The organism is Desulfovirgula thermocuniculi DSM 16036, assembly GCF_000429345.1.
Lineage (GTDB): Bacteria > Bacillota > Desulfotomaculia > Desulfotomaculales > Desulfovirgulaceae > Desulfovirgula > Desulfovirgula thermocuniculi.
Genome location: NZ_AUBR01000023.1, coordinates 1 through 47,553, shown reverse-complemented (window position 1 = coordinate 47,553; position 47,553 = coordinate 1). Strand labels below are relative to the sequence as shown.

At 62.2% G+C, this 47,553-nt stretch carries 51 protein-coding genes; 8 read left to right on the top strand and 43 right to left on the bottom strand.

The genetic code is table 11. From position 1 onward, the window contains the following. Positions 1 to 608, top strand: a 608-nt coding sequence (locus G454_RS0106905; protein WP_027718036.1) for an MBL fold metallo-hydrolase, incomplete at its 5' end; no start/stop codon positions are given. Here the strand turns inward: G454_RS0106905 and holA are convergent. The 25 genes from holA to G454_RS0106780 all read right to left on the bottom strand — a co-directional run bounded on the left by holA (position 605) and on the right by G454_RS0106780 (position 23,010). Continuing rightward, positions 605 to 1,618, bottom strand: a complete 1,014-nt coding sequence (gene holA, locus G454_RS0106900) for a DNA polymerase III subunit delta (RefSeq protein ID WP_027718035.1) — start codon at positions 1,616 to 1,618, stop codon at positions 605 to 607. The genes G454_RS0106905 and holA overlap by 4 nt on opposite strands. A gap of 22 nt (positions 1,619 to 1,640) precedes the next feature. Next, a complete protein-coding gene (locus G454_RS0106895; RefSeq protein ID WP_027718034.1) occupies positions 1,641 to 1,946 on the bottom strand; it encodes an MTH1187 family thiamine-binding protein in 306 nt (101 codons plus the stop codon). Further along, the gene (mobB, locus tag G454_RS18100; protein WP_051276016.1) at positions 1,927 to 2,430 is read right to left on the bottom strand and encodes a molybdopterin-guanine dinucleotide biosynthesis protein B; all 504 of its coding nucleotides are present in this window, start codon (positions 2,428 to 2,430) and stop codon (positions 1,927 to 1,929) included. Before mobB ends, G454_RS0106895 begins: the two co-directional genes overlap by 20 nt. 20 nt (positions 2,431 to 2,450) lie before the next feature. Next, positions 2,451 to 2,888 carry an MOSC domain-containing protein gene (locus G454_RS0106885; RefSeq protein WP_027718033.1) on the bottom strand — a complete coding sequence of 146 codons (438 nt, stop codon included), beginning with the start codon at positions 2,886 to 2,888 and terminating at the stop codon, positions 2,451 to 2,453. Continuing rightward, positions 2,879 to 3,370 carry a cyclic pyranopterin monophosphate synthase MoaC gene (gene moaC, locus G454_RS0106880; protein WP_027718032.1) on the bottom strand — a complete coding sequence of 164 codons (492 nt, stop codon included), beginning with the start codon at positions 3,368 to 3,370 and terminating at the stop codon, positions 2,879 to 2,881. Before moaC ends, G454_RS0106885 begins: the two co-directional genes overlap by 10 nt. A gap of 5 nt (positions 3,371 to 3,375) precedes the next feature. Then, entirely contained in the window at positions 3,376 to 4,386 is a 1,011-nt protein-coding gene (gene moaA, locus G454_RS0106875; protein WP_245574343.1) for a GTP 3',8-cyclase MoaA, read from the bottom strand. Beyond that, positions 4,371 to 6,314: a molybdopterin biosynthesis protein gene (locus tag G454_RS0106870; RefSeq protein ID WP_027718030.1), complete on the bottom strand. Its 1,944-nt coding sequence runs from the start codon at positions 6,312 to 6,314 to the stop codon at positions 4,371 to 4,373. Before G454_RS0106870 ends, moaA begins: the two co-directional genes overlap by 16 nt. After that, positions 6,290 to 7,522: a molybdopterin molybdotransferase MoeA gene (locus G454_RS0106865; RefSeq protein WP_027718029.1), complete on the bottom strand. Its 1,233-nt coding sequence runs from the start codon at positions 7,520 to 7,522 to the stop codon at positions 6,290 to 6,292. Before G454_RS0106865 ends, G454_RS0106870 begins: the two co-directional genes overlap by 25 nt. Before the next feature lie 126 nt (positions 7,523 to 7,648). Then, positions 7,649 to 7,927: a MoaD/ThiS family protein gene (locus G454_RS0106860; protein WP_035107259.1), complete on the bottom strand. Its 279-nt coding sequence runs from the start codon at positions 7,925 to 7,927 to the stop codon at positions 7,649 to 7,651. Between the two features lie 18 nt (positions 7,928 to 7,945). Further along, positions 7,946 to 8,185: a MoaD/ThiS family protein gene (locus G454_RS0106855; RefSeq protein ID WP_027718027.1), complete on the bottom strand. Its 240-nt coding sequence runs from the start codon at positions 8,183 to 8,185 to the stop codon at positions 7,946 to 7,948. 76 nt (positions 8,186 to 8,261) lie between these two features. Beyond that, on the bottom strand, positions 8,262 to 9,995 hold the full coding sequence (locus tag G454_RS0106850) for an aldehyde ferredoxin oxidoreductase family protein (RefSeq protein WP_035107235.1): 1,734 nt from the start codon (positions 9,993 to 9,995) through the stop codon (positions 8,262 to 8,264). Between the two features lie 153 nt (positions 9,996 to 10,148). Next, entirely contained in the window at positions 10,149 to 11,963 is a 1,815-nt protein-coding gene (locus tag G454_RS18095) for an aldehyde ferredoxin oxidoreductase family protein (RefSeq protein WP_035107232.1), read from the bottom strand. Further along, entirely contained in the window at positions 11,944 to 12,357 is a 414-nt protein-coding gene (locus G454_RS18090) for a 4Fe-4S binding protein (protein ID WP_035107256.1), read from the bottom strand. The genes G454_RS18095 and G454_RS18090 overlap by 20 nt, the downstream gene beginning before the upstream one ends. A gap of 28 nt (positions 12,358 to 12,385) precedes the next feature. Then, positions 12,386 to 12,625, bottom strand: coding sequence for a hypothetical protein (locus G454_RS0106835; protein WP_027718025.1), 240 nt, complete (start codon positions 12,623 to 12,625; stop codon positions 12,386 to 12,388). Positions 12,626 to 12,630: 5 nt separating this feature from the next. Then, on the bottom strand, positions 12,631 to 13,788 hold the full coding sequence (locus G454_RS0106830) for an NAD(P)/FAD-dependent oxidoreductase (RefSeq protein ID WP_027718024.1): 1,158 nt from the start codon (positions 13,786 to 13,788) through the stop codon (positions 12,631 to 12,633). A 26-nt stretch (positions 13,789 to 13,814) separates the two neighbouring features. Continuing rightward, positions 13,815 to 14,795, bottom strand: a complete 981-nt coding sequence (locus tag G454_RS0106825) for an ornithine cyclodeaminase family protein (RefSeq protein ID WP_027718023.1) — start codon at positions 14,793 to 14,795, stop codon at positions 13,815 to 13,817. A 13-nt stretch (positions 14,796 to 14,808) separates the two neighbouring features. After that, positions 14,809 to 15,519 carry an ABC transporter ATP-binding protein gene (locus G454_RS0106820; RefSeq protein WP_211230001.1) on the bottom strand — a complete coding sequence of 237 codons (711 nt, stop codon included), beginning with the start codon at positions 15,517 to 15,519 and terminating at the stop codon, positions 14,809 to 14,811. Positions 15,520 to 15,526: 7 nt separating this feature from the next. Next, on the bottom strand, positions 15,527 to 16,297 hold the full coding sequence (locus G454_RS0106815) for an ATP-binding cassette domain-containing protein (protein ID WP_027718021.1): 771 nt from the start codon (positions 16,295 to 16,297) through the stop codon (positions 15,527 to 15,529). 16 nt (positions 16,298 to 16,313) lie between these two features. Next, a complete protein-coding gene (locus G454_RS18085) occupies positions 16,314 to 17,336 on the bottom strand; it encodes a branched-chain amino acid ABC transporter permease (protein WP_211229998.1) in 1,023 nt (340 codons plus the stop codon). A gap of 6 nt (positions 17,337 to 17,342) precedes the next feature. Then, the gene (locus tag G454_RS0106805) at positions 17,343 to 18,251 is read right to left on the bottom strand and encodes a branched-chain amino acid ABC transporter permease (RefSeq protein WP_027718020.1); all 909 of its coding nucleotides are present in this window, start codon (positions 18,249 to 18,251) and stop codon (positions 17,343 to 17,345) included. Positions 18,252 to 18,326: 75 nt separating this feature from the next. After that, complete coding sequence (locus G454_RS0106800) at positions 18,327 to 19,472, bottom strand: branched-chain amino acid ABC transporter substrate-binding protein (protein ID WP_027718019.1); 1,146 nt, start codon at positions 19,470 to 19,472, stop codon at positions 18,327 to 18,329. Between the two features lie 203 nt (positions 19,473 to 19,675). Then, positions 19,676 to 20,203: a 2-oxoacid:acceptor oxidoreductase family protein gene (locus G454_RS0106795; protein WP_027718018.1), complete on the bottom strand. Its 528-nt coding sequence runs from the start codon at positions 20,201 to 20,203 to the stop codon at positions 19,676 to 19,678. After that, positions 20,200 to 21,039, bottom strand: a complete 840-nt coding sequence (locus G454_RS0106790) for a thiamine pyrophosphate-dependent enzyme (protein WP_027718017.1) — start codon at positions 21,037 to 21,039, stop codon at positions 20,200 to 20,202. Before G454_RS0106790 ends, G454_RS0106795 begins: the two co-directional genes overlap by 4 nt. Continuing rightward, positions 21,027 to 22,175: a 2-oxoacid:acceptor oxidoreductase subunit alpha gene (locus tag G454_RS0106785; protein ID WP_027718016.1), complete on the bottom strand. Its 1,149-nt coding sequence runs from the start codon at positions 22,173 to 22,175 to the stop codon at positions 21,027 to 21,029. The genes G454_RS0106790 and G454_RS0106785 overlap by 13 nt, the downstream gene beginning before the upstream one ends. Continuing rightward, positions 22,162 to 23,010: an IclR family transcriptional regulator gene (locus G454_RS0106780; RefSeq protein ID WP_084413325.1), complete on the bottom strand. Its 849-nt coding sequence runs from the start codon at positions 23,008 to 23,010 to the stop codon at positions 22,162 to 22,164. The genes G454_RS0106785 and G454_RS0106780 overlap by 14 nt, the downstream gene beginning before the upstream one ends. A gap of 363 nt (positions 23,011 to 23,373) precedes the next feature. Between G454_RS0106780 and G454_RS0106775 the strand changes: the two genes are divergently transcribed. The 5 genes from G454_RS0106775 to pruA are packed head-to-tail and all read left to right on the top strand — an operon-like array spanning position 23,374 to position 28,257. Continuing rightward, positions 23,374 to 23,691, top strand: a complete 318-nt coding sequence (locus tag G454_RS0106775) for a (2Fe-2S)-binding protein (RefSeq protein ID WP_027718014.1) — start codon at positions 23,374 to 23,376, stop codon at positions 23,689 to 23,691. Beyond that, on the top strand, positions 23,675 to 24,769 hold the full coding sequence (locus G454_RS0106770) for an NAD(P)/FAD-dependent oxidoreductase (protein ID WP_027718013.1): 1,095 nt from the start codon (positions 23,675 to 23,677) through the stop codon (positions 24,767 to 24,769). Before G454_RS0106775 ends, G454_RS0106770 begins: the two co-directional genes overlap by 17 nt. Positions 24,770 to 24,773: 4 nt before the next feature. After that, positions 24,774 to 25,556: a (2Fe-2S)-binding protein gene (locus G454_RS22050; protein ID WP_211229997.1), complete on the top strand. Its 783-nt coding sequence runs from the start codon at positions 24,774 to 24,776 to the stop codon at positions 25,554 to 25,556. Then, positions 25,543 to 26,685 (top strand): NAD(P)/FAD-dependent oxidoreductase, encoded by a 1,143-nt coding sequence (locus G454_RS0106760; protein ID WP_027718011.1) that lies wholly within the window; start codon positions 25,543 to 25,545, stop codon positions 26,683 to 26,685. Before G454_RS22050 ends, G454_RS0106760 begins: the two co-directional genes overlap by 14 nt. Positions 26,686 to 26,703: 18 nt before the next feature. Beyond that, positions 26,704 to 28,257 (top strand): L-glutamate gamma-semialdehyde dehydrogenase, encoded by a 1,554-nt coding sequence (pruA, locus tag G454_RS0106755; protein WP_211229996.1) that lies wholly within the window; start codon positions 26,704 to 26,706, stop codon positions 28,255 to 28,257. Here pruA and G454_RS18075 read toward each other — a convergent pair. The 6 genes from G454_RS18075 to G454_RS0106725 all read right to left on the bottom strand — a co-directional run bounded on the left by G454_RS18075 (position 28,254) and on the right by G454_RS0106725 (position 34,412). Next, positions 28,254 to 29,867: a sigma-54 interaction domain-containing protein gene (locus G454_RS18075; RefSeq protein WP_035107244.1), complete on the bottom strand. Its 1,614-nt coding sequence runs from the start codon at positions 29,865 to 29,867 to the stop codon at positions 28,254 to 28,256. The genes pruA and G454_RS18075 overlap by 4 nt on opposite strands. Positions 29,868 to 29,884: 17 nt before the next feature. Then, entirely contained in the window at positions 29,885 to 30,589 is a 705-nt protein-coding gene (locus G454_RS0106745) for an ABC transporter ATP-binding protein (protein ID WP_027718009.1), read from the bottom strand. Between the two features lie 5 nt (positions 30,590 to 30,594). Then, positions 30,595 to 31,359, bottom strand: coding sequence for an ABC transporter ATP-binding protein (locus G454_RS0106740; protein WP_027718008.1), 765 nt, complete (start codon positions 31,357 to 31,359; stop codon positions 30,595 to 30,597). 19 nt (positions 31,360 to 31,378) lie between these two features. Further along, positions 31,379 to 32,269, bottom strand: coding sequence for a branched-chain amino acid ABC transporter permease (locus tag G454_RS0106735; RefSeq protein WP_027718007.1), 891 nt, complete (start codon positions 32,267 to 32,269; stop codon positions 31,379 to 31,381). Then, positions 32,270 to 33,142 carry a branched-chain amino acid ABC transporter permease gene (locus G454_RS0106730; RefSeq protein WP_027718006.1) on the bottom strand — a complete coding sequence of 291 codons (873 nt, stop codon included), beginning with the start codon at positions 33,140 to 33,142 and terminating at the stop codon, positions 32,270 to 32,272. A gap of 70 nt (positions 33,143 to 33,212) precedes the next feature. Continuing rightward, positions 33,213 to 34,412, bottom strand: coding sequence for an ABC transporter substrate-binding protein (locus G454_RS0106725; protein WP_425387439.1), 1,200 nt, complete (start codon positions 34,410 to 34,412; stop codon positions 33,213 to 33,215). 355 nt (positions 34,413 to 34,767) lie between these two features. On the opposite strand from G454_RS0106725, the gene G454_RS0106720 reads away from it, so the two are divergent. Beyond that, a complete protein-coding gene (locus G454_RS0106720; protein WP_027718004.1) occupies positions 34,768 to 36,039 on the top strand; it encodes a double-cubane-cluster-containing anaerobic reductase in 1,272 nt (423 codons plus the stop codon). Positions 36,040 to 36,056: 17 nt separating this feature from the next. On the opposite strand, the gene G454_RS0106715 is transcribed toward G454_RS0106720, so the two are convergent. The 8 genes from G454_RS0106715 to G454_RS0106680 all read right to left on the bottom strand — a co-directional run bounded on the left by G454_RS0106715 (position 36,057) and on the right by G454_RS0106680 (position 44,426). After that, a complete protein-coding gene (locus G454_RS0106715) occupies positions 36,057 to 37,013 on the bottom strand; it encodes an MBL fold metallo-hydrolase (RefSeq protein ID WP_027718003.1) in 957 nt (318 codons plus the stop codon). Positions 37,014 to 37,019: 6 nt separating this feature from the next. Beyond that, the gene (locus G454_RS0106710; RefSeq protein ID WP_027718002.1) at positions 37,020 to 37,931 is read right to left on the bottom strand and encodes an NAD(P)/FAD-dependent oxidoreductase; all 912 of its coding nucleotides are present in this window, start codon (positions 37,929 to 37,931) and stop codon (positions 37,020 to 37,022) included. 74 nt (positions 37,932 to 38,005) lie between these two features. Beyond that, positions 38,006 to 40,375 carry a DNA internalization-related competence protein ComEC/Rec2 gene (locus G454_RS0106705; RefSeq protein WP_169719321.1) on the bottom strand — a complete coding sequence of 790 codons (2,370 nt, stop codon included), beginning with the start codon at positions 40,373 to 40,375 and terminating at the stop codon, positions 38,006 to 38,008. A 30-nt stretch (positions 40,376 to 40,405) separates the two neighbouring features. Further along, positions 40,406 to 41,386 carry a copper amine oxidase N-terminal domain-containing protein gene (locus tag G454_RS20335; protein WP_051276011.1) on the bottom strand — a complete coding sequence of 327 codons (981 nt, stop codon included), beginning with the start codon at positions 41,384 to 41,386 and terminating at the stop codon, positions 40,406 to 40,408. Between the two features lie 23 nt (positions 41,387 to 41,409). Continuing rightward, positions 41,410 to 41,919: a hypothetical protein gene (locus tag G454_RS0106695; protein ID WP_027718000.1), complete on the bottom strand. Its 510-nt coding sequence runs from the start codon at positions 41,917 to 41,919 to the stop codon at positions 41,410 to 41,412. Positions 41,920 to 41,931: 12 nt separating this feature from the next. Further along, on the bottom strand, positions 41,932 to 42,246 hold the full coding sequence (locus G454_RS0106690) for a hypothetical protein (RefSeq protein ID WP_027717999.1): 315 nt from the start codon (positions 42,244 to 42,246) through the stop codon (positions 41,932 to 41,934). 97 nt (positions 42,247 to 42,343) lie between these two features. Continuing rightward, positions 42,344 to 43,759, bottom strand: coding sequence for a sensor histidine kinase (locus G454_RS0106685; protein WP_027717998.1), 1,416 nt, complete (start codon positions 43,757 to 43,759; stop codon positions 42,344 to 42,346). Beyond that, positions 43,752 to 44,426 carry a response regulator transcription factor gene (locus G454_RS0106680; protein ID WP_027717997.1) on the bottom strand — a complete coding sequence of 225 codons (675 nt, stop codon included), beginning with the start codon at positions 44,424 to 44,426 and terminating at the stop codon, positions 43,752 to 43,754. The genes G454_RS0106685 and G454_RS0106680 overlap by 8 nt, the downstream gene beginning before the upstream one ends. A gap of 66 nt (positions 44,427 to 44,492) precedes the next feature. Here G454_RS0106680 and G454_RS0106675 point away from each other — a divergent pair, with 66 nt between their 5' ends. Then, the gene (locus G454_RS0106675) at positions 44,493 to 44,717 is read left to right on the top strand and encodes a hypothetical protein (RefSeq protein ID WP_027717996.1); all 225 of its coding nucleotides are present in this window, start codon (positions 44,493 to 44,495) and stop codon (positions 44,715 to 44,717) included. On the opposite strand, the gene G454_RS22585 is transcribed toward G454_RS0106675, so the two are convergent. From G454_RS22585 to G454_RS0106655, 4 genes are all read right to left on the bottom strand, one after another. Then, a complete protein-coding gene (locus tag G454_RS22585) occupies positions 44,714 to 45,406 on the bottom strand; it encodes a lytic transglycosylase domain-containing protein (RefSeq protein WP_051276009.1) in 693 nt (230 codons plus the stop codon). The genes G454_RS0106675 and G454_RS22585 overlap by 4 nt on opposite strands. Positions 45,407 to 45,429: 23 nt before the next feature. Beyond that, positions 45,430 to 46,050: a helix-hairpin-helix domain-containing protein gene (locus G454_RS0106665; RefSeq protein WP_027717995.1), complete on the bottom strand. Its 621-nt coding sequence runs from the start codon at positions 46,048 to 46,050 to the stop codon at positions 45,430 to 45,432. 67 nt (positions 46,051 to 46,117) lie between these two features. Continuing rightward, positions 46,118 to 46,786: a DUF421 domain-containing protein gene (locus G454_RS0106660; RefSeq protein WP_027717994.1), complete on the bottom strand. Its 669-nt coding sequence runs from the start codon at positions 46,784 to 46,786 to the stop codon at positions 46,118 to 46,120. Between the two features lie 66 nt (positions 46,787 to 46,852). Beyond that, on the bottom strand, positions 46,853 to 47,338 hold the full coding sequence (locus G454_RS0106655; RefSeq protein WP_027717993.1) for a hypothetical protein: 486 nt from the start codon (positions 47,336 to 47,338) through the stop codon (positions 46,853 to 46,855). Positions 47,339 to 47,553: the final 215 nt, after the last annotated feature.

The following is a 47,553-nucleotide window of genomic DNA, read 5'->3' as shown; positions in this document are numbered from 1 at the left end:
ACAATATCGTCTTCCAGAAGCTGTTCGGCACCGGCCCGGCCCTTGCCCACCCGCTGGCCGTGCCGCGCATCACCGCTCCCTCCACCTGGACTTCCCGCCTGCTCCCCTACCAGCACTTTGCCTGGGGGCTGCCGCCGGCGTCGGAAGCGGTGCCGATTCCCCAAAGCTTCGCCACCCCGCGGTACCGGTTCGTGGTTCTCCATACTCCGGGCCACAGCGACGACCACATTTGCCTCTTGGAACCAAACGAGGGGTGGCTGTTTGGCGGCGACCTCTTCCTCTCCGAGAATGTGCAGGTGCTGCGCCGCGATGAGGACGCCGGCCAGATCCTTGCCTCCCTGCGCCGCCTGCTGGACTACGACATCAAGGTGATCTTCTGCGCCTCCGGGCGCGTGGTGACGGAGGGCAAGAAGGCTCTGGTCGCCAAAATAGCCTACTGGGAGGAACTGGCAAAAGAGGCCTGCCGCCTGAAAAGGGAAGGGCTGCAGCCGGAGGAAATCAGGGACGTATTGCTGGGGGAAGAGGGAGCCATGTATAGCCTCACGGCAGGAGACTTCGGCAAAATTCACCTTATTAACTCGCTGCTGCAAAATTTTTGCCCTGCTTAGCCCAGCGAGAGCCTCAAGACCAGCATTTCCATGGCCGCCAAAAAGTCCATCCTGCCCTTTTTAACGGCCTCATCGGCGCTCAAGAGCATGGAGAGGGCTGCTACGGCCTGCTGGCGGGAAAAGTTTTCCGCCTGGGCCATGAGCTTGCGGGCCACAAAAGGAGGCACGCCCAGCTGTGCGGCCACCCGCGCCGGGGGCTCTTTTTTCCCCTTTAGCTCCCTGGCCAAAAGGATGAGGCGGAACTGCCGGGCCACCATGGCCAGGATGGCCGGGGCCTGGTGCCCCACCTGCAGGAGGTCCCTGATCCCCGCCAGGGCCTCCCGGTAGCGCTTTTCGCCGAGGGCATCTACCACGCGAAAGATGCTTTCCTCCGGCAGGGGCACCGTGAGCGTGGAAACGTGTTCCTCCTTTATTTCCTTTTCTGCCCCCACGTACGAAAGCAGCTTGTGGAACTCCTGGGAAAGCCGCAGCAGGTCCGGCCCGGCGCGCTCCGTAAGCAGCGCAGCCGCCTCCGGGGAGATTACTTTGCCGGCCAGGCGGGCCTGCTTCTGCAGCCAGCGCACCAGGTCCGCCTTGCCCAGGTAGGTAAATTCCACGGCCCGGCCGCGCCTGAGAAGGGACTGACAGAGCTGGCTCTTGAGGTCGACGGGATGGGAGGTGGTAAAGATCAGGCACGTGGTGGGCGAGGGGCGGGAAAAGTAGGCTCCCAGGGGAGAAGACCGGGAAGCCTTGCGCTGGGAACCGCCAAAGAACGGCGCATGGCGCACCACCACCAGCCGGCGGCCGGCCAGAAAAGGTGGTACCTGGGCCCGCCGCACGATCTCCTCTTCCGGCGTCTCTTCTCCGTCGCAGGAGTCATAGTTAAAAGCTTGCGTCTCCGCGGTTAAAAGGCGCTGGCGGAACCTCTCCACGGCCTTTTCCTGCAGGTATACCTCCGGCCCGTAAAAAAGATAAAGCGGGGCAATATTCCCCTGCTCGAGCTCTTTTAAAAGCTCCAGGAAATACTTCATTACCCTCAACCGCCCCTTTTGCCTACCTGCCCAGTTTTTCCTTTACCGCCGCCACCTTGCCCTCCATGGTCAGGGGCCTGTCGCGGCGCTCGTCGATGCGCAGGGTGGTCAGTACCCGGGCGGCTCCTTCCCGGAAGGGCACCTCGTGCATGCGGCGCACCACCGCCAGGATGCGGTCCAGGTCGCCTTCTATGACCGTCCCCATGGGGGTCACCTGGTAGCGCAGCCCTTCCTCCGCCTCCAGCAGCTCCACGCACCTGGCCACATAGCTGCTGATGCTGGCGCTTCCCGTCCCCAGGGGAACCACGCTAACCTCCACCACAGCCACCGCTATCCCTCCCCGTCAAGAATTTTCGCTGGAGAAAATCGGCCACCGCGCTCACCTCTGCCGGGCTGAAGCGCGGCACCGGCAGGCCCTCCGCTTCCCCGCCCACCACGGCCACCAGCCGGTCCTTCCTGCCCACCAGCGGCCCGGCACCGGGCCGGCATACTTCCACCTGCGGCAAATCCGCCTCCTTATAGCCCTCGGCCAGCACGATGTCCACGGGGCCGAGCAGGGAGGCAACCGCCAGGGGGTCCAGGTCCTCCTCCACCTGCCTGATAACGGCCACCTTGCGCGGCGAGGAAATGCACACCGCCCGCGCTCCTGCCTGGGCGTGACGCCAGGTGTCCTTGCCCGGCCTGTCTATCTCAAAATCGCCCCGGTGGTGCTTGATGGTGCCTACCCGGTAGCCGCGCCGGCTAAGCTCGGCAATGAGCCTTTCCAGAAAGGTGGTCTTTCCGGCCCCGGAAGGACCCACAAAGCACACCATGGGCGGCACAGGTGCCTCCTTCAACTTTCCAGCACCTCGATGCGGTCCCCCACCTTCACCGGGCCCCCCACCAGCACGCGGATGAAAATGCCCTCCCGCGGCATGACGCAGTCCCCGGTCAAGCGGCGGATCTCGCAGGGCGCGTGGCAGGCCTTGCCGATCTGGGTCACCTCACCGACGGCCTGCGGGCCAATGGCCAGCTTTGTCCCCACTCTAAGCGAGGCCAGGTCGATCCCTTCGGTGGTGAGGTTTTCGGCAAAGTCGCCCGGCCCGACGTCCAGCCCTCGCGAGCGCGCCCTCTGGATGCTCTCCCAGGCCAAAAGGCTTACCTGCCGGTTCCCGGGGCCGGCGTGGGCGTCCCCTTCCAGCCCGTGGCCGGCCACCAGCAGGCCGGAAACGATATTTTTCTTGCGCGTCCCTTTTTCCTTGCTGATGTTTACGGCCCTGATCACTCCCATTCCTCTTCCCCCTCCCGCCGGAAATAGCCGCTTTGGCCGCCTTTCTTTTCCACCAGGCGGATGTTTTGGATGGTCATGGCCCGGTCTGCGGCCTTGCACATGTCGTAAACGGTCAGGGCGGCCACGGAAACGGCTGTTAAGGCCTCCATTTCTACCCCCGTCCTGCCGGCGGTCTTTACCCTGGCCTGTATTTCCAGCCTGTCGGGCGGGCGGGGCTTAAAGTCCACCCACACGCCCGTTATGGGCAGGGGGTGCGCCAGGGGAATGAGGTCACCCGTCTTTTTGGCGGCCATGATGCCGGCTAAGCGGGCCACTCCCAGCACGTCGCCTTTGGCCGCAGCGCCTTCCGTGATCAGACGCAGGGTTTCCGGCCGCATGACCACTTCCCCGCGGGCCACCGCCTCCCGTAAGGTTACTTCTTTCCCGCTCACGTCCACCATGCGCGCCTTCCCCTGCTCGTCTATGTGGGTGAGCCGGCCCACGTTACCTAACCTCCCAGCTGGGACATGGCTTTTTCCCGCGCGGGCCGGTGGCTGCGGATGTGCCCGGCGGGAGGCTTTTCTTTTATGGCCCGGGCAATGAGGGCGGCCAGCTCTTCGTCGCCCGCACCGCGGCGCAGGAGCGCCTTTAAGTCTATTTCGTGCTCGCCGAAGAGGCAGGGCCGCAAGGAGCCGGAGGCGGTGAGGCGCAGGCGGTTGCAGCGGCGGCAGATGTGGTCGCCCACCGCGGAGATGAACCCGATGGTTCCCGCCGCTCCGGCGGCGCGGTAGTACCGGGCGGGGCCGCTCCCTTTGAGCTTGCGCACTTCCTGCAGGGGGCCGAACTCGCTTTCTATCTGCGCCTTTATGGCGGCGGCGGGCACATAGCCGCCGGCAAAGATGGCCGCGGCGTGCCCGAAGGGCATGAGTTCGATGAAGCGCACGTGCAGGGGCCGCTCCAGGGTGAGGCGGGCCAGGTCCAGGATCTCGTCGTCGTTAAATCCCCGCACGACCACGGCGTTGAGCTTTACCGGGTGCAGGCCCAGTTCCAGGGCCTTCTCCACTCCCTGCCAGGCGGTTTTCAGGTCGCCGCCGCGGGTGATGTAGGCGTAGCGGTCCGGGCGCAGGCTGTCTAAGCTTATGTTTACCCGCCGCAGGCCCGCTTCTTTGAGGGGCGCGGCCATGGAGGGGAGCAGGAGCCCGTTGGTGGTGAGGGCCAGGTCGTCGATTTCCGGTATCCGGGCAATCGCGTACACGAGGCGTTCGATGCCGCGCCGCACCAGGGGCTCTCCCCCCGTGAGGCGCACTTTCCTCACCCCGGCCCTGGTGGAGGCCCTCACTACGCGGGCTATCTCTTCCAGGGTGAGGATCTCTTCCCGGGGAGCCGCCGGTACGCCCTCTGCGGGCATGCAGTAGAGGCAGCGCAGGTTGCAGCGGTCGGTGACCGAGACGCGCAGGTAGTTGATTTCCCTTTGGAAGCGGTCTTCCATGCCGTCCACCACCCCTAGCCCTGCTCCCACATGATTTTGCCGCAGTCCCGCAGGTCGTAGCCCCCCAGGGCCTCGACCTCCCGCCGAAAGCCCGGGTGCTGCATTGCTTCCAGGAGGCGCTGGATGTAGGGGGTGTCCCAGTAGGCCTTGGGGATGCAGAGGTCGTAGCGTTCTTCGGCCAGGGGGATGAAGTCCAGCCCGAGGGCCAGGGCGGCGGCGCGGATGCCCAGGCCGGCGTCCGCCCCGCCGGCTACGGCGGCGGCCACGGCCATGTGGGTGTATTCTTCGCGCTCGTAGCCGTTGATTTGCGCGGGGTCTATCCCCAGCTTTTTCAGGTAGTAGTCCAGCAGCACCCGTGTGCCGGCCCCCCGCTGGCGGTTGACAAAGGTGACGTCGGGACGGGCAAGGTCTGCTATGCCTTTGATGCCTTTGGGGTTGCCTTTGGCCACGATGAGGCCCTGTTCCCGGTAGACGAGGTTGACCAGCACTACGGGTACGCCGGGCAGGAGGCGGCGGATGTAGGTGATGTTGTATTCGCCGGTTTCTTCGTCTAAAAGGTGGGTGCCGGCAAGATGGGCCTCGCCCCGCTTTAAGGCGCCCAGGCCCGCCAGGCTGCCCACGTGGGCGCTGGAGAGGCTGGCCCGGGGGTGCAGCAGGCGCAGGTAGTTGCCCAGCACGTCCAGGGCCAGGTCGTGGCTGCCGATGACGACCGTGGTTTCCCGGATCTCTTCCAGGGGGCGCAGGAGCTCTACCGTTACGGTTTCGCCCGCGCCGTACCCTTCGCTCAGCCGGGGCACGCGCACGATGCCGTCGGCCCTGATGAGGGAGGTGGTGAGGCCGGCGCCGCGGGAGATGGGCGTGGCCATGATCTTTTCGCCCACCTGACCCAGCTTGACGCGCACGAATTCTTCGATGCCCAGGGTGGAAACCAGCTTGCGCGAAAGCACGGCCTGCGCTTTGGGCCGCTCCGGGGGCAGCAGGCCTACCTTGCGGTAGAGCAGCGGCTTGATAAACAGCTCGGCGCACAGGTAGGCCGATACCGGGTAGCCGGGCACGCCGATGACGGGCTTGGCGTTGATTTCGCCCAGGATGACCGGCTTCCCCGGCTTGGTGGCCACGCCGTGCACCAAGACCCGCCCCAGGTGAGCAATGACTTTGGCGGTAAAGTCTTCGCTGCCGGCCGATGAGCCGGCAATGACCAGTACCAGGTCCGCTTCCTCTAAGGCGCCCCGCACGGCGCGGCTTAAAGCGGTAAAGTCATCGGGGGTGATCTCCTTGCGTAAGGGGATGCCGCCCCACTCCGCCACCAGGCCGGCCAGGACGCGGCTGTTGGTTTCTATGACGCTGCCGGGCTTTAGCTCCCCGCCCGGTTCTACCACTTCGGAGCCGGTGGGCAGGATGGCCACCCGCGGGCGGGGGTAAACGGCCACTTCGCTTACCCCTCCCGCCAGAAGCCCGCCCAGGTCCACGGGGCGGATGCGGTGGTGGGCCGGCAGGATCATTTCCGTGGCCACGATGTCTTCGCCCATGGGCCGCACGTGCTGCCAGGGGTATACGGGGTGGGTGATCTCGATTACCCCCGGGGAGGGGAAGTGCGCGTCTTCAATCATGATCACGGCGTCACAGCCCGCGGGAAGGGGGTCGCCCGTGTCGACGGCCACGGCTTCGCCGCCCACCGCCAGCCTTACGGGGCTGGTCTCGGAGGCGCCAAAGGTCAGGGAGGCCTTTACGGCAAAGCCGTCCATGGCCGCCGCGTGGTAGTGGGGGGAGGAAAGGCGGGCGTATACCGGGGCGGCGGTTACCCGCCCCAGGGACTCCTCTACGGCCACCACTTCCGCCGGCCCGGGCTTTGTTGCCCCCACCCCTTCCAGGTGCGCAAGATATTTCTCCAGGGCCTCTTCCCAGGGCAGGTCTTCCAGGTAGATTTCCCGCTTTAAAACATCTTTACTTCCACCCATTCTCCCGCCTCTACTCCTTCCTTTGTGGCCGGTATCCTGGCCAGGCCGTCCGCCTTTACCATGGTGGAAATTAAGCCGGATTTGCCCAAAACGGGCTCGGCCCAGAGCGTGCCGCCCTCCAGCTTCAGCTTTACCCGCACGAAGTCTTCCCGCCCGGGGGCAGAGCGTAAGTTACGCGTTAAGCGCGCCCGCAGGGGAAATTCCCAGAAGCTGTCCCCAGGGTAGCCCGCACACCGGATTAAAGGGGCCACCAGCAGCTCAAAGACGACCAGGGCCGAGGCCGGGTGGCCGGGTAATCCAAAGACGGGCTTGCCGTTTACCACCGCCCCAATGGTGGGTTTGCCCGGCTTTAGCGAGAGGCCGTGAAAGAGCACCCCCGGCTCGCCCAGCCCGGCTATGGCCTGCGCGGCCACGTCGCGGGTGCCCACGGAACTCCCCCCGGACAACAAAACCATGTCCGCTTCACGAAGGGCCCCGGCCAGGCAGGCCCGCATTTCCTCCAGGTCGTCCCGCACAATGCCGTAAAGGTGCGGCTCGCCGCCGCAGGCCTTCACCGCCCCGTACAGGGAGTAGGAGTTGATGTCCCTCACCTGGCCGGGTGCGGGCACCTCCCCCGGCAGGACCAGCTCGTCCCCGGTGGAGACGATGCCCACCCGCCAGGGCAAGCGCACTTCCACGGCCGTAACCCCCACCGCCGCCAGGATGCCCAGGTCCTGGGGGCGTAAGATATGACCCGCCGGCAGGACCACGCTCCCCGCGGCAATGTCCTCGCCGCGCCTGATGACGTTCTCCCCCGGCGCCACCGGCCTGGTCACCCCTATGGTCCCCGCGCCCAGCTCTTCGGTGTGCTCCACCATGACCACGGCATCGGCACCGGGAGGCAGCATGCCCCCCGTGGCAATTTTATATGCCCGGCCCGGGCCCACCGCGCCGCCCGGCGCCCGGCCCATGAGCACCTCCCCGCTTACCTCCAGATAGGCGGGCAGCCCCTCGGACGCCCCAAAGGTGTCGCGCGCCCGCACGGCATACCCGTCCACCGTGGAGCGGTCAAAGCCCGGCACGTCCTCGGCGGCTACCACGTCACGGGCCAGGCACCTCCCCAGGGCGGATAAAAGCGGTACCTCCTCCGTGCCGGGGTAGTGCTTTATGTTCTTCAAGATTGCCTCCCGCGCTTCCCTTACCGTTACGGCCCAAAACAGCTCCTTCATTGACTTCCCTCTCCAAAAAGCTGCGCTTTACGGTAGTGCTAATTAGAAATTTCTCCGCCGTTCCCCCTTAACCTTCCGGGCACAACAAAAACACCCCGAGGGTGTTTGCGGGCAGGAAGGCAGCCTTTACCTTTTGCCGTAAAAACCCAGCATCACCCGGTGCACGGAGGGTATTCCCGCGGGGACAAAGGCCACCCGGTCACCGTCCTGCAGGGGGCAGTCTTTCCTTTCCACCCGCCCGTTGACAAAAACCGCCTCTACTTCTTCCGGGGGTATTCCCAGCCGCTCCATAAGGGTCCCGGGAGTTTCACCGGGGAAAATTTCCACTTCGGCGGGGAAGGTCCAGCCGCGCGCGGAAAATATGTTCATCAAGGAACCGAAAGCGCGCAGCTCAACTCTGGCCACCGCCCGCACCTCCCTTTTCTACCCTCCTCCCACCGGCGGGAAGAGGGAAACGCGATCGCCGGGCTGCAGCACCCTGTCCAGGGGAGCATGGCGCCCGTTGACCAGGGCGGCAAAAACCTGGTCACGCGGGATGCCCAGGCTGTCCACAAGGTCGGCCAGGGTTGTTCCCTCAGGGCGCTCCACTTCTATAGCCTGGCCAAACCGGGCTCCGGGAATGTATTTTTCCAGCCCGCTGAACACGCGCACCTCCAGGCGCAAAAGGCACACCTCCCACCGGTCAAAGTGGCAAGGCACCCCGGTGCCGGGGTGCCTTGCCCCGCCAGCTGTCATGGCTTTAGAAGTTAAACACCTGGTCCAGGTCCTCGTCGCGGACGTCAAAAACCGTGTTGTGCGGAGGCAGCTGCTCCAGCTTGAAGAATTCCGGCAGGCGGTCGTCGGCGCTCGTGAAACCGGCTTTAAGGTTAAATTCCCTTTCCGCCTTCAGCACCCGCTTGCCCAGCTCAAGGGCATCGTCCACGGTAAAGCTGATGCCGTACTTGGCGCTGATCAAATCGCAGATGGTGGGCATGCCCTCAGGGTTGTCCAGCACGGCAAAGGCCACGAAGAGGCAGAACCCCGTGCTGTCCAGGAAGGCCGTGGCAACCTGCAGGTCCCGGGAAAGCTCCACCTGCCCCTCCGGCTTGTGCGGGTCCACGTAGCCGCCCACCTTGAGGATGTTGGCCGTTACCGCGTAGCCGGCGGTGTGGTCGGCGCCCATGGGAGAGGTGGCGTAGGTAACGCCAATACCCTTGCAGCCGCGCGGGTCATAGGCTGGCAGGCCCTGGCCCTTGACCACGGGCACGTGGGTCACGCCGTAAACCCGCCCGGCCGTAGCCGCACCGCTGCCGATAATCCTGCCCAGGGGCGTGCCCCTGGCCACTTCCTCAAGGGCCTTAATGGCTGCCTCGCCGTCGCCAAAGGGTATCACGCCGGCCTCCATTAAAACGCCCAGCGTCACCCCGGTTTCAATGGTGTCCAGGCCGTAGTCGTTGCACAGGTAGTTCAGCTGGCCAATGACGTCCAGGCTGTCGATCTCCAGGTTGGGGCCGAGGGCCCAGGCAGATTCATATTCAATGGGCGCGCAAACTTTGCCGTTGGGCAGAGGATAGATGTTGGAGCAGCGCATGACGCAGCCGGGGTGGCAGGGGTGGGTGGCCTTCCCGCCGCGGGCCACGGCAATTTCCGCCAGCTTCTCGCCGCTCACCTCGGCAGCCCTCTCAAAGCGCCCGAAATGGAAGTTCCTTGTGGGCAGGGCTCCCGCTTCGTTGATGATGTTCATGAGCACGTTGGTGCCGTAGTTGGGCAGGCCCTTGCTGGTCACGGGGTGCTCCTGGAGAATCTGCGTGAACTTCCTGGCCGCGGCCTTGAACCTCTCCGCTTCCTTGAGGGGGGCGTCAAAAGTGGTGGGGCTGTCCACCACAATGGCCTTAATTTTCTTGGAACCCATGACCGCCCCCAGGCCTCCCCGCCCGGCGTAGCGGCTGCTGTTGCCATCGCTATCGTTATTGGTGACACCGGCAGCCGGCAGGAGCATCTCACCGGCAGGGCCAATGGTAATCACGGCCACTTTCGGGCCGTAGCGCTCGCGGCAGATGGCCGTGACCTCGTAGGTGCCCTTGCCGGCCAGGTCGTTGGCCGGGATTAACTCTGCCCCCGCAGGCGTAACCTTCAAAAGATACCAGTCGTTCCCCTGGGGCTTTCCTTCGAGGATGATGGCCTTAATACCCAAATTGGCCAGCTTCTGGGAGGCAATGCCGCCGGCATTGGCCTCCTTGATCCCGCCGGTGAGGGGGCTCTTCCCTCCCACCGACATGCGTCCCGACGACGGCGCATTGGTGCCGGAGAGCATTCCCGGCGCAATGACGAGCTTGTTAAAGGGGCCGAGAGGGTTGCAGGTGGGAGGAACTTCATCAAAAACCAGCTGGGAAGTCAGGGCCCGGCCTCCAAGGATCAGGTACTTTTCCGGCACCTCCTCGAACTTCACTTCCCGGGTCGCGGTGTTCACCCGCAAGAACTTGGACACTGGCATACCCCCCTGCTTTTAATTTTGCCCGCCTCGACGAAATTTGCGGTTTTCGAAAGGGCCGGCATTGTACGGCCTTTTGCAAACCTGCCTGGTACCATTTTACATTATAATTGCCGCTCAAACAATAGGTGGAATAAATATCAGGTTAACCAATGGTCAGACCAACCCCAGCTCGCGCAGCTTCTCCGGCGTCGGGCGACCGTTTTCATCCCATCCCCGCAGGCGGTAGTATTCGTCCAGCATGTGGTTGATCTCCTCCAGCGGGATCCGGGCACCCTTGCTGGGGCCGGAAGGGGTTTCCTCCCGGTATACCCTGGCCGGGGGGAGGTCGTAGGATCTGCCGAAACCGGGTACCTCCCTGAACCAGAACAGCCGCGTCAGGTTCCAGACGCGCTCCGCACACTTGAGAAGCTCTTCCCAGGTCACTTCCCTTCCCGTGAGGGCTGAATACGCGCGGGCGTAATAATCCAGGCTCATTTCCAGCTCTACCCAATACAGCCGGCATACCCCCAGCATGTCAAAAACCGGCCGGATGTGCTGCAGGGCAATTACCTGTGCCGCCTTGCCCTCGGTCCCCGTGCGCCCCATAGCCAGGTCGTAGGTGACTGCCCACGAGCGGTTGTGGTGCGCCCCGATGTCACAGGTCATGTAGCTGAGCAACATGGCCGCGGCATTCCTGGACTCGTACCCGCTTATCTCTAGGCCCTTAACCTGCATGGCTATGTCCAGCGCCTGGCCGCCCAGGCGCCTGGCCACGGGGAGGACGCCTTCGGCCAGGAGGTCACCGATCCCCCGGCGGTAGGCAATTATTTCCGCCAGGTAAACCAGGGCTTCCAGGTCGCCGAAGTTTATCTCCCGCCCCTCAAAGTCGCGGGCGGTGAGCAGGCCGCGGGCAAAGCACTCGGCCACAAAGCCGGCCACGTTGCCGAAAGAAATGGTGTCCAGGCCGAGATCATCGCAAAGGTAGTTCATGTAGGCCACCTCTTCAATGGATCCCAGAGCGAAGTTGCCGCCAATTAAGGCCGTCGTCTCGTACTCGGGGCCTTCCACGTACACCTCCCGGCCACCAAGGCGCACGCGGGAGTATTTGCCGCAGTTCATAATGCAGCAGAAGCACCCTTTATCGCCTACGACAATCCTCTCCCTCATAACCTCCCCGTGCAGCCGCTGGTGTTGTTCAAAATATGATGTGGAGAAATTGCGCGTCGGGAAGCAGCCTATCTCATTGGCCCACTTGGTCACCCCTGCCGTCCCGTAGCGCTGCCACTCGCCAAATGCCGGGTGTTCCCGGGCGTGGCGGTGCATGGCCCTGGCAATCTCGTCCATTTCTCCGGGCCGGGCCACGCGGATCGACCCCGTACCGCGGAAGGCCACGGCCTTGACGTTTTTCGCGCCCAGCACGGCTCCCATGCCGGTGCGGCCCGCCTGCCGACCGAAGTCGTGGTTCACGCAGGCATACTTCACCCTGTTTTCCCCGGCGGGGCCGATGATCATGATTTGAAAATCTTCCCCCAGCTTTTCCTTCAGGGCAGCCTCCGCCGCAATGGCCCCTTGACCCCAGAGTTCGCCCGCCGGCAGGATTTCCACCCGGTCGTCGTCAACGACAAGGCAGCATGGGGTGCTAAAACGGCCTTCAATGACCACCGCATCGTAGCCGGCGTATTTCATTTCCGCCGCCAGGTGGCCGCCCACGTTGCTGTCCCCGTAACCCCCCGTAGCCGGGGACTTGGCTCCCAGGTGCGCCTTTGCTCCCCCCGGGACAAGGGTACCCGCCAGGGGGCCGGAGGCCACCACCAGCCGGTTTGCAGGCCCCAGGGGGTCGGCACCCGGAGGAATACCGTCGTAGACCAGCCTGGCCACAAAACCCCTGCCGCCGATGTAGTCCCGAATCAGCTCTTCCGGCAGGGGTTTTACGGCAAACGTGCCCTCGCTTAAGTTCACGTACAGGATCCTACCCGCATACCCGTACACCCGCACCGACCTCCCCTTCCAGGATCAGCGCCCCGGCAGCGCACACCCGGGCACACTCACCGCACAGCTCGCACTTGAGGGGGCTGGGCAGGTCGGGATGGGCAAAAACCGCCCCGCTGGGGCAGCCCTCCCTGCACGCCCCGCAGTTGGTGCACTTTGCGCGGTCCAGGACCACCACTTCACCCCGCCGCTCGAGGGCACCCGCGGGGCAAAGGTCTATGCAGGCGCCGCACTGATCGCAGACCACCACGCTATAGCGGCCCGGGACCGGAAAGGAGGCGCGGATCCTTATGGCCGCCTTGCGGGGGTTTAGCTCCTGTAAATTGGCCCAGGAGCAAAAAATCTCACACGTACGGCACCCCGTACAGCGCTCGTGAAAAACTTTAAGGCGCAAAGTTTCCAAAACCTCCTCTCCCAATATATCATCCGCCTGCCGCAGGCAACAGCAGGTAAACGGTGCAGTCCCCGGAAATCAGCCCGTCCACCTCCACGCGCCGCCCGTCCACCAGCACGGTGGGGTGGAAGTGCTCCACCCTCAGGGTGGCCAGTATTTCCCGCACGGGCACCGCATGGTCATACTGCAGGAGAGCCTCAGCATGACCTGGCGGCAAAACTTTTGAGAGCTGTCCCACCGCCCTCACCCTGACGAGGAAGGCCCTCAACCTCCTTAAACGCAGGCCGGCTCGGGTATCAGCTGGCCGGTCTTAAAGCGCTCAATACTGAAATATGAAACGTCCACGGCAGGCTCCTGCCCGGTGATCATCTCGGCCATGATCTGGCCGACAATGGGTCCCAACTGGAAGCCGTGGCCGCTCCACCCGATGTCCAGGTAGAACCCGTCCAGGCCGGGCACGGGACCCAAAATGGCCTGGGAATCGGGCGTCATATCGTAAAGCCCCGCCCATTGCCGGATTACCCGCGCGCGGCGCAGGGCGGGCAGGTGAAAGGTCATCTTGGTGGCCACATCGACCAGGAACTGCCAGGAAGAGCGCTGGTTGAAATCTTTAACCTCGCCAGCGGGATCACCGACGCCCATTAAAATGCTGCCGTGAGGGGTTTGCTTGAAGTAGGTACCGTGGGTAAAGGAAATAACCATGCAGGGGATAAACATTTCCACGGGCTCCGTAACCAGAATCTGGTGGCGCTCGGGGTAAAGCGGCACGTCCACCCCTACCATGCGGGCCACAACACCGCCGTGGGGTCCTGCCGCGTTAACCACCACCGGCGCGTAAATAACCTCGCCCCGGCTGGTTCTTACCCCCAGGACCCTGCTGGTCGAGTGGAGGATCTCCACCACCTCGGTGTAGGTTTGTATTTCCACTCCCAGCCGCCTTGCCGCCCTGGCGTAAGCATAGGTCACGTGGAAGGGGTTCGCGTGACCGTCGCGGGGGTTAAACGAGCCTCCCACCACGCCCTCCAGGTTAAGGCCGGGAAGCAACTCGGCAATCTCCCGCGGGGAGAGGATCAGCGTGCCGGCATTCACCAGCCGGTTTTGCAGGGAGGCGTTTTTCCGTAGCTGCTCCAGCTGGGAGGCGGAATAGGCCAGCATTAGGTAACCGCCCTGGAACAGCTCAATGCCGTAAGGGTAATCCAACTCCTCGGCAAGCCTTTCCAGCTTTTTAATGCTGGCCGCGGCCAGGCGTATGTTCACTTCCGTCCCGAACTGATGGCGGAAGCCGGCGGCAGAGCGACCCGTCCCGCCGCTGGCCAGGAAGCCCTTTTCCACCACCAGCACGTTCTTTACCCCGCACTTCGCCAGGTGGTAGGCTATGGAGCAGCCGTGAATGCCGCCGCCGATGATCACCACCTCTGCCGTGCGTGCCACGGGAAACCACCTGCTTTCAGACTGCCCTACAGGGGCAACAGGGTGCCGATGCCCTGCTCCAAGGCTTTCTGGTAAATCCTGATGGCCGTAGCCATGTCCTCGATGGCCAGCCCCAGGTTCATGGAGATGATCCTCTCCCGCTCGCTTTCCCGCGCCGGGACCTTACCGGTGACCAGCTGGCCGAGGTCGGCATAGGCTTTTGGTGCCCCCCGGAAGTAGCCCAGGGTACGGTAATACTCAAACTGGTTCTCATCGTCCACGTAAAACTTATCGCAGCCCTGCATGGCCTCCGGCTGCCAGTAAGAATCAAAGTCTATGGGCAGCCCCAGCACCCCTTCCTTGAGCCAGCCCAGCTCGATGGGCGGCCTGGGCTCCTTGAGGATGGGGGTTGCCGTAACTACAATGTCCGCCTCCTGCACCGCCTCTCGGGCACTGCCGGCAGCAACGTACTCCAGGTGGGGCAGCCTGGCCTTCATTTCCTCTATGAAGAGGGACGTTTGCCCGGGGTTGATATCATAACATTTCACTACCTTCAGCCTGCGCACCAGCGCCAGGGCCTCCAGCTGGGTGCGGGCCTGCACGCCGCAGCCAATTATGGCCAGCACCTCGCTGTCCTGCCTGGCCAGGTACTTAGCAGCAATACCGCTAACCGCACCGGTACGCTGGGCGGTGATCCACACGCAGTCCATCACGGCCAGGGGAACCCCGGTTTCCGGGCAGTTCAAAATTAAAAGGCCGTTTAGGTACGGGAGGCCGTGGCGGGTATTACCGGGATAACCGGCCACCCACTTGAGGCCCGCCGCCCCGAGGGCGGGTATATATGCCGGCATGGCGTGGATAAAGGCATCGGGCTGCGTAAAGATGCCCGGCTTGGGCGGCATCTGGCAGTTACCCCTGCCCTTTTCAAAGAGGGCCTGCTCCACAGCTTCCATGGTTTCGGCCATGGAAAGGCCGATTTTTCTTACGTCCGCACCGGAAAGGTAGAGAACTTCTTTTCCCTTTTTCACCTTTTAAAACCCCCTACTTTTCGCCCAGGTAGGCCTTCTTGACCCGCTCGTCGCCCAGCAGTTCCCTTGCACTGCCGGCCAGCACCATCCTGCCGGCCTCCAGCACCACGCCGCGGTGGGCCAGCCTTAGCGCCGCGCGGGCGTTTTGCTCCACCAGGAGGATGGTCACGCCCCGGGCGTTTATTTCCTTGATGGTCTGGAAAATCTCCCGCACCAGCAGCGGGGCCAGCCCCAGGGAGGGCTCGTCCAGGAGCAAGAGCCTGGGAGCGGCCATCAGTGCCCGACCGATGCTGAGCATCTGCTGTTCGCCGCCGGACAGCGTCCCCGCCAGCTGGCGCCGGCGCTCGTACAGCCGCGGGAACAATTCATACACCTGCCTCCTGGTTTCTTCCAGGCCCTTCCTGTCCCTCCCCCGGCTGTATCCCCCCAGGATGAGGTTTTCTTCCACCGTAAGGGTGGCAAAGACCCTCCGGCCCTCCGGCGCGTGCGCCACTCCCATCCTGACTATCTCGTGGGCGGGAACCTTTCCCAGGTCTTTCCCCGCAAAGAGAATTCTGCCCGCGCGCGGCGCCACCAGGCCGGAAATGGCCCGCAGGGTGGTGGATTTCCCGGCCCCGTTGGCCCCCAGGAGGGCCAGGATTTCCCCCTCTTTGAGCTCAAAGGTGATGCCCTTCAAGGCGTGCACGTGCCCGTAGGAAACGTGAAGGTTTTCCACCGCCAGCATTGCCATTTTAAACCTCATCCTCTTCCCTGCCGAGGTAGGCCTCAATGACCCGCGGGTTGTTTTGTACTTCCGCAGGCGTGCCCTCGGCTATCTTTTCGCCGTTGTCCATGACCACCACGCGGTCGGATATGTTCATGACTACTTTCATGTCGTGCTCGATGAGCAGGATGGTAATGCCGGATTGCCTGATCCGCTCGATGAGCTCCATGAGGTCGAGGGTTTCTTTTTCGTTCAGGCCCCCCGCCGGCTCGTCGAGGATAAGCAGCTTCGGCCTGGTGGCCAGTGCCCGGGCAATCTCCAGGCGCCGTTGATCACCGTAGGGGAGATTTTTGGCCAGCTCATGGCGTACGTGCTCCAGGTTAAGGAGGGCCAGCAGGCCTTCTGCCTCCCGGCGAATATACTCTTCTTCTTTTTGCTGGCCGGGGGTGCGGAACACCGCCCCCAGCACCCCGGCGCCGGTGCGGCAGTGCAGCCCGGCCATGACGTTTTCTAAACAGGTCATGTTTTTAAAAAGGCGCAGGTTCTGAAAGGTACGCGCTATACCCATCTGGGTGATCCTATGGGGCGGCATGGTGCTGATTTTTCGCCCCGCAAAGTATATCTCTCCAGCGTCGGGCCGGTAGATCCCCGTGATGAGGTTGAAGACGGTAGTCTTCCCCGCGCCGTTGGGCCCTATTAAGCTGACAATTTCCCCGGCGTTTACCTCAAACTCCATGGCGTTTACCGCCATGATTCCGCCAAAGCTCTTGCTTACCTTCTTTACTTCCAAAAGTGCCACCGCCCAGGCCCTCCCCCTATGCCCCGGATAGCGTTTCCGGCTTCTGGCCCGCCGGAAGCTCTTCTTTCGCGCTGCGGATTTCCTCGCGGTAGCGCCGGGCCGGCCAGAGCCCTTCGGGGCGGAAGATCATCATGAGAATCATGGCCAGGCCAAAGACAAGCATCCTGGCCTTGGCAAATTCGCGAAAGAGCTCGGGCAGGACGACCATGCACAGGGTGCCCACCACCACGCCGGGTATGGAGCCGGGGCCGCCCAGGACCACGATGGTGAACATGACCACCGACTCCCAAAAGCTAAAGCTTTCCGGGGCAATGACGGTCATTTTGGTGGCGTATATGTTTCCGGCCACCCCGGCCAGGCCCGCTCCCAGCATGAAGGCCAGCAGCTTCATACGGTTGACGTCTATGCCCATGGCCGCCGCCGCCAGCTCGTCCTCGCGTATATAGTGCCAGGCGCGCCCTATGCGGGAGTTCTCCAGCCTCTTTAAGGCAATGACGGTCAGCAGGACGATGAGCCAGATGAAGTAATAGTAGTGGTGGGGCTGAAAGAGGCGGAAGCCCAGGATCTCGGGCCTGGCGATGCCCATGATGCCGTTAGGGCCTCCCGTGAGACCAAAGGGGTTGTTGTTTAAGGTAATGCGCATGATCTCCCCAAACCCTATGGTGACTATGCACAGGTAGTCCCCGCGCAGGTGTAGGATGGGTCTGCTGATGAGGTACCCCATAAGGGCGGCCAGGAGGCCGCTCAAAGGCAGCAGCCAGAGAACGGGGATGTGAAAGGCGGTGTTCAGTATGGCCGTGCTGTATGCCCCTACGGCGTAAAAGGCCGCCTGTCCCAGGTTGAAAAGCCCCACGTACCCCACAATGATGTTCAGGCTCAGGCCCAGCAACACGTATATACCAAAAAAATTGGCCACATCAATCCAATAGGTGTTGGCCAGGAAGGGGTAAGCTACGGCACCCACCCCCAGCGCCAGGTAGGCCAGCTTTAAGTAGCGCGGGTCCCAGTTATGCCATCCCCTGCTCAACTCTACCGCCACTCCTTCTTAGACTTTCTCCGCCACGCGTTCGCCCAAAAGCCCGGTGGGCCGCAGGATGAGGATGAGGATTAAAATGATAAAGGCCACAACATCTTTCCAGGCCGCCGCCACGTAGCCGGCCCCTATGGTTTCCAGGATGCCCAGCAAGAGGCCCCCCACCATGGCCCCGGGAATGTTGCCGATGCCCCCTAAAATGGCGGCGGTAAAGGCGCGCAGCCCGTAGGCCCACCCCATGGTGAAGTTTATCTGCCGGTAATACATTCCCACCATGATGCCGGCTATGGCTCCCAGTGCTGGCCCAATGACAAAGACCAGCGCAATGATGCGGTCGACGTTGATGCCCATCAGCCGCGCGGTGTCGTGGTCCAGGGAGCACGCGCGCATGGCCGCCCCCAGCCTGGTTTTTTGCACGAGAAGGTAGAGGAAGAGCATGAGGCTTATTGAGAGGGCCAGGATGATTACGCGCATGAGCCCTATGTTGATGCCCCCCACGCTCCACTCGATGTTCGGCACGAGGTTCTCCGGAAACACCAGGTAGCCCCCGCCGTAGACCAGCATGATGGCGTTCTGCAAAAAGATGGATGCCCCCAGGGCCGAGACCAGGGGAGCAAGCCTCGATGAGCGCCGCAGGGGGCGGTAGGCAACGCGCTCCAAAATCAGCCCGATTACCGCCACCATGAGGGCCACCAGCAAAAAGACCGCCACCAGACCGGCAACGGGGTGGGGGATGTGCTCCATGAGGTTGGCCGAAACTATTAAGGTGAAGGCCAAAAAGGAGCCGATCATGAACAGCTCGCCGTGGGCAAAGTTGATGAGCTTTAAAATGCCGTAAACCATGGTGTAGCCGAGGGCCACCAGGGCGTAGATGGATCCGATGGTCAGGCCGTTAACCACCTGCTGCAAAAATTCCTGCACGCCGCTTATTCCTCCTTTTGCGCCGGGCAGGGGAGGCGGGGAACTACCCCCGCCCCCCTGCCCCGGATGCACGAGCTACTGCTTCTTGTAGAGCACGAACTCGCCCTTTTCGTTGACCACGTAGGCGGTGTGCACGGAGCCCAGCCGGTCCCCTTTCTCGTCAAAGGTGATGGGGCCGGTTATCCCCGGAAAGTCCTTCAGCTGGGTGTGGAGGTACTCGGCCAGCTTGACCGGGTCCGTGGACTTGGTCTTCTCAATGGCTTCCACCACCACCCGGAAGGCGTCGGCCATGGTCAGCGTCCAGATGCTCTCCGGCTCCTTGCCGTACTTGGCCTTGTAGTCGGCTATGAACTGCTTGGCCTCTTTGTAGGGCAGGTCCTGCGGCAGCGGCAGGGTGGTGATGATGGCCCCCTTGGCCGCTTCAAGCCCCGCGTTCTTCACAAAGTCCGGGTTGTTGTTGGCGTCCCCGGCCATGAAGACGGCCTTGATCCCCAGCTCCCGCGCCTGGCGCAGCAACAGGCCGCCCTCGGAGAAGTAGCCCGTAAAGTATATTACCTCCGGGTCGAGCCCCTTAATTTTGGTCAGCGTGGAGGTAAAATCCTTCTCTTTAGGCGTGATGGCATCGTTAAATACTACCGTGGCCCCCTTCTCCTTCAAAAACTTCTCCGTCCAGTCGGCCAGGCCCTTGGCGTAGGTGGTGTTGTCGTGGATGAGGGCCACCTTCTTCTTGCCCAGGGTATTCACGATAAAGTCGGCGGCAAACATACCCTGGCGGTTGTCCAAAAAGCAGGTGCGGAAGAACATCTTGTACCCTTTCTCGGTCAGCTTGGTGGCCGTTGAGGAAGGCGTGATGTGCAGGATCTTCGCTTCGTTGTATATCCCCGCTGCAGGCTCCGTGGCCGAGGAGTTATAGGCCCCCAGCACGGCAATTACCTTGCTGGACACCATCTTCTGCGCCACCAGCGAGGCCTCCTTGGGGTCGCCCTTGTCGTCCCCCTGGACGATCTCTATCTTCTTCCCCAGCAGGCCCCCCTTGGCGTTAATCTGCTCCGCCAGCATGGTTACCGCCTTCACAAAGCCCTGGCCCTCCAGGGCCCAGTCACCGGAGATGGGGCCCTGCACCCCTATCTTGATGGTGTCGCTCTTGCCCCCTCCGGCACAACCCGCAGCCGCCACCACCAATGCCGCGGCCACCATCACCACCAGTAGCTTTTTAAGCACCTCTCAAACCCTCCCGCATTTTCTCTTAATTAATCGGCACGCACCAACCCGCAAGCCGCAGACGCACAGCCACCCGAATCCTCCTCAATCCCCCCTTTTACACTTTTTTTAAAGGCCCAAATTTTTAAACAAGTTAGCCAATGTTTAATCATTCGCCATTTTTGCCCCTGATCCTGTCTCAAGTTAAGATGCCGGATGATTTTTTAAAGCCGGGCCCCCGCACGCAACGCCCGGATGTTAAACGCGGCCACCTCCGTGGGAAAGCGCTTTTCAATAGCCTTTTCCAGGGAATCCAGTTTCACTATACCGGTATGAGCCGCCATGGCCCCCAGGGCAACCATGTTTAAAACCTCCGGGCGCCCCATTTCCCGCGCGCGGCGGTAAAAAGGCAGGCCATAACTATGCACCCCCTCCGGCAGGTGCCGGGGAGACACCAGGTCGCGGTCGTAAAAGAGGAACGCCCCTGCCGGCAACAGCGGAACGTACAAATCGTATGCCCTGGGCGTGAGGGCCAGGACCAGGTCCGGCACCTCCACCCCGGGGTAGACAATCTCTCCTGCGCTGATGACCACCTCGGATTGAGAAAAGCCGCCGCGGGAGGCTATGCCGTAAGACTGGGTCTGTGCGGCATTCCTGCCCTCGCAGACCGCCGCCTCGGCCAGCAGCAGGCCGGCCACCACCAGTCCTTGCCCTCCCTCACCGGCCAGAACCACCTGCCAGGTTTCCCTCACTTTCGTTCACCCCTGCCTGAGGCGCGCTGCCTCACCTGCTCGTAGGCGGCCAGGAAATCGGGCTCATCTCTTTCTGCCAGTTTACCGATTAAAATGTAGCCCTCCGGAACTTCGCCGCGGCGCGCAGCCGGAGCGTGCACGCCCAGCGACCTTTCCTTTAGGTAGCGCATCATCTCCGCCGGCGTCCCCAGGCGGTTCCTCCTGCCGTAATGGGTGGGGCAGGGGCTTACCACCTCAAGGAAGGAAAAGCCCTTCTTCGATATGCCCTCGCGCAGGAGCCTCTCCAGGAGCGGGACGTGGTAAACGGTGGCGCGGGCCACCAGGTTTGCCCCCGCAGCATCGGCAATTTTGCATAGGTCAAAGCCACGCTCCGGGTTCCCCAGCGCGGTGGTGGAGGTAACGGCACCCCGGGGGGTGGTGGCGGAGACCTGCCCGCCGGTCATGCCGTAGTTAAAATTGTTGACCACCACGGCGGTTAGGTCCACGTTGCGCCGGGCGGCATGAATGAGGTGGTTGCCGCCTATGGTCGCGCAGTCACCGTCGCCCATGAGCACCAGGACTACCAGCTCCGGCCTGGCCAGCTTGATGCCCGTGGCAAAGGCCAGCGCGCGCCCGTGCGTGGTGTGCAGGGCATTGGTGCGCAGGTAGTCGTCGGCTTTCCCCCAGCAACCTATCCCCGTAACCACCACCACTCTATGGCGGGGCAGCCCCAGCGCCGCCAGCGCGCGGGCCAGGCACCTGAGCACAATGCCGTTCCCGCAACCCGGACACCACATATGGGGGAGCATTTCTTTCTTGATGTATTCCCACCAGGCGTTTCCGGCTAAAGCCCGCATAGCCCCGCCACCTCCTCCAGCCGCGCGGCAATCTCCCCGGGGGTAAACCCCTCGCCGTTGTACTTGTGGAGCCCGTAAACGGGCCTCTCCCCGCCAACCACCCGCTCCACCTCGCAGACAACCTGCCCGTAGTTTAGCTCCGCCACCACCACCGCCTTTGCTCTTCTGGCCAGCAGCTTAACCTCCCTGTCCGGGAAGGGCCACAGGGTTACCAGCTGCAGGACACCCACCTTCAGCTTACCGGCACGCGCCGCCGCCGCCCTGGCCGGTCTCACCGTGCAGCCAAAAGTAACCAGGAGGATGTCCAGCGTACCGTCGCAGCCGTAGCCCTTAACCTGCACCACTTCCTCCCTGTGTGAGGTTATTTTGGTAAAGAGGCGCGCGATTTTCCGCGCGGCGTTTGCCGGGTCGTTGTTGCTGAACCCGTCTTCGCCGTGCATGGAGCTGGTAATGTGAAACACATATTCGCTCCCGAAAGCTGCCAGGGGAGGTACCCCGTCGGCGCCGGGCCTAAAGGGCAGGTACTCATCAGGGGGGCAAAGCGGATACCTGCGGGCCACGATGGGCAACTTTTCCGCCGGGGGCAACTCCACCACTTCCCTGAGGTGGGCGACGATTTCATCGGCCAGCAGTACCACCGGCACCCGGAAACGTTCCGCAAGGTTAAAGGCGGCCACTGTCAGCTCAAAGCACTCCTGCACCGAAGCGGGCGAGAGGGCAATTAAGAGCTGGTCCCCGTGCCGGCCCCACCTGGCCTGCATCACGTCGGCCTGGGCCACCTTGGTAGCCAAGCCCGTGCTGGGGCCCGAGCGCTGCACGTTGACCACGACGCACGGTACCTCCCCCATCACCGCCAGGCCGATATTTTCCTGCATGAGGGAAAAGCCGGGCCCGCTGGTGGCCGTAAAGGCCTTGACGCCGGCAAGGGAGGCCCCAATTACGGCGGCGATGCTGGCAATTTCATCCTCCATCTGCACAAAAATGCCCCCCACTTCGGGCAGGCGCCGGGAGCACACCTCGGCTATCTCGGAGGAGGGCGTAATGGGGTAGCCGGCGTAAAAACGTGCCCCGGCGGCAATGGCTCCCTCGGCAATGGCCTCGTTTCCCTGCATAAACAGGCGCTTACTTCTTTCCACTCTCTCCCACCATACCCAACATTTTTTTAACCACTTCCTCCTCCCACCGTTCCCCGCGCGGTCCTTCTCCCGGGACATACCCCAGGCTACAAGAAAGCTCGCGGGCGGCCCGCTCAACCGCGCGGGCGTACCTGGCAACGTTTTCCCTGCTCACGCGGAACACGGAAAAGGACACCGAAAGCGCCGCCACCACCCGCCCCGTGTAATCCCTCACCGGCGCGGAGATGCAGGCACTCCCCTCATGGTACTCGTTGGCACTAACCGCCACACCCATTTCCCTCGTCCACCGCACCTCCTCCCAGATCGCCTCCGGTGTGGCCGGCGTGCGGGAAGCAAACTTCCGCAGCTCCACCCTGCTCAGGTAGGAGGCAATCTTTTCGTCGGGCAGGGAGGAGAGCAGCATCCGCGAATCGGCCCCGGCGTAGAGAGGCGAGCGCTGGCCTACCGGCACCAGGGTCTGCACCGGGTGAAGGCCCGGCAGGGAAAGAACGCATACCCTCTCCTCGCCGTCAAGAACATCCAGGTAAACCGTCTCCTCCAAGGCATCCCTCAGCCCGCCGAGAACGGGAATGGCCAGCGCAAAAAGGCTGGTGCTGCCCTGGATGGCGCCCACGAAATTAAAGAACTTGTAGCCCAGACGGTACTTCCGGGTAACGGGATTCTGCACCAGGTAGCCCCTCGCCAGCAGAGTCTGCACCAGCCTGCTCACAGTAGGAGGCGGCAGGCGGACCAGGCGGCTTAACTCCGTAATGCCCAGCTCGTGGTTGCGGGGAGTAAAGGCTTCCAGTATGTCGAGGGCCCTGTCCAGCGAGCGGATGCCCGGCATGGGAACCATTCCTTTTTCGTATGGCAAAAAGTAATTTCATTGGCTTAACTTTCTTAACATTATCAACCGATCCCCGCCCGTGTCAAAAGGCCAAAAACAAAATCAGGTCCCCAAACGGACCCTTTTTGCCTTCTTGCGCCCGCTCTTGGTTTCCCTCGCCATGTTACCCGCGGGGGGCACTCACCCGACTGCCACCCCGCCTGAAATGCATGTGTATAAGTGTATAGACATATGATTAAAGGTTGTTTAATTCTTTAAACATGCCGGGCTTCCCGCCCTTCCCTCCACCCGCGGTCCCGGCCTTGTCGGCGGTGGCATATCTTTTGCATGTTAAATTTTTCTGAAAAATAACCTCTGGGGGGAGGCTGGGCCGTGCGGATTGAGCAGCACCCCATTTTGGAGTTCCGCCGCGGCAAAAAGGTAAAGTTCATCTTTGACGGCAAGGAATACGAGGGCTACGAGGGTGAAACCATTGCCGCTGCCCTGCATGCCGCCGGGATCAGGGTCATGCGGGAGAGCCCGGTCCTGCACCGCCCCCGGGGCCTTTTCTGCGCCATCGGCAACTGCTCCTCCTGCCTGATGACCGTCAACGGGGAGCCCAACGTGCGCATCTGCACGGAAAAGCTCCGGGAAGGCATGGTCGTAAACAGCCAGAAAGGAAAGGGAGTCCTTTATGAAAAGAGAAGTTAGGTTTGCGGAAATTGCCGTTGTCGGCGGCGGGCCGGCAGGGCTGTGCGCCGCCCTGGAGGCGGCCAGGGCCGGCGCGCGGGTGGTCCTGCTTGACCGCCAGGATCACCTGGGGGGGCAGCTGATCAAGCAGACCCACCGCTTCTTTGGCTCCAAGAGCCATCGCGCCTCGCAGCGGGGGTTTAAAATTGCCGAGGCCCTTACCCGGGAGGTTGCTTCCCATCCGGCGGTGGAGGTTCACACCGGCGCCACCGTATTTGGCTTTTACGAGGACGGCGTGCTGGGAGTAGAGCAAAAAGGGCGGGTATTTTACCTCAAGCCCGCGCGCGTGATTGTGGCCACGGGAGCAGCGGAGAGAACCCTGGCCTTTCCCAACAACGACCTCCCCGGTATTTACGGCGCCGGGGCGGTGCAAACGCTGGTCAACGTCTACGGCATCCTGCCTGGCAGGCGCGTGCTCATGGTCGGTGCGGGGAATATAGGCGTCATTGTCAGCTACCAGCTCCTGCAGGCGGGCATGGAAGTAGCGGCCATTGTGGAAGCCGCACCGGTCATCGGCGCCTACTGGGTACACGCCGCCAAGGTGCGCCGGGCCGGGGTACCCATTTATACCAGCCACACCATTAAGGAGGCCTACGGCAAGCGCGAGGTTGAGGGTGCCGTCATCTGGCAACTGGACGGGGATGGAAAGCCCATCCCGGGGACGGAAAAAGACCTGGCCGTGGACACCATCTGCCTCTCCGTAGGGCTCTCCCCCCTTATCGAACTCTTAGCCCAGGCCGGCTGCCGGCTCGCCTACGTCCCGGAGCTGGGCGGGCACGTCCCCCTGCGCGACGAAAACCTGCAGACCACCGTGCCCGGCGTTTACGTGGCCGGGGACGCGGCAGGGGTGGAGGAGGCCTCTGCGGCCATGATGGAAGGGGCACTGGCCGGCCTGCACGCCGCCTACAGCCTCGGCTACGGTCAGCAGGACTACGAAGCCCGGCGCGCGGCGATAAGGGAGCAGCTGGAGGCCCTGCGCTCCGGCCCGGTGGGCGAAAAAATCCGCAGGGGACTTTCCAAGGCGATCATCCAGCTATAGCGAGGTGATTCTGGAGATGTTACCGGTAGACGGCATTCCCACCCCCGAGGATATCATGGCCAAGATGCCGCCGCCGGAGCGGCTCGCCCGGGGGCCGGTGGTCATGGTAGAGTGCTTCCAGCAAATTCCCTGCGACCCCTGTACCCATGCCTGCCCCCGCCAGGCCATCCTGCCCATGAAGGACATTAACGAGATACCCCGGGTGGACTACGAGAAGTGCAACGGCTGCGGACAGTGCATTTCCGTATGCCCCGGGCTGGCCCTGTTCGTGGTCGACCTCACTTACAGCGAGGAGGAGGCCCTGGTCAAGCTGCCCTACGAGTTTCTGCCCCTGCCTGCAGAGGGGCAGGTGGTTGCCGGGCTCAACCGGGCGGGGGAAGAGGTCTGCCCGGCCCGGGTGGTCAAGGTGGTGGCCACGGAAAAGATGGACAAAACCGCCGTGATCTGGCTGGCCGTGCCCAAAAACATGGCCATGGAGGTACGGCACCTGAAGGTAAAACCCCGGGGCACGACCGTCATCTGCCGCTGCGAGGACGTAACCCTGGAGGAAATAGAGCACCTCATCAAGGTGGAGGGCGTACGGACCCTGGAGGAAATCAAGAGGCTAAAGCGCTGCGGCATGGGGCCCTGCCAGGGCCGCACCTGCCTGCCCCTCATTGCCCGGGAGATCTACCGCTTGTGCGGCACGGAACCGGACAGCCTGGCCTGGCCCACCTACAGGCCCCCCGTAATTCCCCTGAAGCTGGGTGTTCTGGCCGGAGGAGGCAGCGACGATGCACAGGCATGAGGTCATTATCATTGGCGGCGGAGTCACGGGCTGTGCCATTGCCTATAACCTGGCCGCGCGGGGCTTGAGGGACGTGGCCGTACTGGAGAGGTATTACCTGGCCTCCGGAGCCACGGGGCGCTGCGGGGCGGGCTTCAGGCACCAGTGGGGCACAAAGACCAACTGCCTCCTGGCCAAGCACGCCATTGCCAAGCTGGAAACCCTGGCCGAAGAGCTGGATTACCCGGGAGGAATAGACCTCAAGCAAAAGGGCTATCTCATCCTCGCCTACACGCCGCGCATGGTCGAGCAGTTCAAGAAAAACCTGGCCTTACAGCAGAGCCTGGGTATTGATGCCCGCTGGCTCACACCGGAAGAGGCCAAGGAGATCGTGCCGGTCCTCAACACCGAAGGGCTCCTGGGAGCCACTTACTGCCCCAAGGACGGGCACGCCAACCCTTTCAAGGTCACGGATGCATACGCCCGCGCGGCCAAAAGGCTGGGGGTTAAAATCCACACCTACACGGAAGTCCTGGACATTAAGGTTGAAGGGTCCCTCAAGACCGTGCTCACCAACCGGGGCACTTTCCAGGCACCGGTGGTGGTAAATGCCGCCGGCGGCCATGCCGCCACCATTGGGCGCATGGTGGGGGTGGACCTGCCCATTAAACCGGAAAGGCACCAGATCCTGGTCACCGAGCCCGTGGAGCCCCTGCTGGACCCCATGGTGATCAGCTTCTACCACCACCTCTACTGCCAGCAAACACCCCACGGCAGCTTCGTCATGGGGCTAGGGGACCCCAACGAACCAAAGGAGTACAACGAGCGCTCCAGCTGGCAGTTCCTGGTGCAGATGGCCGGTAAAATTGTGCGCCTGCTGCCGCCGCTGAAAAACTTACGGGTGGTGCGCCAGTGGGCCGGCGTTTACGACATGAGCCCTGACGCCCAGCCCATCCTGTGCGAAGCACCCGAAGTCCCCGGCTTTTTTGTGGCCGCAGGCTTTTCCGGCCACGGGTTCATGATTGCCCCCATGACCGGCCAGCTAATGGCTGAGCTCATTTTGGGCCAGCCCACTTCCCTGCCCGTTGACATGTTCCACCTCTCCCGGTTTTCCCGGGGCGAGCTACTCATCGAACCCTCGGTCGTTTAAAAAGGCTGGTAAGGAGTGATGCGCTTGCTGACCCCCTTTGTTAACGAGCCGCTCACCGATTTTACCCGCGAGGAAAATTACCGGAAAATGAAAGAGGCCCTCGACCACGTGCGCTCCCAGCTGGGGAGGGAGTACCCCCTCATCATCGGGGGCAAGGAGGTTTACACCCGGGAAAAGATCGTCTCCCGCAACCCCTCCTGCCACAGCGAGAGCGTGGGCCTGGTTTCCCGTGCCGACAGAGACTTAGCCCAGCAGGCCGTAGAGGCAGCCGCAAAGGCCTTCCCTGCGTGGAAAAACGTACCGCCAGAGGCCAGGGCACGCTGCCTTTTGAAAGCTGCCGCCATCCTGCGGAGGCGCAAGTTTGAGTTTTCGGCCTGGATCGTGCTGGAGGCCGGGAAAAACTGGGTTGAGGCCGACGCCGACACCGCCGAAGCCATAGACTTCCTGGAGTTTTACGCGCGCGAGATGATGCGCCTCGCCCAGCCACAGCCCCTCACCCCCTACCCCGGAGAGGAGAACATCCTGGAGTACCTTCCCCTGGGCGTGGGCGTGGTCATACCTCCCTGGAATTTCCCTCTGGCCATCCTCGTCGGCACTACCGCCGCCCCCGTGGTGGCCGGAAATACGGTGGTGCTCAAGCCGGCTAGCAACACCCCGGTTATTGCCTATAAATTTATGGAGGTGCTGCGGGAGGCCGGCCTGCCCGGCGGGGTGGTAAACTACCTCCCCGGCAGCGGTGGTGAAGTGGGCGATTTCCTGGTAGGCCACCCCCAGGTGCACTTCATCAACTTTACCGGGTCCAAAGAGGTAGGCCTGCGTATCAACGCCCTGGCCGCCCAGATTGCCCCGGGGCAGAAATGGCTCAAGCGGGTCATTGCCGAGATGGGCGGCAAAGACGCCATCATCATCGACGAGGAGTGCAACTTGGACGAGGCCATAGCCGGCACGCTTGTCTCGGCTTTCGGCTTCTCCGGCCAAAAGTGCTCGGCCTGCTCAAGGCTCATTGTCGTGGGCAAGGTCTACCAGGAGGTCCTGGACCGCCTGGCCGCAAAGGTAGCACTCCTCAAGGTCGGCCCGGCGGATGAGTACGGGGTGGACCTGGGCCCGGTCATCGACCAGGCTTCCTTTAATAAGATCATGCAGTATGTGGAAATAGGCCGCCGCGAAGGACGGCTGCTGGTAGGCGGCAAGGGGGACGACAGCCGGGGCTACTTCATCTGGCCCACCGTGTTTGCCGACGTCCCGCCCGGGGCCCGCATTGCCCAGGAGGAAATTTTCGGGCCCGTCCTGGCCGTTATCCCCGCCCGCGACTTCGACGAGGCCCTGGCCATAGCCAACGACACGGAGTACGGGCTGACGGGCGGAGTTTATTCGTCCAACCGTTTCCACCTAGAAAAAGCCCGCCGGGAATTCCACGTGGGCAACCTCTACTTCAACCGCAAGATTACCGGGGCCCTGGTCGGGGTGCAGCCCTTTGGCGGCTTCAATATGTCCGGCACCAATTCCAAGGCGGGCGGCGGCGATTACCTCAAGCTCTTCATGCAGTCCAAAGTCGTGTCCGAGCGCTTCTAGGTGATCCGGCGCATCTCCTTTAAAATGCCCAGGCGATTCATCTTATAATACAGGGTGCTGCGCGGCAGCCCCAGGAGGCGGGCGGTAAGGGTGCGGTTACCGCCCGCTTCTCTTAACGCCTTGAGGATGAGCTCTTTTTCCGCCTGCTGGGCGGCGGTGGCCAGGTCTTTTGGCGGGGGCTGCTGCTGCACCTGGGCAACACTTAAAGCGTGTTCCTGCAGATACGGGGGCAGGTCCTTTTCGGTTATCACGCTGCCCTCGGCCAGAACCACCATTCTCTCCACGGTATTTTTAAGCTCCCGCACGTTGCCGGGCCAGGAGTAAGAAAGCATGGCCGCCACCACCCCCGGCTCCACCTTAACGATATCTTTATGGTAAATTTGGCAATATTCTTGCAGGAAGCGGTACAGGAGTTCGGGTATGTCCGAGCGCCTCTCCCGCAGGGGTGGCATTTCGATGTTAATAACGTTTAAGCGATAATAGAGGTCCTCCCGGAACCGGCCCGCGGCCACCATTTCCTCCAGCTGGCGGTTGGTGGCGGCAATAATGCGGATGTTCACGCTTACCGGGCGGGAGCCGCCCACGCGGTAAAAGGCCTTTTCCTGCAGTACCCGCAGCAGCTTCACCTGCAAGTTAAGGGGGAGCTCCCCGATCTCGTCCAGGAAAGCCGTGCCCTCGTTGGCCATTTCCAGGAGCCCCGGCTTGCCCCGGGGCCCGGCACCCGTAAACGCCCCCTGCTCGTAGCCGAAAAGCTCGCTTTCAAAAAGCTCGGCGGGGATGGCGCCGCAGTTAACCACCACGAAAGGCTTGCCTGCTCGCTCGCTGGCCTCGTGAATGGCGCGGGCCAACACTTCCTTCCCCGTACCGCTCTCGCCCCGGATGAGCACCGTAGCATCGGTGGGAGCCGCCCGCCGGGCCAGGTCGACCACCGCCTTCAAGCGGGGGTGGTGGCCGTAAAGCTTGGCAAAGGGATCGGGCTTCTTTAAGCCGTTTTTCTGGATAACCTCCCGGAGGTACTTCACCTGGTAGCTGGCCTGGGAAAGGGCGCGGTTCAGCTGGATGATTTCCGTGACGTCCTTTTCCGCCGAAACGCCGCCGATAACCCTACCCTCGCGGCGGATGGGGAGGGAATTAATGAGGACGTGCGTGTCCTGGCAGGGCTGGTGGTACTCCGCGTAAACCTCCTGGTTGTTCCGGCACACGCGGGTTACCACCAGGTTGGTAAAGAAGTTGTGGATGGACCTGCCTAGGATGTCGCCGTCGCTTATGCCGTAGAGCAGTTCCGCCTTGCGGTTCCAGCCGATAACCCTTTCCTGGGTGTCGATGATGCACACGGCATCGTTGGCCGCCCCCAGCACGGCCACGAGGGTGGCCTCCGTATCCAGGAGGAACTCCACCAGCCGCTGCACCACACCCTCCAGGGTAAGCACTCCCAGGATGCGGCCTTCCCGGTCCACCACGGCAATATCCTTTTCCCTTAAGAGGGGAATAACGCTTAAGATATGCTGTTCCAGGACCTCCTCGCCCTTATAGGCACAGTCCCCCGGCTCCCCGCCGGGCGGAATCTTCTGCAGGAACTCCCGCGCCAGCAGTTCTTTCCCCAGGTACATAGCCACGCTCTCCCCCATCACTCCCCCAGGTATGCCTTTCTCACTTCCGGTCTCTCCATGAGCTCTGCTGCCGGGCCCTCCAGGATGATCTCCCCCGTCTGCAATACATAGGCCCGGTGCGCTATGGAAAGGGCCATACGTGCATTTTGTTCTACCAGCAGGATGGTTGTTCCTGCCTCGTTGATTTCTTTGATGATGGAAAATACCTCCCGCACCAGAAGGGGGGCCAGCCCCATGGAAGGCTCGTCCAAGAGCAACATCCTGGGCCGGGACATCAGGGCCCTCCCGATGGCCAGCATCTGCTGCTCGCCGCCGGACAGAGTCCCCGCCAGCTGGTTTTTGCGCTCGGCCAGCCGGGGAAAGCGCTGGAAAACGCGCTCTAAGTTGGCCTTAAACTCCGCCCGGCTGCGGCAGGTATAGGCTCCCATTTCCAGGTTTTCCATTACCGTCATGCGGGCAAACACCCTGCGTCCTTCCGGCACGTGGGTCAGGCCCATGGCCACGATCTGGTGCGGGGAAAGCCTGGTTATCTCCTGCCCCTGGTAAAAAATCTGCCCCTTCCGCGGGCGCAGGAGTCCGGAAACGGTGCGCAGGGTGGTGGTCTTCCCCGCCCCGTTAGCGCCAATGAGGGCGACAATCTCCCCTTCCCTCACCGTAAAGGAAATACCCTTCAGGGCCTCGATTACCCCGTAGGCAACGCTTATTTCTTTTACTTCCAGCACAGCCCTCACACATCCTTCCCCAGGTATGCCTCAATGACCGCCGGGTCCTGCTGCACTTCCGCCGGAGTGCCGTCGGCAATTTTCCGCCCGTAATCCAGCACCGCTACTCTGTCGGCCAGGCTCATGACAAAGTTCATGTCGTGTTCCACGAGAAAAATGGTCACGCCCATCTCTTGAATCCTGCGCACGAGCCGCGCGAGTTCCTGCTTTTCCTGGGGGTTCATGCCTGCCGCCGGCTCGTCCAGCAGGAGCAGCTGGGGCTCGGTGGCCAGGGCGCGGGCAATTTCCAGGCGCCTCTGCTCGCCGTAGGCGAGGTTTTTGGCCAACTCCTCTGCCCTGGACGCCAGGCCTACAAAATCCAGGAGTTCCCTGGCCCGCTCTTCTATCCCCCTCTCCTCTTCCCGCACCCGCCCGAAGGGCAGCAGGGCCCCCAAAACGCCGGCCCGGGCACGGCAGTGCCGGCCTATCTGCACGTTTTCCAGCACCGAAAGGTTGCCGAAAAGGCGGATGTTTTGGAAGGTGCGGGCAATACCGAGGGCCGTTATCCTGTAGGGGGGTAGCCCGGTGATCCTCTCCCCTTTAAAGAAAATCTCGCCGGCGGTGGGCCGGTAAATCCCGGTCACGAGGTTGAAAACGGTGCTCTTGCCGGCGCCGTTTGGCCCGATTAAAGCCCTTATCTCGCCCTTTTCTACGGCCATGCTTACCTGGTCGACGGCCACCAGGCCGCCAAACTGAATGCTCACGTTCTGCAATTCCAGGATGGGTGCCATGTCTTACCCTCCAAACTGCCTAGCCACCGAGGGCCAGTGACTTGGACTTCCTGCGCCGCAAGAGGCGCCGGAAATCTACCCCGCCCAGAAGGCCGTGCGGGCGGAAAATCATCATCACCACCAGCAGGAGGCCGTAAATCATCATGCGGTACTTGGCCATAAAGCGCAGGAATTCCGGGGCCACCGTGAGCACAGCCGTGCCCAGGATGGCTCCGGGAATGCTTCCCAGGCCTCCCAAGACCACAAAGCTCAGGATTTCAAAAGACTTAATGAAGCTAAAATCGTTGGGATTTAAGTATTGCATGAGGTGGGCATAAAAGCCCCCGCTAATGCCGGCCAGAAAGCAGCCAATGCCGAAAGCCTGGACCTTGTACCACATGGCGTTTATGCCCATGGACTCGGCGGCAATCTCGTCCTCCCGGATGGCCTTCAGGGCACGGCCGAAGCGCGAGTTTTCCAGCAGCACTACCGCCGCAATGGCCAGCACCACAAACAGGGTCACATTCACGAGATTCGAGGCGCGGGAAATGCCGGCCAGGCCAATGGCCCCCCCGGTAACCTTCATGTTGGTAAAGGCCACCCTCACGATCTCCCCGAAGCCCAGGGTGGCAATACCCAGGTAGTCACCGGTAAGCCGGAGCACGGGAAGCCCTATCAGCACGCCCCACAGGGCGGCCATAAGCCCCCCCGCCAGGAGGGCGGCTGTAAAAGGCAGGTGGTAATCCCTGGTCAGTATGGCCGCCGTATAGGCGCCTATGCTTAAAAAGGCGGCGTGCCCGAAGGTCAGCTGGCCGCACAGGCCGGTGATGAGGTTTAAGCCCAGGGCGGCAATGATGTATATGCCCACCAGGGTAAGAACCTGTTGGTAGTAAGGGTCGATCAGGCCGGACAACCATTGTTCCATGAGCATCTACACCTTCCTTTGAATTGGCCGTCCCAGCAGGCCGGTTGGCCTTACCAGCAGGATGACGATGAGCAGGGCGAAGGCAATGGCATCCTTGTAGGTGGAAAAACCGGCGGCCACGCCGAAAACTTCAAAAAGCCCCAACAAAAGGCCCCCGATCATGGCCCCAGGGATATTGCCGATGCCGCCCAGAACCGCCGCCACGAAAGCCTTCAGGCCGGCCATCACTCCCATGTAAGGGGAGACGGAATTAAAGTAAATCCCCACCAGCACGCCTCCGGCGGCAGCCAGGGCCGAGCCAATGGCAAAGGTAAAGGAAATGACCCGGTTGATGTTAATGCCCATAAGGCTGGCCGTGTCGTAATCCTCCGAAGCCGCCCGCATGGCCTTGCCGATCTTGGTATACTTGACGATCAACTGCAGCCCGGCCATGAGCACCAGGGACACCAGGAGGATGATGAGCTGGATGCTGGATAATTCCAGGCCCCCCAGCCGCCAGGTGGTCGTCTTCAGGATGGGAGGGAAACCGGTAGCCTGGGGACCCTTCAGCAGGACCATAAAGGTCTCCAAAAAGATGGACACGCCAATGGTGGTAATCAGGAGGTTTAGGCGGGAGGAACGGCGCAGGGGCCTGTAGGCCACCCGCTCGATGGTCACCCCCAGGGCCACGCAGCCGATCATGGCCGCCCCCAGGGTGAGGAAAAAGTTGTTGGAAACCAGCCCCGCTACGGCCACGCCGATAAAGGCGCCGATCATGTAGATATCGCCGTGGGCAAAGTTAATCAGTTGGATGATCCCGTAAACCATGGTATAACCCAGGGCAATCAGCGCGTAGGTGGCGCCGAGCGTCAGGCCGTTGATAAACTGCTGTATGAGCATTTTACGGCTACCTCCTGCCAAATTGGCGGGGGCGGGGCCGCTTGACAGACCCCGCCCCTTTTGCGCCCCGCTAGGACTGGGGTGCTTCCACGGGAATGGCCTTCTTCAGGACGAACTCCTGGTTCTTTACCTCCAGGAGGTAAACCGGGCTCTTAACCGGCTTGCGGTCGATGCGGAAGGTCAGCGTGCCGGAAACGCCGGGGAAGTCCTTGGTCTTGGCCAGGACGTCCTTAAACTTGGAGGGATCCGTGCTGTTGGCCTCCTTCATGGCCTTGGCCAGGAGCATCACCGCATCGTAGCCCTGTGCCGAGAACATGTCGGGCAGCTTGTTGTCGTTTGCCGCCTGGTATTTCTTGATGAACTCCTTGGCTTGCGGGGAGGCGTTGGCCGGGTCGGCAGCAAAGCCGGCGTAAACCATGGTCCCCTCCACCGCCTCGCCTCCCAGCTTCCAGAGGACGGGCGAAAGCAGGCCGTCACCGCCGGCCATCTTAATGTTGAGGCCCTGCTTGCGTACTTCCTTCATGAAAAGGCCGCCTTCGGTGTAGTAGCCGGTGAAGATTATCCCGTCCGGCTTGGCCTGCTTAATGCGCGTCACCTGGGCGCTGAAGTCCTGGTCGCCGTCCTGGATGCTCACTTTTTCCACAACCTGTGCGTTCAGCTTGGAGAGGGCATATTCAAAGATCTTGGTGAGGCCGACGCTATAGTCGTTGTTGGTGGAGGTGACAATGGCCACCTTTTTCCAGCCCAGCTCTTCGACCAGGTACTTGGCCACCGCCGGGGCAGCTACCTCGTCCAGGAGGGTATTCCGGAAGATGTAGTCGCCGATTTCCTCCACGCCCGGGCCCACCGCGCCGGCGGAAATGAGGACCACCTTATTTTGCTGGCAAATGGGGCCGGCCAGCTTGGTCTTGCCGGTGGTGGGGTCACCCACAATGGCCACCACGCGGTCCTTGCTGATCAGCTTCTGCACCACGCTGGCCGCTTCGCTGAGCTTGCTGCCGTGATCGGCCTCCACAATCTCCACTTTCTTGCCCAAAATGCCGCCCTGCTTGTTCAGTTCCTCGGCGGCCATCTTCATGCCTTTCAGGGTTTCCACGCCGTAGCTGGCCTCATTACCCGTCAGGGCGCCCAGGAAACCGATCTTTATGGTGTCCCCTTCGGCCTCCTTTGCGCCCTTGTCGGCTGCCTTGCCCCCGCCGCAGCCGGCTGCCAGGAAGGCCACCAGCAGGAGGCCCAGCAAAACCAGCCATATGCTCTTTTTCCGCAACACAGGTCCTCCTCTCCCACTCTTTTTTATAGTCTTTTACGGTCTAAAGGCCTTTCCGGAAAACATACCAGAGTTGCACCCGTGCCCGCCGGCTCCCACCCTCTTCCTTGTCTGAAAATTCTTTTTGCACAGTGAAATGTAATTCGACATGGGGACAACTAAATCCTCTTAAAACAATAAAAATTTTGGTTTATTTTCTAAACCCCTGATCAGGGTGTGTCTAATTCTATGAACACAAGAGATTTTTATCACTCCCGCACCAATCATTTAATTTTTCAATTCATGCAAAAAAGGTTTTTTATAATTGGACGCCGTATGAATGCCCTAAAAGAGCCCGTTTACAAGGGGGAAGAGAAAAGTGGAGGACTACCGCCAGCTTTGGTCAGAACTGGCCATGGATTTGGAAAGGCACGATCGGCTCATGGCCGCCCTGCCTGCGGTATACAGGGAAGTCTTCCTGACCCAGCCGGACCGCCCTGCGGCAATGCACTATTTTAACCTGGTAATAGCCGAGATTCACGGCCTCCGCATTGCCGAGCTGGCCGCCCACCGCGAAAAAGGAGGGAAAGTTTTCGGCACTTTCTGCGTCTACGTGCCCGTGGAAATCATCAGGGCCGCCGGGGGCATAGCCGTCGGGCTCTGCAGTGGCTCCCAGTTCTGGGTTCCCGAGGGTGAAAAGGTGCTCCCCCGGGCCCTCTGCCCTCTCATTAAGGCTGCCCTGGGAGCACGGCTGAGCAGGACCTGCCCTTACTTCCAGTCCTGCGACATCGTGGTGGGAGAAACCACCTGCGACGGCAAGAAGAAGGCCTGGGAAGTTTTAAACGAATACCACCATGTATACGTCATGGAGTTGCCCCAGATGAAGGGAAACCGCGATCTGGAGTTCTGGGTGGAAGAGGTAGATCTCTTCAGACAAAAAGTTGAGGAGATTACCGGGAACCAGGTTACCCCCGAGCGGCTGGCAGAAGAGATAAACCGTCAGAACCGCCTGCGCCGCGCACTGCAAAGGCTTTACGCGCTGCGGACCGCCGATCCGCCGCCCATAAGCGGAAAGGACGCGCTGCTGGTCACCCAGATTGCCTTTTACGATGACCCCGACCGCTTTACCGCGCATACGGAAAGGCTGGTGACAGAGCTGGAGGAAAGGGTCAATGGCTCCCGCGGCGTTGTGCCGCCGGGAACGCCCCGCCTCCTCGTCACCGGTACCCCGATGGCCATTCCCAACTGGAAGCTGCACCATCTGGTGGAAACCGCCGGGGCCGTGGTGGTGGGCGAGGAAACCTGTACCGGCACACGCTTCTTTGCCAGCGAAGTTGAGGAGGGCGCCGGCTCATTAAAGGGCCAGATCCGCGCTCTGGCCCGCGCCTACTTTAAAACCAACTGCGCCTGCTTCACACCCAACTCCAGGCGCATCGAGGACATCCTGGACCTGGTCGAGCGGACCCGGGCCGACGGGGTAATCTATTACAACCTGCAGTTCTGCCAGGGCTACGCCGTCGAGTACCACGCCGTCGAAAAAGCCCTCAAGGCCAGAAACATACCCGTTCTGTGGGTGGAAACGGACTACAGCGAGGAAGACACGGCCCAGCTGCAGCTTCGCATAAAGGCCTTCCTGGAGATGCTGGGTTAAAGCTAGCAGGGCGGCGCTTACCTGCCGCCCTGCAAACTTTTCTCCCTCTTGCCGTAGTAGTATATTATTCCCTGCGCGTTTAGCTCCAGCTCTGCCTCCAGGTGGTGCACCGCCCTGTGATCCTGGTCCGCGACACCCCTTATCAAGGGGCTTACCAGCTCCCACAACTTCTCCTTTAGCTCCGCCACGCCGCCACCGGCGGTAAAAACCTCCTCACCCAGCCGGGCCATGGCCTCTACCATTTCCCTGTTTTGAGCAAAAACGGCAGCCACGTCCCCCGCGGTACCGAAATGTGTAAAGAAAATGCGGCGGGCATTTATGCTAGCTAACCGGTCAACGGTGGCCAGCATCTCCGCGGGTTCGAATTCCGTGGGGGTGGTGGAGGGAAGCACGAAATCCCGTCCCAGCAGGCGGCTGATCTCGGGAAGCCGGATGCCCAGGGCATCGCCGGCAAAAATGCCCCCCGAGAGCGAATCGTGAACAACCATGTGGTGCCGCGCGTGGCCCGGGGAGTGATAGAAAGTAAACTCCCGGCCTCCCAGGTCGAGCTTTTCGCCGTCTTCCGGGGCGTGTACCCGCTCCGGCGGCACGGGGATTACCTCTCCGAAGAGGGAATCAAAGCGGTCCCCGTACACGCCGCGGGCACTGGCCACCAGCCGCGAGGGATCCACCATGTGCCGCACGCCGCGCGGGTGCACGAGGAGCCTCGCCCGTGGGAACTCCCTTAAGAGTACCCCCGCAGCCCCCGCGTGGTCCAGGTGGACGTGGGTTACCACCACGTAAACCACGTCTCCCCTTTCCACGCCCAGCCCTTCCATGGCCGCCAGGATGTACCTCGCGCCGGGCGGGTGGCCGCTCTCCACCAGGGCAACTTTTTGCCCCCTCACCAGGTAGACGCAGGCCCGCTCCTCCTCGCCATGGTAGTGAACATCGATCAGGTAGATGCCTTCTCCCAGGTCAACAGGGCCGCCCAAAACAGATCACCTCGCCATCAACAAATATCGGTAAGCGCCCAGGGCCGCTTTGGCGCCCTCACCCGCAGCCACAATCACCTGTTTTTCGGGTATGTCGGTGATATCACCGGCGGCAAAAACACCGGGCACGGAAGTGCGGCACTCACAGTCCACCTTAATTTCGCCCTTCTCGTTTAGTTCCAGAAACCCTTCGACAAAGCCGCTGTTGGGCACGGTACCTATCTCCACGAACACCCCCTGCACGCCCAGCAGCTTCTCCTCCCGGGGATCGGACAGGGAGCGCAGGGCAATCCCGCTAACCCTTTCTTCCCCCTCGATACGTACCACCTCAAAGCCCGCCAGCTTGGTAAGGTTGGGCGCATCCTTTACCTTGTCCACAAGTACCGGGTCGGCCGTCCACTCCCCCAGGGAAACGACGTAAACGTGCCTGGCTACCTTGAGCAAGTCGTACGCCGCCGTAAGGGCGGAGTTCCCTCCCCCCACCACCGCCACGTCTAGGCCGCCAAAGAGGGGCGTATCGCAAACGGCGCAGTAGCTAACGCCGCGGCCCAGTAAGCGGCCTTCTCCAGGTACATTGAGTCTGCGGGGGCTTTTTCCGGCAGCCACAATCACCGTGCGGGAGCGAAAATCCCGGCCATCGCGGGTGCGGGCCACAAAATGGCCGTCCTCTCTGCCCAGGCTTACCACCTCGGCCTGTACCACCTGCACGGGGTACTTCTTCACCTGCTCCTCAAACCTGGCCATCAGCTCGGCGCCGGTAATATACTGGTAGCCCATGTAATTCTCAATTTCCGCCGCGCGGGCTGCCTGCCCGCCGTACTGCTTTCCCACCAGCAAAGTGGAGAGCTTTTTGCGCGCCGTGTACACTGCCGCCGTAAGTCCCGCCGGGCCCATGCCGACGATCAGCACATCGTACACCGCTTCATCCCTCCCGGGCATATTTTGCCTTGTTCCCCCGGCGGTCCATGCGCAAAAATTTCGCCAACACGCGGCTATCTTCCTTTTCCTGTCCGCACCGCAAAGCGGTAACCGTCGGAGCCGAAAATGACCGCGCCGTCGTAATCGGTACGGTAAATCCGCGCCCCTGCCCTTTGTAAGAGTTCCAGGGCTTCCGGCGCCGGCTGGCCAAAGCTGTTGCGGCTGCCCACGGAAATTACCGCCAGCTGCGGGCGCAAAGCCTCCACGAAAGAGGAGAGCAGGTAACGGCTGCCGTGGTGGGGAACCTTCAACAAGGTGCAGCCCGGGCCCTCCACGTTGCCCAGCAAAAAACGCTGGGCCTCCGCCTCCGCATCCCCTGTGAGGAGCAGGAGCTGCCGCCCGTAGCGCACCTGCAGCACCAGGGAAGCGTTGTTTAAGTCCGACCTCGTGCCGGTGAGCGGCGGCTGGGGAGGGCCGATCACCTTGACCTCCAGGTTCGGGTCCAGGTGGAGGATGTCGCCGGACCCCGCCTCTTGCACCTTAATCCCCCGGGTACCCAGCCCGTCCAGAAAGGCCCGGTAAAAGGGGGGCAGGGGCTCGGCGGATTCCCCGCTGCAAAACGGCGAAACCAGCACCAGACCTACGGGAAAAGCCCGCATCACCGCCGGGAGTCCCCCGGCATGATCCTCGTGGGGGTGGGTGACGACCACCACATCCAGCCGCCTCACCCCCAGGCGCCGCAGGTAGGGAACCACCACTTTTTCCCCGGCCACCCCGTCCCCGGCATCCACCAGCGCGCACCTGCCCCCGGGCGTTTTTAAGAAAATGCTGTCGCCCTGGCCCACGTCAATAAAATGGGCTTCCAGGCGGGAGCCCCCGGGAATCCCAAAGACCAGCAAGTACAGCAAAACAACCAGCGCCCCGGAAGCGGCCAGAAGGGTGCGGCGGCGGGAAGGGGAGGCGGCACCGCCTCCCCCCTCACGGAACACAAGGCTCCCGCACAGGTACCAGGCCGCCACCAGGGCCCAGGGAGGGGTAGGCACATAGACCACGGCGCCCGGCAGGTCCCGGCAAAAGGAGATGAGGGCCACGAGGGCATCCAAGGCCAGTGAGGTGCTGGCGTGTACCAGTGAGGCGAAGGCCGGACAGAGGAGGCCGCTTGCTGCTGCCGCCATACCCAGGGCCAGGAGCAGGCCGGAAAGGGGCACGGCGGCAATATTGGACAGCAGGGACACCGGGGAAACGTAGTTATAGTAGCGTGCCGTAAGGGGCAGGGTGGCCAGCTGGGCGGCCAGAGTCACCCAGAGAATCCCCCGCATCCAGGCAGGCCTGATAGGCCATTTCTGCAGCCAACCGTCCAGCACCGGCCCCCAGGAGAGGATCCCCCAGGTGGCGGCAAAAGAAAGCTGGAAGCCAATATCGTAAAGGGAGAAGGGGTCGAGGGCCAGGATGAGCAGGGCGCTGCCGGCCAGGGCGGCAGGCCAGCTGTAAGGCCGACCCAGCCGGCGGGCCCACAGCAGAAAGAGGGCCATGAGGGTGGACCTGGAAACGGCCGGGCCGAGGCCGCACAGCAGAGCATAGAGCACCAGGAGCGGGCTGGCTACCGGGGCGGTCCAGCGGGAAGGAAGGTGCACAAGCTTCAACAGGAAAAGCAGCCCGCCCAGGACCAGGCCCACGTGGAGCCCGCTGACGCTCAAAATGTGCACCACGCCCGCCTCGCCAAAGAGATCCCTGGTTTTTTGCTCCACCGGCCCCTGCACGCCGAAGACTATGCCGTTAAGCAGGGCCGCCTTTTCCGGCGGCAGGGCCTGGCGGTTTACGGCCAGGAGGCGCTCCTTTAATCCCCAAAGGGCGCGCCTGAGGGCGCTGCCGCCCGCCCCCAGCTTGCGGATATCCGCCGGCCCGCGCACCAGCAAGAGGGCCCCCGTGCCCCGGCGCGCCAGGTAACGCCGGAAGTTAAACTCACCGGGGTTACCGGGCTCCCCGGGCCTTATGAGCAGGCCGTGCACGCCGAGCCTGTCCCCGTAAGCGTACACCGGCCCCCTTAAAGGAGCGCGCACCAGAACGGTCGCGCGCACGGCGCGCGCTTCAGCCCCGCAAGCCAGGCGTTCTAAGGCCAGCCAGTAATAAATCCGGTCGGGGCGCACGTCGGCCTCCCGCACCACCGTCCCTTCCGCGGTCACCCAGTGCCCCTCAAACTCCAAGAGGGAGGAGTCCAGGCACCGCGCCGACGCCAGGGCCGCAGAAAAAAGGCCCAGGGCGGCAAAGAGGCACAGGGAGAGGTAAAAAGTGCCGGCCCACCGCCGGAGATATCCTATAAGGGCCAGCAAAAAAAGGGCGCCGCAGAGGGCAAGGGCCTCTCCTGCGGCGGGGCCACACACCTCAAAGGCGGCAACACCTGCGGCAAAGGCTATGGTTAAAGAGACGAGGGGCCGGGCGCCCAAGGCCACCACTCCCGGATGAAGGGCAATTGCCTAATCCTCCACGGTAATGGTTCCGGTATGCTGGTCGTAGTCTACCGCTGCCCCCAGGGCTTCCGAGACAAACCGCAAGGGAACCATTGTCCTGCTATTTACCAGCCTGGCCGGCTCGTCCAGCACCACCCTCTTACCGTTAACCACGGCCACGTTGCCGTTGAGGTTCAGGCTGATGTTTATACTGCCCCTGTTGATGAGCACTTCTTGGGCCGCAGGGTTAAAATCCACCCTGGCGCCCAGGGCTTCGGAAATGGCCCGCAGGGGCACGAGAGTACGCCCGTTGGAAAGCAGCGGCCTGACGTCAAACTCCTGCTTCTTGCCCCGCACAAAAACCTTCAACTCCCGGTCTCCCAGCTTGCGGTACACACCGCGCAGTTCCCCGTAGCCGCGCTTCCTGTCCCGGGCCAGCTCCAGGGCCAGCTCCAGCACTCTTGCCGCCCGGCGGTAATGGCCCAGCGCGGCATAGGTGCCTGCAGCGCAGCGGTATACGAGAAGCCTGGCGCCATCCCCCGTGGTAAAGCGGTAGGCCAGGCGCACGGTGACGTCGGTCAGGCCCACCACCGCGTCTTCGAGGTGCGGGTGTGCCTTGAGCATGTGCCGGTACCTGAAGGTAAACCGGTAAAGCTCACGGGACAGCGAAACCAGGTGGCCCGGAGCCGGAGCGCCTTCCTCCTTTAATTTCTGTACCGCCATGTAAATCTTCTCCGCTTCCGGAATCTCCCGGCACTCCTGGTACAGCGCGGCAGCCCGGTATACCGCCTCTTCAACGCTTACGGGGCCGGCTTCAATTAAAGCGGGAGACTCTTCCCGGGGAGAAACTTCTTCCACCGTCTCAATGACTACGTCCTCCGCCTCTGCCGTACCGCCTTCCGCCGCGCCCTCGGCGGCGCCGCTTAAACTTGCGGCCCCAGCCGGGCCGGAGAAGAACAGCGAGAATACCAGCAGCATGGAAAGCAGTGCTGCCGGTCGTACTTTCACCGTACATCCCTCCTCAAAAAGTCTCACTCCGCCTTCTTTCTTAGCTCCATATCCAGCTCCGCCAGATCGGCCGCCAGCCCTTCCAGGACCTTTATCCTGTGCTCCTGCACGCTGATGATCTCCTCCTGCAGCCTCAAAAAGGCAGCGGCATCCCTCCTGGCCTTTACTTCCCTTAGCGCCGAGGCCCTTTTAGCCAGCGCTCCATGGGTGGCATCCAAAACCTCCCGGTACTGCTCCAGTCGACCGGCCAGGTGGCGCAGGCGCGCAACCTTCCTGGCGTCCAGGCGCGCCGGGTTTTTCTTTAATTCGCCCGCGAGATCTTTTATTTCCCCGACCTGGCGGTGCAGCTGCGCCTGGAGATCTCTGATGCGCTTGTTGTTTGCCGCAATAACCTTCGCCTTTTCCTTTATCTCCACCAGGTCCGCCCTCTCCTTTGCCGGAGGAGGGCCCTGCCTGGCATGCAGGCCCCCGGCGTAGGCAGCCCCGCTCAGGAAGAAAGCGGCTACGAGGAGGAAAACAACCCACTTTTTCACCGGCCTCACTCCTCAATACTCCAGGTCCTCGTCCTTTACCTCGTCCATGCGCTCCAGGGCCCTAATCAGGTCGCCCAGCTGCCTGTCCAGCTCCTCCAGAACGGCCACGGCCTCCTGATCGGGAACCCTGTTGTCGCTCTTAAGCACCATGCCGGAGGTTTTGCCGCCGCTTTCTTCCGTCACCGCAGGCCGGCTGCCGTAAGAGCCGCCGGGTTCTTCCCGCACCTCCTGCGCTCCCGGAACTTCCTGCGCCGCGTTTTTCTTGCCGCACCCCAAAGGCAAGAGCAGCACCAGGCAGGCCAAAAGAAGGGCCGTTGCTCTTTTCATCTCGCCTCACCCATGCTCCGCTCCCCCCTTTCAGGGGGAAATTTTAAAAGGCCAATTTCAAACAATTATGTGCAAAATGTAAAAAAGCTGTAAAAGGCTAGCCCTTATCCAGGGGCACGGTAAAGATCACCTCTGCCCCCCGCCCGGGAAGGTTGGCCGCCCTTATCTCGCCCCCGTGGAGCGCCACCAGCTCTCTGGCAATGGCCAGGCCCAGTCCCGTGCCCCCGACCTTTTCGCCGCCGGCCCTTTCCGCCCGGCGGAACTTCTCGAAAATAAACGGCAGCTCTTCCTCCGGAATGCCGGGCCCGTCATCCCTCACCCTTACCTCCAGCAGGCATCCCTCCTGCCGGAGGCTCACCCATACGTTTCCCCCGCCGGGGGCGTATTTTACGGCATTGTCCACCAGGTTGAGCAGCACCTGCTTCATCTTATCCCTGTCCACCGGGGCTACGATCTCCCCTGCGGGAACCTCCGCGTGCAGGGAAACGCCCTTTTGCCCGGCAAAAAGCGCGCACTCCTCCAGCACCTCCGCCACCAGTTCCTTCATGCCCACCCGCTCCCTGTGCAGCTTCACGCCGCCCGCACGCAGCCTGGCCAGTTCCAGCAGGTCGTTAACCAGCCTGGCCAGCCGGTCCGCTTCCCCGTATGCCCGCCGGAGGTACTTGTCCCGCTCGGCGGGAGCCACCAGGCCTTCTAAAATGGCCTGGATAAACCCCCTCACGGAAGTCAGGGGGGTGCGCAGCTCGTGGGAAACGGCGGCCAGAAATTCCCGGCGCATTTCTTCCACCTGCTTCAACCTGTTTTTCATGTAGTTAAAAGTTGCCGTCAGCTGGGCCAGCTCATCCCTGCCCAGCACCGGCAGGTCCTCCCCGAAATTGCCTTCCGCCAGGGCCGTCGCCGCCCTCTGGATGCGCTCCACGGGGCGGGCGATGTGCCGGGAAACGAGAAAAACGACCGCCGCTGCCGGGAAAAGGAGCGCCAGGGCGGTCAACCAGATAATGCGGTATACCTGCGCCAGGGCTTCCTGCAGCTCGCGGAGGGGCGAGAAGAGGAGCACCACGCCGGCTATGCCGCCCTCGGCCCTGACCGGCAGGCCGGCCATGACCACGTACATGTTTAGGGGATGGAAAAAGACCTTTCTTTTCACCAGCACCTCGCCGCCGAGAATCCTTTTGATGTCCTCCAAAAGCTCTTTTTCTGCCCCGCCCAGCTTCTCCCCCTGCAGGGACTCAAGGGCCGCAGCCTTTTCGCCCAGCAGAAGGTACACGCGGCTCCCGGTAGCCTGGCCCAGGAGGTCCGCCGCCGCCTGCAGCTCGCCCCGCCCGACCTTACCCTGCCTGTAGAGGAGGGCCAGCTCCTCCATCTCCCGGGCGGCCTGCACGAGCTGCCCCCCCTTTTGGGCCAACACGTAAGAATGGAAAAAGGCGGTCAGGGAAAGGGCCATTACCAGAACAACCGCCAGCAAAATAACCGTATAGGTAATTAAAAGGCGCTGGAATATGGACCTAAACATCACCCGTGACCTCGAACTTGTACCCCACGCCGTAAATGGTTTTGATCTGCCACCCGGAACCACCCTTTAGCTTATCCCGCAGTTTCTTCACGTGCATGTCCACCGTACGGGTCCCGCCGGCATAGTCGTAGCCCCAAACTTTTTCCAGGATCTGCTCCCGCGTCAAAACGGCATTGCGGTTGACCAGGAAAAAATGCAGGAGCCGGATTTCCTTAGGCGTGAGTTCCACCGGTCGCCCCCCGCAGGTCACCCGGTACGTCTTCATGTCCAGAGTGAGGTTGCCGGCCACCAGGAGTTCGGCCGCTCCGGCCTTGCGCAGCCGCGCCCGGATGCGGGCGGTCAGCTCCCGCGGGTCAAAGGGCTTCACCACGTAATCATCGGCCCCCAAGTCCAGCCCCTGCACCCTATCCTCGACGGCATCCCTGGCCGTAAGCATGATGATGGGCACGCCGCTTTCCTGGCGGATGAGGCGGCAGACCTCCCAGCCGTTAATGAGGGGCAGCATGAGATCCAGGATCACTAGGTCGGGCTTAACGGCCCGGAAAGCGCTTACCCCCTGGCTACCGTCGCGGGCAAAAAAAAGCCGGTAGTCTTTCTGCAGGTAAATCTTCAGGAGATCGCAGATATTTTCATCGTCCTCAATTACGAGGATCTTGGGCCTGGTCATTTCGCTACCCTGCCTAACTGCATACCGGAAAGTTGCGCGGGCCAACTTAAGATTGGAGGTGAGGAAATGGGGCACAAAAAAGATAACGATATGCTGCGCACCTTGAGGCAGCTGGACTACCTTCAGTGGGAAACGGCAAAGGAACTGGGCCGGGAAGCACCGCATCTGAACCCCCCGGAAACAAACCGCGCGGACAGGCGCAGGGTGAAAGGGATGGTTAAAAGGGCGGAAAGGGCGTTGGCCGCCGAAGGAAACCGCAAGGCCCGCCTGCACCTAAACGACGGCTTTTAGACCAGGAACTCCCGCCGCGCAGCAAGCACCTTTTGCACGTATTCCCGTGTTTCACGGTAGGGCGGGATGCCTCCGGAGCGCTCCACCGCCCCCGGTCCGGCATTGTAGGCGGCCAGGGCCAGTGCCAGGTTGCCGCCGTAGCGGTCGAGGAGGTACTTGAGGTAGCGCGCCCCGCCCTCCAGGTTTTCCTTCGCGTCCCAGGGATTCTTAACCCCGAGGGCCGCCGCCGTTTCCGGCATGAGCTGCATCAGCCCCTGCGCTCCAGCTGGGGAGCGGGCCAGCACATTAAAGCCTGACTCTACCTTTACCACCGCCTTTAAAAGCGCCGGCTCCAGCCCGTACCTGCGGGCCACATCATTAATGAGCTGCATGAGCCCGGCCTCCCCGCCGGGGCTGCCACCTGACTGCGCAACTCCCCCGGCCCTCCCGGGCTGCCGGGCATTAAAGGCGCTCAAGGTGGCCCACGCCAGGTACCAAAGCCAGCCGTTTCCCGGCGCCAGCAAGCCGGCCAGCAGGACGGGAAAGAAAACATCCTGCCAGCCCGCACCCGCGCTCTCCCGCAGCTCCTTCATGGCGCGGGCCAGGCAAGCAGCAAATGAAGCGGTCCCGCTCCGGGTAGCAGGCGGGGAAACGGCTTTCTCCTCCCTGAAGCCGGCAGGGAAAAGAGTGCCGACCTGGAGGTGGGCCATCCTGCTTCCCCCTTCCCGTTCCTTTAATAAACAGTTATATAGTCCTTGATTTGCTCGTACTTTTTCTCCCCTATCCCGGAGACGTTCTTAACGTCCTCGGGGGTTTTAAAGGGGCCCTTTTCCTGCCGGTACTGGATGATGCGCTGGGCCAGCGAAGGGCCTATGCCTGGCAGGCCTTCCAGTTCCTTCTGGCTGGCGGTATTTATGTTAACCGGCTGCGTGCCGCCTGCCGCACCCGTTCTTTGAAAGGGATTGGCCGCCTGCTGGGCAGGAGGCACGCCCGTAACCACCTCGCGATCGTCTTTGAGCGGCACGATAATTTTCTGTCCGTCGGCAAGCGGCGCCGCCAGGTTGAGGGCGTCCAGGTTCGCGCCGGCCAGCGCTCCCGCCGCCTTCACCGCATCCTGCACCCGGGAACCGGCAGGGAGGGTGTAAACGCCGGGCTTCTCCACCGCCCCGGCCACGTGCACCAGTATATCCCTGGGCGCAGGAGCACCGGAAGGAGGCGCAGCCTGCTCAACCCGCACCTGGTTTTCGGCGCTGGCCCGCCACTGCCAGAGGGCATAGCGGTAGCCGCCGCCGAAGATAATTACCGCGGCCAGAATCAGAATGGCCAGCTGCTGGCGGCCCGGCATCTGCCACACTTTAAACTACTCCCCCTGCCCCTTCTCCTTACCGGTAATTTTCTCCTTCCGGCGCCTTTTTCCTTCTCTATTCCACACAGCCGTCCACAAACAGCCGCCCGTCCGTCCCCAGGGCGGCCAGAAAAACCTCCTGCGGCTTTTTGCCCATCACCTCCAGCCTTTCCTTTAACCACTCCTCGCTCAAGCCCACGCTGTCCAGGTTTTTCTTCATCACCTTGCCGTCCATGATCAGAACGGTGGGCAGCCCCTCGTACCTGGTTTCCAGCCCCAGGTCTTCCGGCGTGACGGGGCGCTTCTGGGACTTCAAGATGACGCTCAGCCTGCCGGAGGTCTCCAGGACGGCAAACTCCACGTCCCCCACGTTCACCACGCCCTTTTCCCGCAGCTGGGCCAGCAAGTCGTCCAGGTTGTAGCGGGCCCGCCGCAGTTCTTCCTTGATGACGCGCCCGTTCCTGATGACCACCTGGGGCTCCCCGTCCAGAAGGCGGCGCAGGAAGCGAAAGTGCAGGGCCAGGAAGCTCAGGGCGATCTCCAGGAGGCCCAGGGTAAGCAAGGGGAGGATGCCGCGCCAAAGGGGGATATCGGATTCCATGGGAATGGCCGCCAGCTCGGCAATAATGATGGCCACCACAAAGTCAAAGGGGGAGAACTGCCCGATCTCCCTTTTGCCCATCAGACGCACTACCAGCAGCACTATAAAGTAAATGAGTACGGTGTGGTAGACAACTTCCCACATAAAAACCCGGCCCCCTCATAAAGTTTTCGCGGTGGCCGGGCCGGGTTATGCCTCCCGCAGGCTCCCTCAGTTCAACTGGTGCGGGTCCACGCAGCCGGCTAAGATCTCCTGGAGCCTCTCCAGCTCTTCGCCGGGCTTTAATCCCTGCACGGGCGGGGCGACCTGGGCTACCTGCCTGATGAGCGCTTCCAGGCCCCGGTACGGGCGCTCAATGACCAGGGCCCGCGAGGCCTCCCTGACTTCCTCTCCCACGAGGGACCAGTCGGTAACCACGGCGAGATGCTCCTTCTGGCGCATGGCGGGCAAAATGTTCCACATCTCCGGGGTGAAGCCAATGGCCACTTCACTACCGCCCTTCCAGTCCAGGTCCAGCGTTACCAGGTAATTTCTGCCCTCCAGGTGAACAAGCTGCCACCTGAAGGTATAAGGCACCTTCTCGCCGCGGCAAAGGCGGCGTAAAAGCGGCTCCAGCTCGTCCTGGAGGGCGGAAACCATCACGATCATGCCGCGCTCCGACTCACCGATAAAATCCGGCAAGGCAATTTCCCGCAAGTTATGCACCTCCCCGGCAGGAACCAAGAAAGGGCCGCAGAATATTAACAGAACATCCCACGATTTATTGTCCTACAAGAAAATCTTTTTGGCAACTTTTAAAAACGAGGCGCAGCAAGTGACATCCTCCCCCCAATAAATTGGGGGGCATCCCGTCGTGGGATGGCGGCTGATCAACCGCAGGTTAGCCAGCATTCCCCGGATGACCCGGATCA

Bases quoted from the DNA above. Each gene is read 5' to 3' on its own strand.
- G454_RS0106675 (WP_027717996.1), top strand. From the start codon at position 44,493: ATGGGGCACAAAAAAGATAACGATATGCTGCGCACCTTGAGGCAGCTG.
- G454_RS18075 (WP_035107244.1), bottom strand. From the start codon at position 29,867: ATGTACCTGGGGAAAGAACTGCTGGCGCGGGAGTTCCTGCAGAAGATT.
- holA (WP_027718035.1), bottom strand. From the start codon at position 1,618: ATGAAGTATTTCCTGGAGCTTTTAAAAGAGCTCGAGCAGGGGAATATT.
- G454_RS0106850 (WP_035107235.1), bottom strand. From the start codon at position 9,995: ATGCCAGTGTCCAAGTTCTTGCGGGTGAACACCGCGACCCGGGAAGTG.
- G454_RS0106735 (WP_027718007.1), bottom strand. From the start codon at position 32,269: ATGCTCATGGAACAATGGTTGTCCGGCCTGATCGACCCTTACTACCAA.
- G454_RS0106820 (WP_211230001.1), bottom strand. From the start codon at position 15,519: ATGCTGGCGGTGGAAAACCTTCACGTTTCCTACGGGCACGTGCACGCC.
- G454_RS0106740 (WP_027718008.1), bottom strand. From the start codon at position 31,359: ATGGCACCCATCCTGGAATTGCAGAACGTGAGCATTCAGTTTGGCGGC.
- G454_RS0106780 (WP_084413325.1), bottom strand. From the start codon at position 23,010: ATGGTTCCCATGCCGGGCATCCGCTCGCTGGACAGGGCCCTCGACATA.
- G454_RS0106885 (WP_027718033.1), bottom strand. From the start codon at position 2,888: ATGGGAGTGATCAGGGCCGTAAACATCAGCAAGGAAAAAGGGACGCGC.
- G454_RS0106730 (WP_027718006.1), bottom strand. From the start codon at position 33,142: ATGCTCATACAGCAGTTTATCAACGGCCTGACGCTCGGCGCCACCTAC.
- pruA (WP_211229996.1), top strand. From the start codon at position 26,704: ATGCGCTTGCTGACCCCCTTTGTTAACGAGCCGCTCACCGATTTTACC.
- G454_RS0106865 (WP_027718029.1), bottom strand. From the start codon at position 7,522: ATGAAGGAGCTGTTTTGGGCCGTAACGGTAAGGGAAGCGCGGGAGGCA.
- G454_RS0106685 (WP_027717998.1), bottom strand. From the start codon at position 43,759: ATGTTTAGGTCCATATTCCAGCGCCTTTTAATTACCTATACGGTTATT.
- G454_RS0106660 (WP_027717994.1), bottom strand. From the start codon at position 46,786: ATGTGGGAAGTTGTCTACCACACCGTACTCATTTACTTTATAGTGCTG.
- G454_RS0106770 (WP_027718013.1), top strand. From the start codon at position 23,675: ATGAAAAGAGAAGTTAGGTTTGCGGAAATTGCCGTTGTCGGCGGCGGG.
- G454_RS0106790 (WP_027718017.1), bottom strand. From the start codon at position 21,039: ATGCGGGCTTTAGCCGGAAACGCCTGGTGGGAATACATCAAGAAAGAA.
- mobB (WP_051276016.1), bottom strand. From the start codon at position 2,430: ATGGTGTGCTTTGTGGGTCCTTCCGGGGCCGGAAAGACCACCTTTCTG.
- G454_RS0106760 (WP_027718011.1), top strand. From the start codon at position 25,543: ATGCACAGGCATGAGGTCATTATCATTGGCGGCGGAGTCACGGGCTGT.
- G454_RS0106690 (WP_027717999.1), bottom strand. From the start codon at position 42,246: ATGAAAAGAGCAACGGCCCTTCTTTTGGCCTGCCTGGTGCTGCTCTTG.
- G454_RS0106680 (WP_027717997.1), bottom strand. From the start codon at position 44,426: ATGACCAGGCCCAAGATCCTCGTAATTGAGGACGATGAAAATATCTGC.
- G454_RS22585 (WP_051276009.1), bottom strand. From the start codon at position 45,406: ATGGCCCACCTCCAGGTCGGCACTCTTTTCCCTGCCGGCTTCAGGGAG.
- G454_RS0106870 (WP_027718030.1), bottom strand. From the start codon at position 6,314: ATGGGTGGAAGTAAAGATGTTTTAAAGCGGGAAATCTACCTGGAAGAC.